The 55,364-nt window shown below is 69.1% G+C and carries 52 protein-coding genes, 1 tRNA gene and 1 pseudogene (2 of these 54 cut by a window edge); 32 read left to right on the top strand and 22 right to left on the bottom strand.

All coding sequences use genetic code 11. The features are described from left to right. The 3 genes from ACFTE1_RS05340 to ACFTE1_RS05330 form a co-directional block, all read left to right on the top strand. Positions 1-985 carry the 3' portion of an ABC transporter permease subunit gene (locus tag ACFTE1_RS05340; protein ID WP_380618250.1) on the top strand. It extends 818 nt beyond the left edge of the window, so 985 of the gene's 1,803 nt are visible here — the last part of the coding sequence; the start codon falls outside the window, past its left edge; the stop codon is at positions 983-985. 59 nt (positions 986-1,044) lie between these two features. Continuing rightward, positions 1,045-1,485, top strand: coding sequence for a tautomerase family protein (locus ACFTE1_RS05335; RefSeq protein WP_380618249.1), 441 nt, complete (start codon positions 1,045-1,047; stop codon positions 1,483-1,485). Positions 1,486-1,700: 215 nt separating this feature from the next. After that, the gene (locus ACFTE1_RS05330; protein WP_380618248.1) at positions 1,701-2,513 is read left to right on the top strand and encodes a CPBP family intramembrane glutamic endopeptidase; all 813 of its coding nucleotides are present in this window, start codon (positions 1,701-1,703) and stop codon (positions 2,511-2,513) included. A gap of 72 nt (positions 2,514-2,585) precedes the next feature. Here the strand turns inward: ACFTE1_RS05330 and ACFTE1_RS05325 are convergent, their stop codons facing one another. Further along, on the bottom strand, positions 2,586-3,800 hold the full coding sequence (locus ACFTE1_RS05325; RefSeq protein ID WP_380618247.1) for an RNA-guided endonuclease InsQ/TnpB family protein: 1,215 nt from the start codon (positions 3,798-3,800) through the stop codon (positions 2,586-2,588). A 200-nt stretch (positions 3,801-4,000) separates the two neighbouring features. Beyond that, positions 4,001-4,726 carry a GOLPH3/VPS74 family protein gene (locus ACFTE1_RS05320; RefSeq protein WP_380618246.1) on the bottom strand — a complete coding sequence of 242 codons (726 nt, stop codon included), beginning with the start codon at positions 4,724-4,726 and terminating at the stop codon, positions 4,001-4,003. A gap of 279 nt (positions 4,727-5,005) precedes the next feature. On the opposite strand from ACFTE1_RS05320, the gene ACFTE1_RS05315 reads away from it, so the two are divergent. Beyond that, entirely contained in the window at positions 5,006-5,194 is a 189-nt protein-coding gene (locus ACFTE1_RS05315; protein ID WP_380618245.1) for a hypothetical protein, read from the top strand. A gap of 113 nt (positions 5,195-5,307) precedes the next feature. On the opposite strand, the gene ACFTE1_RS05310 is transcribed toward ACFTE1_RS05315, so the two are convergent. The 3 genes from ACFTE1_RS05310 to ACFTE1_RS05300 form a co-directional block, all read right to left on the bottom strand. After that, on the bottom strand, positions 5,308-6,210 hold the full coding sequence (locus ACFTE1_RS05310) for an arginase family protein (protein WP_380618244.1): 903 nt from the start codon (positions 6,208-6,210) through the stop codon (positions 5,308-5,310). Positions 6,211-6,309: 99 nt separating this feature from the next. Continuing rightward, positions 6,310-6,810, bottom strand: coding sequence for a DUF3830 family protein (locus ACFTE1_RS05305; protein ID WP_380618243.1), 501 nt, complete (start codon positions 6,808-6,810; stop codon positions 6,310-6,312). A gap of 12 nt (positions 6,811-6,822) precedes the next feature. Beyond that, positions 6,823-8,076 carry an aspartate aminotransferase family protein gene (locus ACFTE1_RS05300; RefSeq protein WP_380618242.1) on the bottom strand — a complete coding sequence of 418 codons (1,254 nt, stop codon included), beginning with the start codon at positions 8,074-8,076 and terminating at the stop codon, positions 6,823-6,825. Positions 8,077-8,215: 139 nt separating this feature from the next. On the opposite strand from ACFTE1_RS05300, the gene ACFTE1_RS05295 reads away from it, so the two are divergent. Together ACFTE1_RS05295 and ACFTE1_RS05290 are read left to right on the top strand one after the other, a co-directional pair. Continuing rightward, complete coding sequence (locus ACFTE1_RS05295; RefSeq protein ID WP_380618241.1) at positions 8,216-9,673, top strand: NAD-dependent succinate-semialdehyde dehydrogenase; 1,458 nt, start codon at positions 8,216-8,218, stop codon at positions 9,671-9,673. Beyond that, entirely contained in the window at positions 9,670-10,728 is a 1,059-nt protein-coding gene (locus tag ACFTE1_RS05290; protein WP_380618240.1) for a tartrate dehydrogenase, read from the top strand. The genes ACFTE1_RS05295 and ACFTE1_RS05290 overlap by 4 nt, the downstream gene beginning before the upstream one ends. A 217-nt stretch (positions 10,729-10,945) precedes the next feature. On the opposite strand, the gene ACFTE1_RS05285 is transcribed toward ACFTE1_RS05290, so the two are convergent. Genes ACFTE1_RS05285 through ACFTE1_RS05275 form a run of 3 tightly spaced genes read right to left on the bottom strand, consistent with a single transcriptional unit; the run spans position 10,946 to position 13,155 of the window. After that, the gene (locus ACFTE1_RS05285; RefSeq protein WP_380618238.1) at positions 10,946-11,617 is read right to left on the bottom strand and encodes a GntR family transcriptional regulator; all 672 of its coding nucleotides are present in this window, start codon (positions 11,615-11,617) and stop codon (positions 10,946-10,948) included. Then, positions 11,542-12,363, bottom strand: a complete 822-nt coding sequence (locus tag ACFTE1_RS05280) for a maleate cis-trans isomerase family protein (RefSeq protein WP_380618236.1) — start codon at positions 12,361-12,363, stop codon at positions 11,542-11,544. The genes ACFTE1_RS05285 and ACFTE1_RS05280 overlap by 76 nt, the downstream gene beginning before the upstream one ends. A 42-nt stretch (positions 12,364-12,405) precedes the next feature. Then, positions 12,406-13,155, bottom strand: coding sequence for a maleate cis-trans isomerase family protein (locus ACFTE1_RS05275; RefSeq protein ID WP_380618235.1), 750 nt, complete (start codon positions 13,153-13,155; stop codon positions 12,406-12,408). Between the two features lie 93 nt (positions 13,156-13,248). Between ACFTE1_RS05275 and ACFTE1_RS05270 the strand changes: the two genes are divergently transcribed. Together ACFTE1_RS05270 and ACFTE1_RS05265 are read left to right on the top strand one after the other, a co-directional pair. Beyond that, positions 13,249-14,229 carry a D-2-hydroxyacid dehydrogenase gene (locus ACFTE1_RS05270; protein WP_380618234.1) on the top strand — a complete coding sequence of 327 codons (981 nt, stop codon included), beginning with the start codon at positions 13,249-13,251 and terminating at the stop codon, positions 14,227-14,229. Between the two features lie 8 nt (positions 14,230-14,237). After that, the gene (locus ACFTE1_RS05265; protein WP_380618233.1) at positions 14,238-15,647 is read left to right on the top strand and encodes an amidase; all 1,410 of its coding nucleotides are present in this window, start codon (positions 14,238-14,240) and stop codon (positions 15,645-15,647) included. Between the two features lie 360 nt (positions 15,648-16,007). Here the strand turns inward: ACFTE1_RS05265 and ACFTE1_RS05260 are convergent. From ACFTE1_RS05260 to ACFTE1_RS05245, 4 genes are all read right to left on the bottom strand, one after another. Further along, positions 16,008-16,079, bottom strand: a tRNA-Val gene (locus tag ACFTE1_RS05260). Between the two features lie 119 nt (positions 16,080-16,198). Beyond that, on the bottom strand, positions 16,199-16,819 hold the full coding sequence (locus tag ACFTE1_RS05255; protein ID WP_380618232.1) for a VOC family protein: 621 nt from the start codon (positions 16,817-16,819) through the stop codon (positions 16,199-16,201). A gap of 113 nt (positions 16,820-16,932) precedes the next feature. Continuing rightward, positions 16,933-17,550 carry an NAD(P)-dependent oxidoreductase gene (locus ACFTE1_RS05250; RefSeq protein WP_380618231.1) on the bottom strand — a complete coding sequence of 206 codons (618 nt, stop codon included), beginning with the start codon at positions 17,548-17,550 and terminating at the stop codon, positions 16,933-16,935. 30 nt (positions 17,551-17,580) lie between these two features. After that, on the bottom strand, positions 17,581-18,474 hold the full coding sequence (locus ACFTE1_RS05245) for an EamA family transporter (RefSeq protein ID WP_380618230.1): 894 nt from the start codon (positions 18,472-18,474) through the stop codon (positions 17,581-17,583). Positions 18,475-18,589: 115 nt separating this feature from the next. Between ACFTE1_RS05245 and ACFTE1_RS05240 the strand changes: the two genes are divergently transcribed. The 4 genes from ACFTE1_RS05240 (at position 18,590) to ACFTE1_RS05225 (ending at position 22,206) form a co-directional block, all read left to right on the top strand. Further along, on the top strand, positions 18,590-19,078 hold the full coding sequence (locus ACFTE1_RS05240) for a MarR family winged helix-turn-helix transcriptional regulator (protein ID WP_380618229.1): 489 nt from the start codon (positions 18,590-18,592) through the stop codon (positions 19,076-19,078). Continuing rightward, on the top strand, positions 19,075-20,619 hold the full coding sequence (locus tag ACFTE1_RS05235) for a hypothetical protein (RefSeq protein ID WP_380618228.1): 1,545 nt from the start codon (positions 19,075-19,077) through the stop codon (positions 20,617-20,619). Before ACFTE1_RS05240 ends, ACFTE1_RS05235 begins: the two co-directional genes overlap by 4 nt. 105 nt (positions 20,620-20,724) lie before the next feature. Beyond that, entirely contained in the window at positions 20,725-21,381 is a 657-nt protein-coding gene (locus tag ACFTE1_RS05230) for a Pr6Pr family membrane protein (RefSeq protein WP_380618226.1), read from the top strand. 114 nt (positions 21,382-21,495) lie between these two features. Then, on the top strand, positions 21,496-22,206 hold the full coding sequence (locus ACFTE1_RS05225) for an alpha/beta fold hydrolase (RefSeq protein ID WP_380618225.1): 711 nt from the start codon (positions 21,496-21,498) through the stop codon (positions 22,204-22,206). A gap of 197 nt (positions 22,207-22,403) precedes the next feature. On the opposite strand, the gene ACFTE1_RS05220 is transcribed toward ACFTE1_RS05225, so the two are convergent. Then, positions 22,404-22,868, bottom strand: coding sequence for a peroxiredoxin (locus tag ACFTE1_RS05220; RefSeq protein ID WP_380618224.1), 465 nt, complete (start codon positions 22,866-22,868; stop codon positions 22,404-22,406). Between the two features lie 370 nt (positions 22,869-23,238). Here ACFTE1_RS05220 and aceE point away from each other — a divergent pair, with 370 nt between their 5' ends. Then, the gene (gene aceE / locus ACFTE1_RS05215; protein WP_380618223.1) at positions 23,239-25,992 is read left to right on the top strand and encodes a pyruvate dehydrogenase (acetyl-transferring), homodimeric type; all 2,754 of its coding nucleotides are present in this window, start codon (positions 23,239-23,241) and stop codon (positions 25,990-25,992) included. 183 nt (positions 25,993-26,175) lie between these two features. Here aceE and ACFTE1_RS05210 read toward each other — a convergent pair whose 3' ends face one another. Further along, positions 26,176-26,976 carry an ABC transporter permease gene (locus ACFTE1_RS05210; protein WP_380618222.1) on the bottom strand — a complete coding sequence of 267 codons (801 nt, stop codon included), beginning with the start codon at positions 26,974-26,976 and terminating at the stop codon, positions 26,176-26,178. Continuing rightward, positions 26,973-27,965: an ATP-binding cassette domain-containing protein gene (locus ACFTE1_RS05205; RefSeq protein ID WP_380618221.1), complete on the bottom strand. Its 993-nt coding sequence runs from the start codon at positions 27,963-27,965 to the stop codon at positions 26,973-26,975. Before ACFTE1_RS05205 ends, ACFTE1_RS05210 begins: the two co-directional genes overlap by 4 nt. A 399-nt stretch (positions 27,966-28,364) precedes the next feature. Here ACFTE1_RS05205 and ACFTE1_RS05200 point away from each other — a divergent pair, with 399 nt between their 5' ends. The 5 genes from ACFTE1_RS05200 (at position 28,365) to ACFTE1_RS05180 (ending at position 32,588) form a co-directional block, all read left to right on the top strand. Continuing rightward, positions 28,365-30,401, top strand: a complete 2,037-nt coding sequence (locus ACFTE1_RS05200; RefSeq protein ID WP_380618220.1) for an ATP-binding protein — start codon at positions 28,365-28,367, stop codon at positions 30,399-30,401. Next, entirely contained in the window at positions 30,398-30,832 is a 435-nt protein-coding gene (locus ACFTE1_RS05195; protein ID WP_380618219.1) for a roadblock/LC7 domain-containing protein, read from the top strand. The genes ACFTE1_RS05200 and ACFTE1_RS05195 overlap by 4 nt, the downstream gene beginning before the upstream one ends. 166 nt (positions 30,833-30,998) lie before the next feature. Then, a complete protein-coding gene (locus ACFTE1_RS05190; RefSeq protein WP_380618288.1) occupies positions 30,999-31,349 on the top strand; it encodes a DUF742 domain-containing protein in 351 nt (116 codons plus the stop codon). Further along, complete coding sequence (locus tag ACFTE1_RS05185; protein ID WP_380618217.1) at positions 31,327-31,968, top strand: GTP-binding protein; 642 nt, start codon at positions 31,327-31,329, stop codon at positions 31,966-31,968. Before ACFTE1_RS05190 ends, ACFTE1_RS05185 begins: the two co-directional genes overlap by 23 nt. Positions 31,969-31,979: 11 nt before the next feature. Further along, on the top strand, positions 31,980-32,588 hold the full coding sequence (locus ACFTE1_RS05180) for a GAF domain-containing protein (protein WP_380618216.1): 609 nt from the start codon (positions 31,980-31,982) through the stop codon (positions 32,586-32,588). 83 nt (positions 32,589-32,671) lie between these two features. Here the strand turns inward: ACFTE1_RS05180 and ACFTE1_RS05175 are convergent, their stop codons facing one another. The 3 genes from ACFTE1_RS05175 to trxA all read right to left on the bottom strand — a co-directional run bounded on the left by ACFTE1_RS05175 (position 32,672) and on the right by trxA (position 36,509). Further along, positions 32,672-33,871, bottom strand: coding sequence for an acyl-CoA dehydrogenase family protein (locus ACFTE1_RS05175; RefSeq protein ID WP_380618215.1), 1,200 nt, complete (start codon positions 33,869-33,871; stop codon positions 32,672-32,674). 246 nt (positions 33,872-34,117) lie between these two features. Then, positions 34,118-35,593, bottom strand: a complete 1,476-nt coding sequence (locus ACFTE1_RS05170; protein ID WP_380618214.1) for a PDR/VanB family oxidoreductase — start codon at positions 35,591-35,593, stop codon at positions 34,118-34,120. 550 nt (positions 35,594-36,143) lie between these two features. Then, the gene (trxA, locus tag ACFTE1_RS05165; protein ID WP_380618213.1) at positions 36,144-36,509 is read right to left on the bottom strand and encodes a thioredoxin; all 366 of its coding nucleotides are present in this window, start codon (positions 36,507-36,509) and stop codon (positions 36,144-36,146) included. 221 nt (positions 36,510-36,730) lie between these two features. Here trxA and ACFTE1_RS05160 point away from each other — a divergent pair, with 221 nt between their 5' ends. The 7 genes and pseudogenes from ACFTE1_RS05160 (at position 36,731) to ACFTE1_RS05130 (ending at position 43,729) form a co-directional block, all read left to right on the top strand. Continuing rightward, positions 36,731-37,909, top strand: a complete 1,179-nt coding sequence (locus ACFTE1_RS05160) for a PucR family transcriptional regulator (protein WP_380618212.1) — start codon at positions 36,731-36,733, stop codon at positions 37,907-37,909. A gap of 84 nt (positions 37,910-37,993) precedes the next feature. After that, positions 37,994-38,875 (top strand): annotated as a pseudogene (locus ACFTE1_RS05155) (ACP S-malonyltransferase); the annotation flags it as partial. A 66-nt stretch (positions 38,876-38,941) separates the two neighbouring features. Beyond that, positions 38,942-39,898 (top strand): beta-ketoacyl-ACP synthase III, encoded by a 957-nt coding sequence (locus tag ACFTE1_RS05150; protein ID WP_380618210.1) that lies wholly within the window; start codon positions 38,942-38,944, stop codon positions 39,896-39,898. A gap of 30 nt (positions 39,899-39,928) precedes the next feature. Beyond that, a complete protein-coding gene (locus ACFTE1_RS05145; RefSeq protein WP_380618208.1) occupies positions 39,929-40,180 on the top strand; it encodes an acyl carrier protein in 252 nt (83 codons plus the stop codon). A 54-nt stretch (positions 40,181-40,234) separates the two neighbouring features. Beyond that, on the top strand, positions 40,235-41,464 hold the full coding sequence (gene fabF, locus ACFTE1_RS05140) for a beta-ketoacyl-ACP synthase II (protein WP_380618206.1): 1,230 nt from the start codon (positions 40,235-40,237) through the stop codon (positions 41,462-41,464). A gap of 229 nt (positions 41,465-41,693) precedes the next feature. Beyond that, complete coding sequence (locus ACFTE1_RS05135; protein WP_380618205.1) at positions 41,694-42,239, top strand: hypothetical protein; 546 nt, start codon at positions 41,694-41,696, stop codon at positions 42,237-42,239. 101 nt (positions 42,240-42,340) lie between these two features. After that, entirely contained in the window at positions 42,341-43,729 is a 1,389-nt protein-coding gene (locus tag ACFTE1_RS05130; protein WP_380618204.1) for a PepSY-associated TM helix domain-containing protein, read from the top strand. A gap of 144 nt (positions 43,730-43,873) precedes the next feature. Here ACFTE1_RS05130 and ACFTE1_RS05125 read toward each other — a convergent pair whose 3' ends face one another. Then, positions 43,874-44,338, bottom strand: coding sequence for a peptidoglycan-binding domain-containing protein (locus tag ACFTE1_RS05125; protein WP_380618203.1), 465 nt, complete (start codon positions 44,336-44,338; stop codon positions 43,874-43,876). Between the two features lie 382 nt (positions 44,339-44,720). Between ACFTE1_RS05125 and ACFTE1_RS05120 the strand changes: the two genes are divergently transcribed. Then, positions 44,721-46,025 (top strand): hypothetical protein, encoded by a 1,305-nt coding sequence (locus ACFTE1_RS05120; RefSeq protein ID WP_380618202.1) that lies wholly within the window; start codon positions 44,721-44,723, stop codon positions 46,023-46,025. Positions 46,026-46,227: 202 nt separating this feature from the next. Here ACFTE1_RS05120 and ACFTE1_RS05115 read toward each other — a convergent pair whose 3' ends face one another. Then, complete coding sequence (locus ACFTE1_RS05115) at positions 46,228-46,812, bottom strand: class I SAM-dependent methyltransferase (RefSeq protein ID WP_380618201.1); 585 nt, start codon at positions 46,810-46,812, stop codon at positions 46,228-46,230. A gap of 243 nt (positions 46,813-47,055) precedes the next feature. Between ACFTE1_RS05115 and ACFTE1_RS05110 the strand changes: the two genes are divergently transcribed. From ACFTE1_RS05110 to ACFTE1_RS05090, 5 genes are all read left to right on the top strand, one after another. After that, positions 47,056-47,499 carry a hypothetical protein gene (locus ACFTE1_RS05110; protein WP_380618200.1) on the top strand — a complete coding sequence of 148 codons (444 nt, stop codon included), beginning with the start codon at positions 47,056-47,058 and terminating at the stop codon, positions 47,497-47,499. Between the two features lies 1 nt (position 47,500). Beyond that, positions 47,501-47,914, top strand: a complete 414-nt coding sequence (locus ACFTE1_RS05105; RefSeq protein ID WP_380618199.1) for a hypothetical protein — start codon at positions 47,501-47,503, stop codon at positions 47,912-47,914. Then, on the top strand, positions 47,914-48,888 hold the full coding sequence (locus ACFTE1_RS05100) for a hypothetical protein (protein WP_380618198.1): 975 nt from the start codon (positions 47,914-47,916) through the stop codon (positions 48,886-48,888). The genes ACFTE1_RS05105 and ACFTE1_RS05100 overlap by 1 nt, the downstream gene beginning before the upstream one ends. A 303-nt stretch (positions 48,889-49,191) precedes the next feature. Continuing rightward, positions 49,192-49,521, top strand: a complete 330-nt coding sequence (locus ACFTE1_RS05095; RefSeq protein WP_380618196.1) for a hypothetical protein — start codon at positions 49,192-49,194, stop codon at positions 49,519-49,521. After that, positions 49,521-51,485, top strand: coding sequence for a WXG100 family type VII secretion target (locus ACFTE1_RS05090; RefSeq protein ID WP_380618195.1), 1,965 nt, complete (start codon positions 49,521-49,523; stop codon positions 51,483-51,485). Before ACFTE1_RS05095 ends, ACFTE1_RS05090 begins: the two co-directional genes overlap by 1 nt. 288 nt (positions 51,486-51,773) lie before the next feature. Here ACFTE1_RS05090 and ACFTE1_RS05085 read toward each other — a convergent pair whose 3' ends face one another. Beyond that, positions 51,774-52,172 (bottom strand): hypothetical protein, encoded by a 399-nt coding sequence (locus ACFTE1_RS05085; protein ID WP_380618194.1) that lies wholly within the window; start codon positions 52,170-52,172, stop codon positions 51,774-51,776. Positions 52,173-52,512: 340 nt separating this feature from the next. Between ACFTE1_RS05085 and ACFTE1_RS05080 the strand changes: the two genes are divergently transcribed. After that, on the top strand, positions 52,513-55,302 hold the full coding sequence (locus ACFTE1_RS05080; protein WP_380618193.1) for an AfsR/SARP family transcriptional regulator: 2,790 nt from the start codon (positions 52,513-52,515) through the stop codon (positions 55,300-55,302). Positions 55,303-55,306: 4 nt separating this feature from the next. Here the strand turns inward: ACFTE1_RS05080 and ACFTE1_RS05075 are convergent, their stop codons facing one another. Next, on the bottom strand, positions 55,307-55,364 hold the final stretch of the coding sequence (locus ACFTE1_RS05075) for an AfsR/SARP family transcriptional regulator (protein WP_380618192.1). Its footprint extends 752 nt past the window's final position; the window shows 58 of its 810 coding nt (coding positions 753-810); the start codon falls outside the window, past its right edge; it ends in the stop codon at positions 55,307-55,309.

The following is a 55,364-nucleotide window of genomic DNA, read 5'->3' as shown; positions in this document are numbered from 1 at the left end:
GGACCTGCCCGCTCTGCAGGCGGCCATGCTGATCCTCGTGCTGCTCGGGTTCGCTCTCGGCGCCGCAGCGCGTCTGGGCGGTGCCCTCTGGGAGGGCAGGGCCGCGCGCGAAGCGCCGGTCGCCGTCGCCGCCGCGAGAGGGCACTCTCCTCGCGCGGCACGCCTCTGGTTCGCCTTCTCCGCGCCCGTCCTCGCGGCGGTGGTGCTGGCCGGCGCCTTCCGCGACCCCGACGCCCTCCATACCGGGCGGAGACTCGCCCCGCCCAGCGCCGAGTTCCCCCTGGGGACCGACCAACTGGGCCGGGACGTCCTGGCCCGCATCGCCCACGGCGCCGCCTGGACCATCGGAGCCGCCCTGATCGCGGCGGTCGCCGTCTTCCTCATCGCCCTGGCGCTGGGTTTCGCTCCCCGCCTCGCCCATCCGCTGGCCGAGTCCCTGAACTCCTTTCCCATGGCGCTGGCCGGCGTCCTCGTCGCCGTCGTCCTCGGCCGGGGCCAGGCCGGCGCCGTCATCGCCGTCGCACTCGTGTCGTGGCCGCCTCTGGCCGTCCACGCCGCGTCCCTCGCCCGCGAGCTCCGCCGGTCCTCCTATATGGAGTCAGTGGTGGCGTTGGGCGCCGGACGGGGGTGGATCGCCTTCCGGCACACCCTCCCCGCACTCGTCGGCCCGCTGTCCGCCCACGCCGCCATGCGGCTGCCCGGAATCGCGCTGGGGATCGCCTCGCTCGGATTCCTCGGCCTGGGCGCCGGTGTCGACTCGCCGGAGTGGGGCACCATGCTGTCCCAGACGCTCCCCTACGTCGACCGAGCGCCCCTGTCCGTCCTGGCGCCCGTCGCCGCGATGGCCGCCTTCACCCTCGCCACGCTGGCGGCGCTCCCGATGGCCCGCCGACTGCCCCGGCCCCGCTTCACGGCCCGGATCCCCACTCCGAGAAAGGAGTCGGCACCCCGATCAAAGCCCGAGTATATATTTACTCCGGAGTAAGTTTCGCGTATTCTGACCGCGGGCAATCCGGTCCCAGAGACGCGACAAGGAGTTCCGCCATGCCAATGATCACCCTCACCACCACCGCGGGGGCCCTGACCGAAAAAGGCCGCCGCACGGTGAAAAAGGACCTTGTTTGGTCCCTCATGCGTTGGGAGGGCGCACCGGACACCGAGTTCTTCCGCTCCCAGTCCTGGTGCCATCTGGTGGAACTGCCGGAAGACGGCCAGTGCACCGCCGAGGACGACGAGCCCCGTTTCCTCGTCGAGGCGACGATCCCCCAGGGCGGCATGTCCGAACGGCGCAAGGGCGGAATCGCCGAAGAGGTCACCGGGATCGTGCTCGAGGCGGCGGGACTCGACGAAGAGCACGCCGGAAGAGTCTGGGTCCTGTTCGACGAGAAACCCGACGGAACCTGGGCCGTGGGCGGGCACCTCTTCCGCTTCTCCGAACTCTTGACCCTGGCCGAGAGCGAACGCGGAGAAACGGACGGCGATTAGCCCGAGGCTGATTCACCCGCCGCCTGCCACACAGGGCGGCCTCCGTCGAGCCGACCGCCGCACGACCGGCAGTCCGCTCCCGAAAACTACGGCACCGACGCGGGACACCGGAGTCCAACAAGGAGGCCTGTTCGCTCGCTCTCTCCGGCGCGCCGTGCCCGACCCCGAGCGGTAGGATCGAGGACACCGCCCGAAACACCGCTCGAAAGGCGACCATGTCCCCGGCACCGTCCCCAGCTTCCAAGGGGCCCTGGCTCCTACTCGGAAGCTTCGCCCTGCTGGCGTTCCTCTTCTCCGGGGCACTGGCCGCAGTCCAGCCCGCCACCGGAATCGACTCCGAGGCGCTCACCCTGCCCCAGTTCGGGCCGGCGCTCGCCGCCCTGACCACCTGGCTGATCTGGCGGGGTCGCGTCGCGGCCCTGCTGCCCGCCGCGGTGTCGCGGAAACAGGTCATCGCCCACACCGTGCTGATGGTCGCCGCCGTCGCCCTCTTCGCCGCCATCGCGACCGCCTTCGCGCTGGCCACGGGTCAAGGAATGGAAGGAGTCGCGGCCGTCGCCGGGACGCCCTTCGTCGCCTTCCTCGCCCTCCAGCTCATCGGCGCCACCGGCGAGGAGATCGGCTGGCGCGGTTTCATGCAGCCGCTGTTGGAGACCAGAATGGGTCGTTTCGCCGCCGCGAGCGCCACCGGCGTCGTCTGGGCCGCCTGGCACATCGACATCTTCACCGCCGGACTCGCCGTCGCCTCGGCGTTCTTCGTCTCCACGGTGGCCTTCGCCGTCCTGCTCGGCTATATGGGAAACGGTTCGTTCTGGCAGCGTGTCGCCACTGCCTCGATCGGGCACTGGCTCATCAACATCGCACTCCACATCGTCGCCGGTGAGCGCGTCAACGAGTCTCCGCAGGTGTACTTCACCGCGCTCGCGGCAGTGGTGACGACCGCCGTCTTCCTGGCCATGTTCGTCCGGGCGCGAGCCGCGAGGCAGCGTGCGCGGGAGCGGGACACAGGTGAAAGTTCCGCCGATTGACGTCCTCGCCTCCCTAAAGGGAAGTCGATTCCCGGCTTGGCTTCCAGTATGGCTGTCAGCTCTACGGGAGGGTTACTGCTTCGACGCGCTGTGCCGGGTCTCCCCGGTCTTACCTGCGCTCCACGAGTCGTTTAGGGTCTCCGCATGCCCTGCGGCGACCAGCCTGCGCCCTTCGGCGCGAATGTTCTTCTCGGCGTTGGCGTCCCTGTCATGGACGGCCCCGCACCCGCACTCCCAACGGCGAACCTTCAACCCTTCCAGACCACTCGGCCCGGTCAAGGCTCCGCAAGCGGAGCACAGACGGGTGGAGGGGAAGAACCTGTCCACCCGCACGAACACCCTCCCCGCCCGCCTGGCCTTGGATTCCAGACGGGAGAGGAACATCCCGAACGCCGCCTCCTGCACCGACTTGGACATGCGGGACCTCTGCAGCCCCTTGACGTTCAGGTCCTCCACATATACAGCTTGATTCTCACTGACGATGCGGTGGACCTTCTTGTCTATCCAGTCGGAGCGGGAATGCTTGATCTTCTCGTGAACCCGGGCGACCTTAAGACGCGCCTTGGCACGGTTGCTCGATCCCTTCTGCTTGCGCGACAGAGACCGCTGCGCGCGTTTGAGTTTCCGCTCCAGGCGGGCAAAGAACGTCGGATTCTCGATCACCGCCCCGCCTCGCAGCACGGCGAACGACTTCAACCCCAGGTCGATCCCCGTGTCCTGCCCGTCAGGGAGCGGGTCGAGCAGGTCCGCGTCGGCGGCGACCGCGACCACGAACGAGGCGTAATACTTACCCGTGGTGGTCTTAATGATCGTGACCGAGCTGGGCTCCGACGGAAGGTCACGCGACCATGAAACCTTGAGATCCCCGACCTTTGGCAACCGCAGCCGGCCATTGCCCAGCACGCGGAACCGGGCGGCCTTGGTGAACCTGGCGGTCTGTGTGTTCGACCGGCGTTTGAACCGGGGCGGCCCGATACACGGGCCGGACCGTTTCCCCTTGAGGGAGTCGAAGAAGTTCGCATACGCCCGGTCGCAGTCCCGGACCGCTTGTTGCAAGGGAACAGTTGAGACCTCGGCCAGCCATGCCCGCTGGTCAGTCTTCTTCGCCTCGGTGATCAACCGGCGGGACAAGTTACCCGATGCGGGGAAGGGTTCTCCGGCCGCATAGGCGGCGTTGCGGGCGGCCACACTGTCGTTGTAAACGACCCGGACGCATCCGAAGGTCCGCGCCAGGGCCTTGGCCTGTGGCGCGGTCGGGTACATCCTGAATCGGTACCGCAGCAGCACACCGTGACTCTATCGCGGGGGGCCCGACACATGGCTTGCGAGATATCGCGCGGGCCGGTTCCAGCGACCACAGTGATCCACCACGCGCGGTTCTGAACCGCTTCACCACCGCCCTAAAGGACCGCGCACTGCGGCAGAATCCGGTAGCGGTTTCAGAACCGAAGACCGGAAGCGGCCTGGACTGCTTCTCCCGTCTCTGTTCAGAGCCAATACGTGAACAGCTGAAGGCCGACCGAGAATAGAGCGAGGGTGGCCGAGGTGATCGTCATCAGGGCGGTTCGGCGGCGCCCGTCTCGGACGGTCCTTTCAATCGCCGGACCGCACTCGTCCCCGCCTCTGATCTTTTGTGCACGCCGCTCCATAGCAGCTGTGGACTCGTTCGGATACAAACGCGGCAACGCCCCCGCCGCGTGGAGGATCGAAATGAGCACCGCCGTCTTCTCATCCGGCTCACCTCCTTCGAACAGTGCCCGTTCCACCCTCAAGGCGACAGGGGTTTCAAGGTCGTGGGCGCCCGGCAACCAGCTCCGGAGGGGGATCACACCCATGAACCGGGATCGTGAGGCTCGCAGTCCCCTTCGGTCCACCAGGCCGTCCGCGATGATCTCCCGCAGGATCAGGCGCCTCCGCCGCCAATCGCCCTGTCCCCCGATCTTCCCCACCGCTTGTCGGGGAGAGCAACCGTGCATGAGGTCTACGACGTCGGCCATTTCCGGACTGCCCGGGTCCGCACCGGTTCGCACGAGGCGGCCGGGTCGGTGGTCGACATCGGTGACGTCGGTCATCTTCAACGCGCCCTGGAGAACCAGGTCCGCCGCCACCGCACCGGCCAGTGCGGCGTAGAAGCGGTCCGCATCGACGACTGGGCGGCCGTCCGCGTCGTCCAGGAGCAGCAGGAGAGTCTCTTCGGCGAGCGTGAGATCCACGGTGGATCCGTTTCTGTCTCAGGAGTCGGGGAACGAACTCATCGTAGGGCGAGGCATCCATACCCTTGCCGCGCTTGAACATCGTCCGCTCCTAGCCGGCCGAGAGGCGGGCGCACTGATTCCCGGATCCCCATTTCGCACTGGTGCGTCACTGATAATCAATTCCCCTGTGGAAACTGAATCCAACAACTGTCCGAACTGGTCGGGAATCTATACTCTCACTGCCGTTCTCACTTCCCGTGGGACGGTACCGACTCTCCGAGGAGAGGAGGTGATTTGGTGGAGGCAGAAGATCTGGCCCCGGCCCTGGTTCACACCTTGGCGGCCCTCGACATCCCGGCACAGTTGTACCCGGACCGGTTGGAATGGGTCGAGTACCGGCATGACGAGGGCCTTCGAAAGGCGCAGAAAAGGCCCGTCGACGCTGAGACCGCGATGCGCGTGCTCAGGTCGGCGAGCCTCAAATAAAACACCTTTTATCAAATTACAAGTTCCGGGAGGGGCTGTCAAGCCTTTCCCGGAACCACACGGGAGTCGTCGTGGCGGAGGTTCCGCCTCCGCCACGAATTCCCTCCACGCTCTCATTGCGGCAACGGTCCTCGGGCGAGGTCGAAGGCCTCTACGACCAGATCGCACAAGACGCGGCCCGCGCTCAGATCTCCGTCCGAGTCCGGGTCGTAAATGGCGACGTCCATGCCGAGCGCCGCGGGAGACGCGATCAATCGCGCCAGGTGCGCCGCGGTTTCCGGCGGATACGAACCTCCCGGTTCGGGCGTGTCCACGGCCGGCATCACGGAGGGATCGAGGACGTCGGCGTCCAGGTGGATCCAGAATCCGTCGACGCCGTCTCGGGCGACGGTGTCCAGGACGCGCTCCGCCGCACCGACCGGATCGGAGTTCACCGCACCGCTTTCGACAAGGAGGATACCGGCGGCCGCGGCCTCCTCGGCGAACTCGTCGTCCGGACGTAGGCCCGCCACCGCGACGTCCTCTGGACGCAGGTAAGGGCGGGCGCCCTCCAGGTCCGTCAAGGCTCCGCCGAGGCCCGTGGCCAGTGCCAGGTTCTCACCCCCGACCGAACCGTAGGCCTCACTGTTGCCCGGGTGCCGGTAGTCCAGGCCGTCGAGGACTGCCATGCCGTGCCGCCCCCGGCGCTTGAGCGCCAGCGCGATGCCCAGGACGATGCTGCAATCTCCTCCGAGCACCAGCGGAAACGAACCGTCGTCCAGCATCGGGCCGAGCCGGTCGGCCAACGCCGCCGAGTAGTCCGCGATCGCGCCCTCGTTGCGGACGCGCCCCGATTCCCGGTGCGGCCGGTAACGCGGCGCCGTCAGCACTCCCGCGTCCTCGGCCTCCAACCGCCGCACTATTCCGAGGTCTCGCAGGACGCCCGGCGCCTTGTGGCAGCCGGGCACCGACCCCTCCTCCGGAGGCCGGAGCCCCAGGTTGGAGGGCGCGTCGAGAATCGCAATGCTTCGCTGCATGGAACCACGCTATCCGGGGCGGGCGACAAGCGATGACCGCACGACCGGACCGATCGCCCGGAGCAACTGCGGCCGCTCGTTCGCTTTCCCCGGAGAAGCTCACTGCGCTCTGGCGAAGGACAGGGTCTCGCCTTCGACGCCGCGCAGCCAGAGGTCTTGCGCGGCGGCGGCCATCTCCGGCAGCCCTTCCACGATGGTCGCGAACACGTTGCCGGGCACCCAGCCCGCGTCGCCGTTGATCAGCAGGTTGTTCCGGCCGTAGAAGATCGCCAGGTCGGTGGCGCCCTGATTGCCGTGCGCCTCACTGCCCTCGTCGTAGCCGTAGGCGGGATTGCCGATCTGCCAGGCCTCGAATCCGAAGTACACCACGTCGCCGGGAATCGGAGTGACCGTGGGGTTCTCCATTCCGACCTTGGGATCGGCGAACGGCGGCACCAGCGTGTACACCTCGTTGCGGGCGTACTTGGCGTGGTAGGCGGCGCCGCTCTGCGGCAGGGCGTCCCACACCGCGGCGCAGGTGCGCGGGGCCTCGGCCTCCAGCAGTGCGGCGCGGCAGGACACGCCCCGCTTCTCCAGGGTGATCGTGATATGACGAGCCATAGTGGAGCCTCTCTACTCGACGACCGAGGCCAGGACCTCGGACCAGATGTCGAGCGCCTCGTCGACCTGCGCGGCGTCTACGATCAGCGGCGGGATCATCCGCACCACGTTCATGTGGGCGCCACAGGTGAGCAGCAGCAGGCCTCGTGCGGCGGCCTCCTTCTGCGCCGCCTGGGCGGTCGCGGTGTCCGGCTCGCCGTCCGGAGTGGTGAACTCGGAGCCGACCATCAGGCCGAGACCGCGGACGTCGCCGACCACCGGCGTCTTCTCGCCGACATGCCGCGCCCCCTCGAGCAACTGGAGACCGCGGTCCGCGGCATTGGCGACCAGTCCCTCCTCCTGGATCACGTCCAGGGTAGCGGCCGCCGCGGCGCAGGCCACCGCGTTGCCGCCGTAGGTGCCGCCTTGCGAACCCGGCCAGGCGCGGGACATCAGCTCCTCGGACGCGGCCATGCCGGACAGCGGGAATCCGCTGGCCAGGCCCTTGGCGATCAGCACGATGTCCGGGCGCACGCCGAAGTGGTCGTGGCCCCAGAACTCGCCGGTGCGTCCGAAGCCGGTCTGGATCTCGTCGAGTACCAGCAGGATGCCGTGCTCGTCGGCGCGCCGGCGGAGTCCGGCGAGGAACTCGGTGTTGGCCGGGACGTAGCCGCCCTCGCCCAGCACCGGTTCGATGAAGAACGCGGCGGTCTCGTCGGGCGAGGTCGCGGTGGCGAGCAGGTAGTCCAGTTCCCGCAGCGCGAACTCGGTGGCGGTGCGCTCGTCCCAGCCGTAGCGGTAGGCGTAGGGGAACGGCGCCATGTGCACTCCCGACATCAGCGGCGAGAAGCCGGCGCTGAAACGGGTGCCGGAGGTGGTCAGCGAGGCGGCCGCTACGGTCCGGCCGTGAAAGCCGCCCTGGAAGACCACGATGTTCGGCCGGCCGGTCGCCTGCCGGCTCAGCCGCAGCGCGGCCTCGACGGCCTCGCTGCCGGAGTTGGAGAAGAACAGCGAGTCCAGCCCGGCGGGGAGCACGTCGCCCAGTCGGCGTGTCAACTCCAGCAGCGGTTGATGCATCACCGTGGTGTACTGGCCGTGGATCAGTTTGCCGACCTGTTCCTGAGCGGCCCGCACCACCCGCGGGTGGCAGTGGCCGGTGCTCGTCACGCCGATCCCCGCGGTGAAGTCCAGATAACGGCGCCCCTCGGCGTCATAGAGGTGGACGCCCTCGCCGTGGTCGGCGACGACCGGCGTCGCCTGTTTGAGCAGTGGTGAGAGCTGAGCCATGGCGGTGTGCTCCTAACTGGTGCTGCGTCCTCGGGCGTTGCCAAGCCGAGTAGGCTTGGGTTGTAGATTGTTGACAATATTATATTTCAGCCCGCGTGGCAACCGCGGGACGCTGAAAGCGAGGAAGGAGTGAGATCCGATGCCAAGTGAAACCAGCGTCGTCGAAGGCGTCGGCAAGGTGCTGTTCATCGGCGGCAGATGGGTTCCGGCCGACGGGGGAAAGACCTTCGCGGTGCACGATCCCGCCACCGGCGAAGCGCTGTGCCAGATCGCCGACGCCTCTCCCGCCGACGGCGTCGCGGCCCTGGACGCCGCCGTCGCCGCCCAGGATTCGTGGGCGAGCCACCCGCCGCGCGAACGCGGCGAGATCCTGCGCCGGGCCTATCAAGAGCTGACGTCCCGGGTCGACGAGCTGGCGCTCCTGATGACCCTGGAGATGGGCAAGCCGCTGGCCGAGGCGCGGGGCGAGATCGCCTACGCCGCGGAGTTCTTCCGCTGGTTCGCGGAGGAGGCGGTCCGCATCGACGGCGGCTACGCCACGGCCCCGAACGGCACCGGCCGATTCCTGGTGGCCAAGCAGCCCGTCGGACCCTCGCTGCTGATCACGCCGTGGAACTTCCCGATGGCCATGGGGACGCGCAAGATCGGCCCGGCGATCGCGGCCGGCTGCACCTCGGTGATCAAACCCGCCTCGCAGACCCCGCTGTGCATGCTCGCGCTCGCCCGGATCCTCGCCGACGCCGGGCTGCCGGACGGCGTCCTCAACGTCCTCACCACCACCGACTCGGGCGGCGTCATGGAGCCGCTGATCCGGGATGGCCGGGCGCGCAAGCTGTCCTTCACCGGTTCGACCGCGGTCGGCCGCAAGCTGCTCGAGCAGTGCTCGGAGAAGGTGCTGCGCACGTCGATGGAGCTGGGGGGCAACGCCCCGTTCCTCGTCTTCGCCGACGCCGACCTGGACGCGGCCCTCGACGGAGCGATGCTGGCCAAGATGCGCAACATCGGCGAGGCGTGCACCGCCGCCAACCGGTTCTACGTACAGCGGGACGTGGCCGAGGAGTTCGCCCGCCGGATGGCCGAGCGGATGGCCGAGCAGCCGATCGGGCGCGGCACCGAGGAGGGCGTCGTGGTCGGGCCCTTGATCGACGAAGCGGCGGTGGAGAAGGTGACCGGCCTGGTCGACGACGCGGCAGAACGCGGCGCCACGGTGTTGACCGGCGGTTCGGCCGTGGACGGACCGGGCCACTTCTACCGCCCGACGGTGCTGGCCGACGTGCCGCCCGACGCCCGGATGGGCCAGGAGGAGATCTTCGGACCGGTCGCCCCGATCTCGGTGTTCGACACCGAGGACGAAGCGGTCCGCGTCGCCAACGACACCGAGTACGGCCTGGTCAGCTACCTCTACACCAGCGACGTCAAGCGCGCGCTGCGAGTCGCCGAGCGGCTGGAGGCCGGGATGGTCGGACTGAACCAGGGCATCGTGTCCAACCCGGCGGCGCCGTTCGGCGGGGTCAAGCAGTCGGGCCTCGGCCGCGAGGGAGGCACCGTCGGCATCGACGAGTTCCTGGAGACCAAGTACATCGCGGTGGCCTTGTGAAGATCCACCGCATAGCGAGCATTCCCGGCGACGGCATCGGAGTCGACGTCACCGCCGAGGCGCGGAAGGTACTGGACCGAGCCGCCGAGCGGCACGGGTTCGGCCTGGAGTGGACGGAGTTCGACTGGAGCTGCGAGCGATACACCCGAACCGGCTCGATGATGCCGCCGGACGGCATCGAGCGGCTGTCGGCGTTCGACGGGATCCTGCTCGGCGCGGTCGGGTTCCCCGGCGTGCCGGACCACGTGTCCCTGTGGGGCCTGCTGATCCCGGTGCGTCGGGCGTTCGCGCAGTACGTGAACCTGCGGCCGGTGCGGCTGCTGCCGGGCGTGGAGAGCCCGCTGGCCGGCCGCACCGCCGAGGAACTGGAGATGGTGATCGTGCGGGAGAACTCCGAGGGCGAGTACTCGGCGATCGGCGGGCGGCACAACGCCGGTCAGCCGGGCGAGTTCGCGATTCAGGAGTCGGTGTTCACCAGGGTCGGCGTCGAGCGGGTCGTCCGCTTCGCCTTCGAGCTCGCCGGGGAGCGGTCCGGGCGGGTGTGCTCGGCGACCAAGTCGAACGGGCTGATCCACTCGATGCCGTTCTGGGACGAGATCTTCGCCGAAGTCGCGGCCGGGTACCCGGATATCTATAGTGAACAATGCCATGTGGACGCGCTCGCCGCGCGGATGGTGCAGCATCCCGAGCGGCTGGACGTGGTGGTGGGCTCGAACCTGTTCGGCGACGTCCTCTCCGATCTCGCCGCCGCGGTGACCGGCGGCCTCGGGCTGGCGCCGTCGGGCAATGTCAACCCGCCGGGCGATCACCCCTCCATGTTCGAGGCGGTGCACGGCAGCGCGCCGGACATCGCGGGGAAGGGCATCGCCAATCCGGTGGCCCAGGTGCTGGCGGGGGCGATGATGCTGGAGCACCTGGGTGAGGCCGAGGCGGCGCGGGCTGTGGACCGGGCCGTGTCGGACGTGCTGGCCGAACGGTCCGCCGTCACTCCGGACCTCGGCGGTTCGGGCACCACGGCCGCACTCGGCTCGGCGATCGCGGCCGCGCTCAGATGAGGCGTGGCGGCACCGCGCCGGAGAGACCTCGCGTAACTGGTCAGGTCTTGGTAGAGCCGCGCGCTTGCGTCGCGGCGTGGGAGCTGGAAGGAGCCCAGGTGGTTCACAGTGCGTTAGATCGTGCCGATCGTGGCGGCCGATAGGGCTTCCGCCCATCCGCCGACAGGATCGGTGCGAGATGACGCCCTGTGGAGCAGCTGAGCGGACACCTAGCCACTTAGCCGCGGAGCGTCGTCCCCGGTGCCAGGCGGCCGACGGCGTCCTCCATGTGGTCTTCCAGCAGGGCCAGGACCGCCTCCGTGTCGCCGTCCCGGATGGCCTTGGTGATCCGGCGGTGCTCGACCACCCTTTCGTCGACCCGCTGGTACGTGGTCTGGAGCAGCGAAAGGCACATCCTGGTCTCGGTGAGCAGGACGCGTGCCATCCGGGCCAGCCGCCTGCTGCCCGAGGCTCCGATGAGGACCTCGTGGAAGCGCAGGTCCGCGTCGGACAGCGCGGTCGGGTCGTCGTCCTCGGCGGCCGCGACCATCGCCGACACCGCCTCGTCGAGGAGCGCGGCCGTTCGCTCGCGGTCGCCGTTCATCACCTCGATCACGGCGGCCCGTTCGATCGCGGTGCGCGCGGTGTAGATGTCGCGCACATCGCCGGGTTCGAGGTCGATCACGAACAGCCCGCGGTACCGTTCACTGCGCAGCAGGCCCTCGGACACCAGCCGCTGCATCGCCTCCCGCAGAGGGCCCCTCGACACGTTGAAGCGGCGCGCCAGCTCGGCCTCGCCGAGCTGGGTTCCCGGCGGCAGCGAGCCGTTCATGATCACTTCGCGGAGCCGGTCGGCGATGATGCCCGCCGTCGATTCCCGGTCGACCGGTTCGATGCCGGCGATGTCCATGGTAATTCGCCTCCTACTGCGGCTTCCCCGGGCGGGACGCGAAACAGCGAGCCGAGCGAGTCCGACGTCGCCGACGACCCCGCCAGGCGCAGGCCTTCCCAGATGGTCACCTGATTGGCGGTGAGCACCGGCTTGCCGATGCGTTCTTCCAGTGTGTTCACCAGGGCGAGGGTGCGCATCGCGGTGTCCGGGACCAGCAGAGCGTCGGTGCCGGGCCGGTCGTACTCGATCGCCAGAGCGGTGACGGCCTCCGGGGTCATGTTGCCGACCGCGGCGGCGGTGTCGATGTCGTGGCTGGACATCGCGGCGACCTCTATGCCTCCCGCGGCGAGGAACCCCGCGAACAGCGCGGCGACGTCGCCGGGGTAGCTCGCGACCACGGCGACCCTGCGCGCCCGCAGCGCCCGCGCGGCGTGCACGAACGCGAAGGAGGTGCTCGAGGCGGGCAGCCCGCCCGCCGCCTCGGACAGTCCCGCCACCTGCTCGGCGGCGCCCTGCCAGCCGTAGACGAAGCTGCCGCTGGTGCAGGCCCACATGACGGCCTCCGGGTCGTGTCCGGCCAACAGCCGCGCGCCTTCGGCCAGCCGGTGCGGGGCCCCGAGGTCGAGCAGTTCGGGGACCGCGTGCAGATCGGTCCCGTAGATGTGCGCGACGGGAAGCCTCAGGTCGGGGCCGAGCAGCTTTTCCGCGAGCGGGTAGTCGTCCTCGGCCGCGTGATCGGGGTAGACCATGCCGATAGTCGTCATAAGCTCCTCCACCTGTATTGTCGACAATAATACAAGATCGTTTCACGTAACGTCGCGCAGCCACTCCCCCGGGCCGACCTTCGGGAGGTTCATCCGCTTGAGAGAGGCCCACATGGTGAGCTGGTTGGCGGTGAGGACCGGCTTGCCGAGCGCGGACTCGAGGGGCTCGATCAGGTCGTACGTCGGCAGGTTGGTGCACGAGACGAATATGGCCTCGGCGTCGGGATGGTCGGCCGCGATGATCCGTTCGGCGATGGTGCGGTAGCCGACCTTCCAGATGCCGCCGCCGAGACCGAGGTGATCGCTGGAGAGCGTCTCCACGCCCAGCTCGGCGAGGAAGTCGTGCAGCTTGGCCGTCAAGTCGGCGTCGTACGGCGTCAGCACCGAGATCCGCTGGACGTCGAGCTGCTGCAGCACTTCGGCCAACGCGCCCGAGGTGGTCACCGCGGCCGGCGCGCCGGCGTCGCAGATCGCCTTGACCAGCGAACGCTCGTAGGCGACCCCGTTGACGAAGCTGCCCGACGAGCACAGGTAGGCGACGACCTCGGGCTCCACGGCCAGCACGTCCCGCGTGGCCGTGGCGATGTGCCTGCTGTCGCTGACCAGCCGGGCCATGTCGATGCTGACAGGCAGCGGATCATACGGCGTTCGCGCCAGGTGCAGCGATACCTCCATCGGCACCCAACGCCACAGCTCTCGCTCAAGGGCCAGGTCGAACGGGGCGATCACGCCGATTCCCCGCTGAGCCAGCGGGCCGTCGACTTCAAGGAAATCGAGTTTAGTCAAATCCAAGGCACAGCCTCCGGTGAACTCGACGGAAGTGACCTCCGGGGGCGAATCCTCGGATTGTTGACAATCATACGACTAGATCATAGAATGTCAAACATGTTCGGCGAGGATTCTCCGGCGATAACGGTTCTATGCGGCGATCAACCGCCCGACGGCATGGAACGCATCGAGCGGTCCGCGACGGTACGCTACACCGACGACGACGGCCTGGCCGACGCCCTGACCGGTGCCGACGTGCTGTTCGTCTACGACTTCCTCTCCACCGCGGTGCCCGGCGCCTGGCATGCCGCGGACAGGCTGAGCTGGGTGCACATAGCCAGCGCCGGGGTGGACCCGGTCATCTTCCCCGGCATGAGGGACAGCGACGTGGTGCTCACCAACTCCCGCGGAGTCTTCGACGCCCCGATCTCCGAGTACGTCCTCGGCGCCGTGCTCGCCTTCGCCAAGGACTTCGCACGCTCCCTGCGACTGCAGGACGAGGCCCGGTGGCTGCACCGGGAGACCGAACGCGTCGAGGGGCGGCACGCGATGGTCATGGGCACCGGCCCGATCGGCAGGGCCATCGCCCGAATGCTGCGCGCCGCGGGAATGCGGGTCACCGGCATCGGCCGCACCGCGCGCACCGACGATCCGGACTTCGGCGTCGTGCATCCGTCGACGGCGCTGCTCAGTCGCCTGCCCGGAGCCGACTACGTGGTGGCGGTCGCCCCGCTGACCGAACAGACCAAGGGCGTCTTCGACTCGCGGGCCTTCGCCGCGATGAAGACCGGCGCCCGCTTCATCAACGTCGGCCGCGGCGAACTGGTGGTCACCGAAGACCTGATCGCCGCGCTGCGCGCGAACGAGATCGCGGGCGCCGCCCTCGACGTGTTCGACACCGAACCGCTTCCGGCCGACAGCCCGCTCTGGCGCATGGAGAACGTGCTCGTGTCGCCGCATATGTCCGGCGACGCCGTCGGCTGGCGCAGCGTCCTCGTCGAAAGGTTCGCCGAGAACTTCGACCTATGGCGCGCGGGCCGGCCGTTGCAGAACGTCGTGGACAAAAACCTGGGTTACGTGCCGTCAACAGCGGCCTGAGGAGAGACATGCCAGCGAACACCAGTGCCCTGCCGACCGCGAGCGAGCTCGCCGCCGCCTACGCGACGCGAGAACTGTCCCCTGTCGAGGCCACCGAGGCCGCGCTGGAGGCGATCAACGAGCTCGACGGCGCCTACAACGCCTACTGCCTGGTCGACCCGGAAGCGGCACTCGACAGCGCCAGGGAGTCCGAAGCTCGCTGGCTCGAAGGCAACCCCATCGGATGGCTGGACGGCGTGCCCGCCTCCATCAAGGACATGTTCCTCACCCGGGGCTGGCCGACGCTGCGCGGCTCCCGCTGCATCGACCCGGAACAGGCCTGGGACACCGACAGCCCGGCGACCGCCCGGCTGCGCAAGCACGGGCTGGTCCTGCTCGGCAAGACCACCACTCCGGAACTGGGCTGGAAGGCGGTCACCGACAGCCCGCTGGAGGGCATCACCCGCAACCCGTGGAACCCCGACCTCACCCCGGGCGGCTCCAGCGGCGGCAGCGCGGTAGCGGTCGCCACCGGGATGGGCGGGCTCTCGGTGGGCACCGACGCCGGCGGCTCGGTGCGCATACCCGCCTCGTTCTGCGGCATCGTCGGATTCAAGCCGACCGGCAGCCGGATCCCGCTGTACCCGGCGAGCCCGTTCGGGCCGCTCGCGCACGCCGGCCCGATGGCGCGCTCGGTGGACGACGTCGCGCTCCTACTGGACGTGCTCGCGGTTCCCGACTACCGCGACCCGACCGCACTGCCGCCGCTGCTGGCCGCCTACCGGGAGGCGGTCCGGCGGGACGTGCGCGGGCTGCGCGCGGCGTACTCTCCGAACCTCGGCTACCTCGACGTGGACCCCGAGGTCGGTCAGATCGTCGGCTCGGCGGTGGCCGCGCTGAACGAGGCGGGACTGCACGTGGAGCAGTCCGACCCCGGGTTCGACGACCCGGTGGAGGCGTTCGAACTGCTGTGGGCCGCCGGTGCGGCCAAGTGGCTGGACAGCTTCCCCGAGGGATCGGCCGAGAAGGTGGATAGCGGCCTCCGCCGGGTCTGGGAGAAAGGGATGACCTACTCCGCCGGCGAGTATCTCGACGCGCTCGCCGCGGGTGCGGCGCTCGGCATTCGCATGGGCGAGTTCCACACCCACCACGACGTCCTGATCACGCCGACGGTGGCGGTCCAGCCGTTCGAGGCCGGACACGACGTCCCGCCGGGGAGCGGACTGTCCAGTTGGCAGCGGTGGGCCGGATTCAGCTACCCGTTCAACATGACCCGGCAGCCGGCGATCAGCGTCCCGGCCGGGTTCACGTCGAGTGGTGTCCCGGTCGGCATGCAGATCATAGGGCCGCGTCACTCCGACGACTTGGTGCTCGCCGTCGCCAAGCTGGCCGAGGAGGTCCTTCCGGAGGCGACTGTGCATCCGGCGGTTTCCCGATAGCCGCCGACCGTGCAGTTTCCCTAGCGAACCACGTAACTTCGACCGGAGCCGGGGCAACCGTTGAGCCAAGGCCGGTGTCCGACGTGCCATGGTTCGTACCGGGCGAAAGACCTGTGGCTCGATGCCAGTCGAAGGCGGGGTTCATCCGAGAGACGTCATGGAGATCCTGCGTCGCAAGTACCCGTCGGCGACTGCGCGGATCGACCGCCACCGAATAAGGCCCGTCGTTCAGAACGGGGCTTTGATGTGGGATGAGGAGATCGCCAACGGGTGTTCCGACGCCGAATGAGCGTCCATTTACCACTGGCTGTTCCCAAAAAAGGGCCCCGGAGGAAGTTCCTCCGGGGCCCTTTTCACCGGTGGGCACTACTGGGATCGAACCAGTGACCGCTGCTTTGTAAGAGCAGTGCTCTACCGCTGAGCTAAGTACCCGTGTCCGCCGCCGAAATCGGCAACGAGAACCATGGTACAGCATGGAGTCGCAGCTCCCCAGCGAGACGCGCACCGGGCGTGATGGCGAGCACGGGCACGACTCCCGGCGAATGGGCAGGTCAGGTGAGAATGACGGAACCGGACTCGGTCGAGAGGCGGGCGACGAGCGCAGGTCGCGCCCCTTCCGTCACGGTCTGGCCGACACCCAGCGCGCGCAGGCTCTTCTCCGCCTCGGAGGGTGCGGGGTGGGTGACCTCCAGGCTCTCCAGCGGGACGACCGGCAGGCCCCGGGAGGGGTGCGGCGTTGAGCCCCAGTCGATGAGGAACGGGACCACGCCGGAGTGCGTGCCGTCTTCGTCGAGGGTCAGGCGCCAGGAGAGAAGGTCGCCGCCAGGGGTCTTCCGCGACATCGGACGGACGTCCCCCGGGTCGCGGCCGACGGAGCGCGCGGAAGAGACCGCGCCTTCGATATCGTCGGTGCGAACGGCCCACGTGACGATGGAGGCCCGGTCGAGCGAGTCGATGCCGAAGGGGCGCGGGAACTCCGGTTCGGGCTGTTCCGGGTCGGGCCCCACTATCTCCAGGTAGGCGCCGCGGCCGAGCCCGAGCAAATGGTTGCGCGTTCCGAGGCCGACGTGGCGACCGCCGGGCGCGGGGGTCTCTCCCAGGCGCCCGGCGATGTCCTCCACCGTCTCTTCGAGTCGGGGCGTGGCGAGGACGAGGTGATCGAGTACTGCCATGGTCGCGATGGTAGACGGTCCGGTACGGGAGCGCGAGGGCGTGTCGCGCCGGCCCGAGGAAGGAGGCGTCCCAAGGGCCGAGCCGCAAGGGACGGCCCGGCACGAACGGCCGGTCAGTAGGCGAAGGTGATCATGGACCGGGAGACCGTGGGCGTCTCGATCTCGTCCAGCAGCGCGAGCGCGAAGTCCTCCATGGAGAGCCGCGCCCTTCCGTCGGAGCCGACCAGGAGTTCGCCGCTCCCCCGCCGGTAGGCGCCGAGCTTCTTCCCGGGCTCGAACTCGGCCGGCGGAGCGGCGTACGTCCAGGCGGCTCGGTCCTCGGCGGCGCAGATGAGGTACTGCCGGTAGCTCGCCTCAATGGTCGGCATCCAGTCGGGGTGCGTGTACCGAGGGTCGTCCTTGAGAAGGTCTCCGGTGTCGGGAACCCGGAGCGCCGCCGCGCCGCCGACAACGTAGAGCCGTGCGTCGGTGGGGCGGACGCCGGCGAGGACGCTCTCCATGATCGGGTCGTAGAGCGCTTCCCGCCCGAAGGGCGGGCGGACGGCGTGGACGAGTGCGTCGTGCGAGGCGGCCAGGCGCCCGACGGCCTCTGCGTCCGAGGCGTCGGCGATCACGTGGTCGGACTCGATCGGGCGTCGGACGACGGCGGTGGCGTGGTGGCCGCGCGAGCGGGCCTCGGCGACGATGCGGGAACCGGCCTGTCCGGCGGCTCCTAGTACGGCGATCTTCATGCGGTGCTCCTGTTCTCTCGGGTGGGGCGGTCAGACTCCGGCGAGGGACTTCTCTTCGGTCTTCTTCGGCGGCGCGGGTCTGCCCTGCAGTTGGGCCCCTAGGGCCGCGCCGAGGGCGATGACGAATCCGGCCGCCTGAAGGGCGGTGAAGGACTCCCCCATGAACGCCAGTCCTATGACGGCGGCCGAGAGGGGCGACCCGATGCCCAGGAAGGTGATGGCCACGGGGTTGAGCCGGGAGATCCCCCGGAACCAGAGCCAGTAGCCCAGGGCGGTGTTGATCAGGCCCAGGTAGAGGTATCCGAGGAGGTTGGTCGTGGTGAGTGCCGGCAGGGAGCCCTCGATGAGGAGGGCCGCGGGGGCCAGGAAGAGCCCGCCCCAGGCCAGCTGCCAGCCGGCGATCGCGGCGGGCCCGGCGTCCGGGGGCATGCCCCATTTCTTGGTGAGCACCGTCGAGGTGGACATCGACACGGCCCCGGCGACTCCCGCCAGCATGCCCACCAGGTCGAGGCGGGCGTCGGCGGTGAGTGCGACCAGCGCGATGCCGAAGACCGCGACGATGCCGAGCACCCAGGTGCGGGCGCGGACGCGGCTGCGCAGGATGAGGATCGACGCCCCCGCCGCGGCGAGCGGTCCGATGGCCGAGGCCACGGCGGCCACGCCTCCGGGGAGGTTGTAGGCGGCGATGAAGAGGAGGACGAAGAAGGCGCCGATGTTGAGGAATCCGATGACGGCGGACTTCCACCACCACTCGCCGCTGGGGAGGCGGCGGGAGATGAGGATCAGGAGGAGGCCGGCGGGCAGGGCGCGCAGGAAGGCGGTCAGGACGGGGCGGTCGGGTGGGAGGAACTCGGTGGTCACCGCGTAGGTGGATCCCCACATGAGCGGGGCCAGGGCGGTGAGGGCGACATCGCGGACTCTCATGTCCGCACCTCGCGGAAAGTAGCTTGCATAAAAGTAGCTTAGCACTAAGCTAATTAGGGTCAAGTATTTTCCGGGTAAGACAGGGCACAGGCGGGGCGCCGTGAATAATGGGGACATGAGCGATGCCGTCGACACGATCACCGAGCAGTGGAACCGCGAACTTCCGGACCTGCACACCGACTCCATGGGCACCATCGGACGCGTCCACCGGATCTCGCGGCTGCTGGTGTCGCCCAGGCTGAAAGCGGTCTTCAAGGATCACGGGCTGGGCCGGGGCGAGTTCGACGTGCTGGCGACCCTCCGGCGCAGCGGCGAACCGTTCGCCCTCTCCCCGAAGGCGATCTCCGAGTCGCTGATGCTCACCTCGGGCGGGCTGACGGGAAGGCTCGACAGGCTGGAGGAGTCCGGCATGATCGAGCGCTGCCCCGCCCCCGCGGACCGGCGGAGCCTGAGCATCCACCTGACCGAGAAGGGCCGGGCGACCGTGGAGGCCGCGGTCCGCGAAGAGGTCGACGTCCTCGACGACGTCCTCTCGCCCCTCGACGAGGAGGAGCGCCGCGAGTTCGATCGCCTGCTCCGGAAGATCCACGGGAACGGCGCATGACGGCCGGGACGATCGAGGTCTGGGTCGTCGACCGCGACGGCGGGCGCTTCGAACGGGCCGCGGTGGAGGCGCAGGGCGAGTACACCGAGGTCCTGTCGGCCGCGGAAGAGGCGGCCGAGCGCCTGGGCATCGCGCTGGACAAGAAGGCTCGCCGCACACTCCGGCCCGTCCCGCGCGGCGAGGACGGCCTGCCGCGCCGGGCGCGTATCGTCGTCGCGGGCGGCAATCTCGTACTCGCCGACCCCGTCGAGAAGCTGCGGCATTGGACTAAGCTCGCCTCCGACGTTGCGGCCGACCTTCTGATCTGGCACGAGGACGGCCGCTGGGCCCTGCAGGTGGCGACCCCCATGGACGACCTGCCGCCTCGCCCGCGCCCGCGCGAGCGCTCCCTGCGTGCCGCGGTGGAATCGGCGGAGTGGCGGGAGCTCGTGGACGACTGGGGCCGCATCGACAAGAAGCTCCCCGGCGGCACCGGCCGGTACCTCTCCGAAGTCGACGGCGTCGGCTGGAAGGGATCGTCCCTGGGCGGTATAGAGGCGCTCTTCGACGGCGGCGCCGGCGCCGCGGTCTGGCGCAACGGCGCGTGGCACGACGTCGGGGAGCGGCCCGAACCCGACTTCTGGGGAGACCCGGTCCCCGAACGTGAATGCCCCGACAAGAGCACGTCCTGTCCCTCGTGCGCCGGCCGGGGATCCTTTTACGACGGTTTCACGTGGACGGTCACCGATTTCGCGGGGTTCACCGACCACCGGACCGTGCGCGGAGGGCCGGGCACGCCGCTGCCGCGGTCGACGTCGTTCGGCGACCCGCGCCACGAACTCAGGAACGTTCCGCGCCCGCGAGACGTCCTGTTCGACCACGGCATCGACTACGCGCTCGTCAAGGACAGGAGGAACCTTCCGGTCGGCGCGGACTTCCTCGACGCGGCGGTCATCGCGCCGGCGGGGTCCTCGGCGCGGGACTTGGAGGCCACCTTCATCGCCCGGTGCACCGCGAAGTCGGCCGGGGCGCGCGGTTACGCCATTGTGTCCCCTCCCCCGCCGGATCGGCTCGGCTCCCTCGCCGAACTCGTGTGGTCCATGGGAGGAGAGGTGCACGCGGCGATCCGCGACGAGACGAACCGGCGGAACGAGGGGACCGCGCACGCGGGAAAGCGCTGGGGCGTGGGGGTCACCCCGTTCGCCGAGCCCTTCCGGCCCTCGGGCGTGGCGATCCTGCACCACTCCCTGGAGGCCGCGGCCGCCGACTGCTGGAACCGCTTCCCCGACGTCGCCCGGCGCGACCTGGACACCCCGACCGGACACGCCACCGTGGACACATTCTCCGAGCGGCTGGTACTTGCCGACCTCATGTCTTCGCTCAGCAGCCTGCGGCAGCGCGTCGGCCCGGCTACGATAAGTGTTCGACTGGGGACCGACCGCGTCTCCGCCGTGCTCCATTCGGGCAGGCGGGGCGCCCGGCCTCGGACGCTCGGCGAGGCGCCGGACGTTCGCCGACTCGCCGAGCGCCTGCGGGACAGCGCGGAAGGCCTCTTCGAGTGACCTTGTCCGGGAACCGGGTTGCCGCCCGCGGAGGGCGGTGGCGGCTCACGCCGAGCGGCCGGCGACGCCCACCGGGTTCCCGCCCCATAGAGAGCGGAGGCCGAAGTGCGCACGTTCGTCACCCTCTACCGCGGTCTGACGGCCCTGCTGGTCTTCGCCGTCTTCTTCGGGACCATAGCCGCCGAGTGGGGCCCGGGCTTCAGCCTCGCGAACTACGTCTCCTTCTTCACCGTCCAGTCCAATGTGATCGCCGGCCTCGTCTTCGCCGCGAGCGCCTGGGCCATCGGGAAGGGCCACCGCAGCGGCAGGCTGGACGCCTGGCGGGGCGCCGTCGTGGTGTACCTGGTGACCACGGTGACCGTCTACCAGGCGCTGCTGGTCGACATCGCCGAGGTCGCGGCCTACTCGCCGCCCTTCCTGGACTTCGCCTTCCACCGCCTGGTTCCGGCGATAGTCGTGCTCGACTGGATCCTGTTCCCTCCCGCGCACGCGGTCCGCTTCCCCCAGTGGCTCTGGTGGCTGGTCTTCCCGGCGGCCTACCTCGCCTACACGCTGGCCCGGGGGCCGCTGGCCGGCGACTGGTACCCGTATCCGTTCCTAGACCCCACGGGCGGGGCCGGCTGGCCCGGTGCCTTGGCCGGTGCCACGGGCGTCGCGCTGTTCATCATCGTCCTCTCGGCCCTCGTGGCGTGGTCGACGCGCTGGTTGGGGCACCTGTGGTGGGCTTCCCACCCGCCGTCGGGAACGTTGGACGTGAGGTGAGGGGCTCCCGCCGACGGCGAAATATTACCTACCGCAAGGTAGGCAGAGTGACCGTTTCGTTGTAAAGTTAGCCTTCATCGTCCTGCTTTACGAGGTAGTAAAGGGAAGGCTCCCATGAAACTGAATGTCCACGAGGCGGGCTCGGGCGCGAAGACCGCCCTCCTCGTCCACGGCGCGATGTCCGACCACGGCACTTGGCACGCGGTCGAGGACGTCCTGACCGGCCGCGGCTACAAGGTCCACTCCATCGACATGCGCGGCCACGGCCGGAGTCCCCGCGGCGAGTACTCCGACCGCGCGCTCGGCGACGACCTGGTGGAGAACCTCCCCGCCGGGGCGGACCTCGCCATCGGCCACTCCATGGGCGGGCGCGCCCTGGCCCTGGCGGCCGACCGGCTGCGGCCGAAGCGGGCCGTCTACTCCGACCCCGGATTCCCCCTGGGGACCGTGCCGGCGGGCGCCTTCGACGCCATGACCCGGATGGTGAAGGAGTCCACGGCCGAGTCCGTGCGGCAGTTCAACCCCCGGTGGTCCGACGCCGACATCGCCGCGGAGCTCGAGGGCTTCGGACGGTTCGACGTGGAGTTCTTCCGGGGCATGGAACTCATGGACCAGAACTGGGCCCCCGGGGCACCGCCAGTGCCGTCGCTCGTCCAACTGGCGGACCCGTCGCTGTGCGTGGATCCGGCGAGCGCCGGAAGGCTCTCCGACGAGGGATACGACGTGGTGACGGTGGCCGGGGCGGGCCACTGCGTTCACCGCGACGACTTCGGGGCCTTCATGGGGTCCGTCGACGCCTGGCTGGCGGAGCGCGCCGGCGTCTGAACGCCCCGAATCGTTCCATACAGTGGACGGCGTCCCACGAAGTGGCCTCGGCGGATCGCATGGAATTTCGGGCGAGATCACGGCGAAGCCCACAAGCCGACATGAAGAGAGCCGCCGCGCGACCGTGTCGCGCGGCGGCTCTCGACCGTGTAGGCGGTTCCGCCCGTGAGCTCGGGCCGTGCGGCCCGGCTCGCGGTCTAGGCGGAGAGCCCTTTAAGGGCCTTCTGCCATCCCTGCTGGTCGCGGGCGTCACCGGGCATGTTCATCTCGCTGAAGCGGACGACGCCCTCCTTGTCGATGACGAAGGTGCCGCGGTTGGCCATGCCCTTCTCGTCGTTGAACACGCCGTAGGCCTGCGCGACCTCGCCGTGGGGCCACAGGTCGGACAGCAGCGGGAACTCGAAGCCCTCGCGCTCGGCCCAGACCTTGTGGGCGAAGGGCGAGTCGACCGAGACGGTCAGGACGGCGGTGTCGTCGTTCTGGTAGGCGGCGATGTTGTCGCGGATTCCGCACATCTCGCCCTCGCAGACGCCGGTGAAGGCGAACGGGTAGAACACCAGCAGGACGTTCTTCTTCCCCTTGAAGTCGGAGAGGGAGACCTCCTGGTTGTTCTGGTCTTTCAGGGTGAACTCGGGGGCGGTGGCGCCGATTTCGAGCGGCATGCGTGTTCTCCTTCTGTGTCGGCGACCGTCCGGTCCAGCAGGTCAGGCGCGACGCGGAGTGCCTGGTGCGCCTGGGCGGCCGCACGTCGGAATGGTCCGGTTCTGTCCCCACACGGTAACTCGCGCACTGTGACGCGGGTCGGGCAGGATGGCGTCAATGACGCCTGGAGCACTGGTGTGACCTGTGCTCGCCATTTCCCGCCCGGGGAGAGTGACTCAGCTCCCACGAAGAGGTCGAACGAGAGGGACCGCGCGGTAGATTCGAGTGAGGATGTAAGAATCTACAGACACCTTGCCTTACCAGAAGTCATCGGGCAGCCGTCGCACTGAGGTGCATGCGCCGACTGCCGACGGCGACTTCGCCGAATCAATGAACGAGGTAGAGCCCGTGACAACGGATTACAACCACTCTGGTCCGGCCGGCGCGCCCATCGGCGCCCCCGACGCCGACCCGGAGGAGACCAGCGAATGGCTGGCTTCGCTCGACGGCCTTATCGGCACCGCCGGACCCGACCGCGCCCGCTTCATCATGCAGAAGCTGGTCGAGCACGCGCAGTCGAAGAAGGTGGAGCTTCCCAGCTCCCCGTCGGTCACCGACTACGTCAACACCATCCCGGAGGCCGAGGAGCCGCACTACCCGGGCGATGAGGACATCGAGCAGCGCATCCAGAACTACGTTCGCTGGAACGCGGCGATGCTGGTCCACCGCGCGCAGCGCCCCGGCGTCGGCGTGGGCGGCCACATCTCGACGTACGCGTCCTCCTCGACGCTCTACGAAGTCGGTTACAACCACTTCTTCCAGGGACGCAACCACCCCGGCGGCGGCGACCAGATCTTCTTCCAGGGCCACGGCTCGCCGGGCATGTACGCCCGCTCCTTCGTGGAGGGGCGTCTGACGGACGACGAGCTCGACGGCTTCCGCCAGGAGCTGTCGCGTCCCCAGGGGGGCCTGCCGTCGTACCCGCACCCGCGCCTGATGGGCGACTATTGGCAGTTCCCGACCGTGTCGATGGGCCTCGGGCCGATCAACGCCATCAACCAAGCTTGGTTCAACAAGTACCTCGCCGACCGCGGCGTCAAGGACACCTCGCAGCAGCGCGTGTGGGCGTTCCTCGGCGACGGCGAGATGGACGAGCCGGAGTCGCGCGGGGCGCTGCAGTACGCGGCCAACGCAGGGCTGGACAACCTGACGTTCGTCGTCAACTGCAACCTGCAGCGCCTCGACGGCCCGGTCCGCGGCAACGGCAAGATCGTGCAGGAGCTGGAGGCGTTCTTCAAGGGCGCCGGCTGGAACGTCGTCAAGACCCTGTGGGGCCGCGGCTGGGACCCGATCCTCAACGCGGACACGACCGGTGCCCTGGTCAACCTCATGAACACGCTGCCGGACGGCGACTTCCAGACGATGCGCGCCGAGTCGGGCGGCTACATCCGCGAGAACCTGTTCGCCCGCGACCCGCGCGCCCTCAAGCTCGTCGAGAACATGACCGACGAGCAGATCTGGGCCCTCAAGCGCGGCGGCAACGACGAGCGCAAGGTCTACGCCGCCTACAAGGCCGCCACTCAGCACAAGGGACAGCCGACGGTCATCCTGGCGCACACCGTCAAGGGCGCCACGCTAGGACCGTCCTTCCAGGGCCGCAACGCGACCCACCAGATGAAGAAGATGGCCGTCGACGACATCAAGCTGTTCCGCGACACGCTGGACATGCCCGTCACCGACGAACAGATCGAGGCCGACCCGTACTCGGTGCCGTACTTCAAGCCCGAGGAGGGCAGCGCGGAGGCCGAGTACGTCAAGGAGCGCCTGGCCGCCATGGGCGGGAACATCCCGGCCCGCGACAAGACGCACATCCCGCTGAACCTGCCGGGCGACGAGGCCTACAAGTCCGGCAAACGCGGTTCGGGCAAACAGAAGGCCGCCACCACGATGGCGCTGGTGCGCGTGCTGAAGGACCTCATGAAGGACAAGGAGACCGGCAAGCGCTGGGTCCCCATCATCCCCGACGAGGCCCGCACCTTCGGCATGGACTCGATGTTCTCCACCAACAAGATCTACTCCACCAAGGGGCAGAACTACACTCCGGTGGACCACAACCTGTTCCTGTCGTACAAGGAGAGCGAGCAGGGCCAGCTGATGCACCTGGGCATCAACGAGGCCGGCTCCATGGCCGTGTTCACCGCGGCCGGCTCCTCCTACGACACGCACGGCGAGCCGATGATCCCGTTCTACATCTTCTACTCGATGTTCGGGTTCCAGCGGACCGCCGACGCGATCTGGGCGGCCGCCGACCAGATGGCGCGCGGCTTCCTCATCGGGGCGACCGCCGGGCGCACCACGCTCAACGGCGAGGGCCTCCAGCACGAGGACGGCCACTCGCTGCTGCTGGCGCACACCAACCCCGGCGTGGTCTCCTACGACCCGTCGTACGGTTACGAGATCGCGCACATCATGCGCGACGGCCTCGACCGCATGTACGGCGAGCGCCAGGAGAGCCTGATCTACTACCTGACGGTCTACAACGAGCCGATCATCCAGCCGGCCGAGCCGGAGGGCGTGGACGTGGAGGGCATCCTCCGCGGCATCCACAAGGTCCGGGCCTCCGAGGCCTCGGGTCCGAAGGCGCAGATCCTGACGTCGGGTTCGGCCATGGCCGCCGCCCAGGACGCGGCGGACATCCTGGCCGCCGACTGGGGCGTCTCGGCCGACGTGTGGTCGGTCACCTCGTGGGGCGAGCTGAACCGCGACGCGATCGACGCGGAGAAGGAGGCGCTGCGCCACCCGGAGAACGAGCCGCGCGTGCCGTACTTGACGCAGAAGCTGACCGGCTCCGAGGGGCCGTTCGTGGCCGTCACCGACTACCAGGTGGCCGTGCCGGACCTGATCAGCCGCTGGGTTCCGGGCGACTACACGTCGCTGGGCACCGACGGCTTCGGGCACTCCGACACGCGTGGCGCCCTGCGCCGCCACTTCAACATCGACGCCGAGTCGACCGTCGTGGCAGTGCTGCGGCGCCTGGCCGCGGCCGGCGAGGTCAAGCCGGAGAAGGCCGCCGAGGCGGCCAAGCGCTACCAGATCACCGACCCGACCGCCGCCGACGCGGGCGAGGCCGGAGGCGACTCGTAGAGTCGCCCACCGTCGAGTGAGAGGGGCCGGGGATCTTTCCCCGGCCCCTCTTCGGCTTCGCGGTCTACTCGCCGCGGCGTTTCATCTCTTCATCGAGGGTGTTCTGGACGTAGGCCGTGTTCTCGGCGTGGACGGGGTCGCCCCAGCGGCCGCCGAGCTCTTCTTCGGGCACCTCCTCGGCGCCTAGGCGGTCTTCCTCCTGTAGGCCCTCATGGCCAGGGGCGCGAAGACGGCGAAGATGACCGCCGCCCACACCACCGTCCAGAGCACCGGCGACGCCACCGGTCCGCCGGAGAGCAGCCCGCGCAGCGCGTCGGCCAGGTGGGTGATCGGGTTGACCTTGGCCCACGCCTGCAGCCAGCCGGGCATGGTGTCGATGTCGACGAACACCGACGAGGTGAACGTCAGCGGGAACACCAGGACGAAGCTGTAGATCTGGACCTTCTCCTCGGAGTTGGAGATGATTCCTATGAGGACCGCGAACCAGGAGATGCCGAGGGAGAAGACGAGCAGCACCCCGGCGGCCCCGAGGACGCCGGGCAGGCTCTGGACCTCGAAGCCCATGACCACGCCGAGGACGACCATGACCATGAAGGCCCACAGCTGCTTGAATAGGTCGGAGAGGATCCGCCCGGCCAGCGGCGCGGAGCGCGCGATGGGCAGGGAGCGGAACCGGTCGTAGACGCCCTTGCGCAGATCGGAGTTGAGCCCGAGGCCGGTGTTCATGGTGGCGAAGACGGCGTTCTGCGCGATCATCCCGCCCAGGACGTACTGCAGGTAGGTGCGGTAGTCCCCCATCATCTGTCCGCCGAAGACGTACACGAAGATCAGCAGGAACATGATGGGCATCAGCGAGAGGTCCAGCAGTTCCATCGGGTTGTGCTTGATGCGCACGAGCTGGCGCCACGCCATGGTGGCCGACTGGCGGAACGTCGCGGAGGGCCCGGGCCGACCGGCGGCCTCGACGGGTTCGACGGAGGTCACGGCTGTTCCGCCTCCTCGGGCTCGGGGTGCTCGTCCGACGGGTTGCGGCTGGGCTCGGCGTGGTGTCCGGTCAGCGTGAGGAAGACCTCGTCCAGACTGGAGAGTCCCAGGTGGAACTCCGAGAGTGAGATGCCCTGGTCGTGGACCGAGGCGGCGATCTGCCTCCACTGCCGTTCGTCCATGATGCCGACGGTGACGGCGCGGTCGTCCCGGGCCGGCTCGGTACCCGCCCGCGAGGCGGCTACGGCCTCGGCGAGGCGGTCGAGGTCGGCCGCGTCCTCCGGCTGGAGGCGCAGGGAGTAGCCGCCGACGAGCGACTTGAGCTCGGTGGGGGTCCCCCGCGCGATGACCTTGCCGTGGTCGATGACCACGATGTCGTCGGCCAGCTGGTCGGCCTCCTCCAGGTACTGGGTGGTGAGCAGCACGGTGGTGCCGTCGGCGACGAGCATGCGCACCACGTCCCACAGTTCCCCGCGGGCCCTCGGGTCGAGGCCGGTGGTGGGCTCGTCGAGGAAGAGGATCTCGGGGTCGCCGACGAGGCTGGCGGCCAGGTCGAGGCGGCGCCTCATTCCGCCGGAGTAGGTGCGCGCGGGCTTGGAGGCCGCGTCGGCGAGGCCGAAGCTCTTCAACAGCTCCTCGGCCCGGCGCCGGGAGTCCGGGCGGCTCATGCCCAGCAGGCGCCCGATGAACTGCAGGTTCTCCGTGCCGGTGAGCATTTCGTCGACGCCGGCGTACTGCCCTGTCAGGCCGATGAGCGAGCGGACCTTCGCCGCCTGGCGGACCACGTCGTGGCCGCCCACGAAGGCGCGCCCTCCGGTGGGGCGGGAGAGGGTGGCGAGAATGCGGACCGACGTGGTCTTCCCCGCGCCGTTGGGCCCGAGGACGCCCAGCACCGTGCCGGGGCGCGCGGCCAGGTCGACGCCGTCGAGGGCGGTGAAGTCGCCGAAGCGCTTGACCAGGCCCTGGGCCTCGATGGCATGTTCGCCCATGCCGTCCTCCTACTCTCCCGGGTGATCACCCGCCCGGGTGGAATGCCTTCTGACACTCTAATCGGCGGAGGAGTATGGGAGGGCGAAATCAATTCATTTCGCCGGTGCGAGAGCGCGGCGGACTGGACGGCGCGAAGGGCTCGGCGGATCGGGAGACGATCCTTGATGGATATTGAATATCCTTGTGCGCCAGGCTCTTTACCATAACCGACAAGGGTGTTCCTGTCGGACATCCGACGCACCTGAGGTTGACTCGCCCTGGGGCCCGTGCTATCCAAGTAGTGGCGCTCAGACGATCGCGGCGGGGCAGTCCGCTCCAGAATTCTCTCCCCTTACGCCTCAAGGGACCCGCCGCCGTCGCATGCGAACAAACGATGGACTCATCTCGTGAGGATGGCGATGCCCGAACAATTCCGGCCCACAGCGCAGCAGCACCATCAGGCGGGCCGCGGCCCCGACCCGTACGCCGACCGGCAGCGGCCGACGGGCCTGACCCGACGCCCCGTGCAGCTGGTCGTCCTCCCGTCGGCGGCCTCGGCGCTCCTGGCGGCGGGCGCCGTCGCCGCGATGTGGCAACTGGGCGCCACGACCGTGGTCGGCCTCGTGGCCGCCGCCGTCGCGGCCGTCCTCATCGGAGCGGTCATCGCCCTGGCGGCGCGCTCGGCCAACGCGCAGGAGGACGAACTCTCGCGGCGGCTCAACCGGCTGCGCCTCCCCGTCGCCGAAGCCCACTATGGACTCTGGCAGCTCTTCGACCAGCTGCAGCGGCACCTGCCGACCGAGCAGCAGTCGCGCGTGCCCGCACCCCCCTCGCCCTCGGCCGTCCCGGCCGGGCAGTCCCTGGGGCTCATGGCCCAGGAGGTCGCGCAGTTGCGCCAGGCGGTGGAGGCCGTCGCGGCCGTGGCGTCGCGCATCCCGGCCCAGGAGGCCCCCAAGGCGCAGGAGGTCTCCGTCTCCGAGACGCCCGGCCACATGGACGGGATGGACACCAACCACCGCGTGGGCATCTTCGTCAACCTGGCCCGGCGGCTGCAGTCGCTGGTCCACCGCGAGATCCAGCTGCTCGACGAACTCGAGCAGGAGGTCGAGGACCCCGAACTCCTCAAGGGCCTGTTCGCCGTCGACCACCTGGCCACCCGCATCCGCCGCCACGCCGAGAACCTCGCGGTCCTGGGCGGGGCGACCTCGCGGCGCCAGTGGAGCCGGCCGGTCAACGTCTACGAGGCGCTGCGCTCGGCGGTCTCCGAAGTGGAGCAGTACGCCCGCGTCAAGCTGGTGCGCCCGGTGGAGGGGACCCTGAAGGGCCACGCGGTCGCCGACATCATCCACCTCGTCGCCGAGCTGGTGGAGAACGCCACGGCCTTCTCCCCGCCGCAGACCCAGGTCCTGCTGCGCGTGCAGCGCGTGTCGGCGGGCCTGGCCATCGAGGTCGAGGACAGGGGCCTCGGCATGGACGCCGAGGAGCGCGAGAGCCACAACCGGATGCTGTCCTCTCCCGACGAGGTCAACCTGGACGACCTGCTCGCCGACGGCCGCATAGGCCTGTTCGTCGTCAGCTCGCTGGCGCGGCGCCACGACCTGACGGTGCAGCTGCAGACCAACATCTTCGGCGGCACCCAGGCGGTCATGGTCGTCGGCGACGGCCTGCTCGGCGACTCGCCCGGCCAGGAGGCCCTCCCGGCCCCGCCCGCACCCGCGGCTGCGCCCGCCGCCCCGGCCCGCGCTGAGCTTCCGCGCGAGCCCGCCGCGCCGCACGGAGCCGGGGAACCCGCGCCCTCCTTCGGCTCGACGCCTCCCGCCGCTCCGAACCCCTCCTACGGCGCACCGTCGGCTCCGCAGGAGGCCGCGCCGGCCTACGCGGCCGGAGTCCCATCCTTCGAGCCCTCGCCGGGCCCGTCGGAGCCGGGGCGCATGCTCCCCGTCGACGACGACCGGGCGCCGTTCCCCTCCCCTCCGGGCGAGTCCACCATCGTCCCGCTCCCCTCGCAGTCCGTGCAAGCCCGCCAGGGCGAGCCGATCCCCTCCACCGTTCCCGCGCAGCCGGCGCCCGCCGCGATGGAGGCCGCCCAGCCTTCCGTCGGCGCACGCCCGCAGCCGGTGGCCGGAGGAGGCGCCACGAGCGGACTGCCCCGCCGCCCGATAGAGGCGGGCTACACCGCTCCGGCCCCCGGGTCCCCGACGCAGCCGGAGCCCGCTCCGGCTCCCGAGGCGGACTCCCGTCCCGAACTGCCGCGCCGCCAGCGGCAGACCCACATGGCCCCGCAGCTGCGCCAGTCGCCGGGCGCGACAGGGTCCACAGTGGCCGAACAGGGACACGACCCGTACCTCATGAAGTCCTTCACGCAAGGTCTGAACCAGGGCGAACCCCGCGGCGAGCAGGCGGCCCCCGGTACGGACACTGATCAACCGCGCTACACGCACAAGGAGTCCCAATGATCGACAAAGCGCCCTCTTCGCCCGCGTCGGACCTGAACTGGCTGCTGGCGAACCTGACGGAGAAGGTGCCCCACACCCGCAGCGCGCTTCTGCTCTCCTCCGACGGGATCAAGAAGGCGTTCCACGGGCTCGGCGTCGACGAGGCCGACCAGCTCTCGGCCATCTCCTCGGGCATGTTCTCGCTGGCCCGCAGCGCCGGCAGCCAGGTCGGATCCCAGGGCGGGGTGCGCCAGGTGGTCGCGGAGCTCGACGACACCTTCCTCTTCATCTGCACCGCCGGCCAGGGCGCGGTGCTCGCCGTCGTGGCCGAGCGCGAAGCCGACGCCGGAGTCCTCGGCTACGAGATGTCGCTGCTGGTCAAGAGCGTCAGGCCGTATCTCGAAACACCGGTGCGCAAGCCCGTGGCCAGCGGAGGTGAGGCGATTGGCTGACCGCGAGGGCCTCTACGAGCCCGGCGGCCCCGAGCATCCCGGATACGGGCGCCACGCCGCCCAGGCCGCCGAGCTGGCCAACTCCTCGCGCGGCGAGCCCCTCGGCCGCCGCCGCCGGCACCAGCCGTCCAACGCTCCCGGACAGCCGACCACCGCCGAAGAGGACATGCTCCTCGACAACGACGCCGGCCGCCTCACCCGTCCCTACACCGTCAGTCGCGGCCGCACGGCCGCGTCGGCGAAGCTCGACCTGCTGTCCCTGGTCAAGTCGACCGGGCAGCTGCGCCCCTCCCAACTGGAGGCCGAGCACGCCGAGACCCTGCTGCTGTGCCGCACCCCCGTCTCCGTGGCGGAGATCGCGGCCCATCTGCGGCTACCCTCCATGGTCATCAAGGTTCTGCTGTCCGACCTGGTCGAATGCGGGGCCGTGACCGCCCATGCCCCCGACCCCGCCGTCAAACCCAGCGATCACAATGTATTGGAGGCTCTCCTCAATGGCCTACAGCGACGGCTATGACAGCCCGAACGGCGTTCAGCGGCCCCTCCCTCAGGCCGGCCCGCAGAAGAGCCTCCAGCAGATGCCCACCGCCATCAAACTCCTCGTCGCGGGCGGCTTCGGCGTCGGCAAGACCACCTTCGTGGGGTCGGCCAGCGAGATCGAGCCGCTGAGCACCGAGGAGACCATCACCGCCGCGAGCATCGGCACCGACGACATGACCGGCCTGGGGCAGAAGGAGACGACCACCGTCGCCCTCGACTTCGGCCGCATCACCCTCGACGCCGACCACATCCTCTACCTGTTCGGCACGCCCGGGCAGGACCGTTTCTGGCCGATGTGGAACGAGCTGGCCGAGGGAGCCTTCGGTGCCGTGGTCCTGGCCGACACCCGCCGGCTGGCGGACTGCTTCCCGGCCCTGGACTTCTTCGAAGACCGCGGGCTGTCCTTCACCGTGGCGGTCAACGAGTTCGACAACTCTTACCGCTACACCGTCGAAGAGGTCCGCGAGGCGCTGGACCTCAAGCCCGACACGCCGATCATCCGCTGCGACGCGCGCGATCAGCGCTCCGCGACCCTCGTGCTGGTGACTCTGACCAAGCACCTCATGACGCTCGCGCCCAAGACCGTACTCGACTAAAAGGAGCCGAAGTGACCCAGGAAGACAACTTCCGCCTGACCATAACTCCCGACGACCCGACCGCGGGCGAGCGCAAAGAGCGGCTGGGCGAGCTGGGGATCGGGGAGGATCCCGACCCCGAGTTCGACGACCTGGCCAAGAAGCTCGCCGAGACGACCGGCGCGCCCTACGCCATGGTCAACTTCATCGACGAGGACCGCCAGTACTTCGCCGGCCTCCACGTCGGCGCCGACGACAGCCCCGGCGCCGCGGCCCTGGCCGGAGCGGACGAGACCGCCGAGATGGACCGCGAGATGGACCGCGACCACGGCTACTGCCCGCACGTGGTGGTGCGCAAGAAGGCCCTCGTCCTCGAAGACGTCTGCGACTACCCGCGCTTCGCGGGCAACCCCGTCGTCGACGAGATCGGCATCCGCTCCTACCTGGGCGCCCCGCTGATCGACGAGAACGGCAAGGCCCTGGGGACCGTCTGCGTCGTGGACACCGAGCCGCGCCCGTGGGGACGTCCGGGCCTGGAGGTCATCAAGGCCATGGCGGAGACCGTCATGGACCGGATCAAGGAGCGCGACAAGGACCGCCCGGGGGGCGAGGACGCCGCCGGGCGCCACAGCGCCGAGTAGCGGACGCGAAAGAAGGCCATGCCCTTGGCGGGGGAGGGGATTCCCCGGCCGAGCGCATGGCCGTTTCCGTACTGGGGGGTTGTTCAGCGCATCGCCGGGGCGACGGGGTCGCCGTTGACGATCTTCTCCGACCACTGGGTGCGCGTGCGGCCCATCGCGGTCTCCGCGAGCCGGAGGCGCTGGATGTCGGAGGTTCCGGCCGGGGCGAAGATGTGGAAGGCGTCGCGGAGGTAGCGCTCCACGGGGCGGTCCTTGACCAGGCCCGCGGCGGCGTGGATCTCCATCGCCTCGCGCGCCGAGTCCATGGCGGACTCCACATTGACCAGTTTCGCGTTCATGAGCTCCGCGTCGCAGGCCAGCCCCTCGTCGAGCAGGTGGACGGCGTGGTAGGCGGTGATGCGGGCGGTCATGAGGCGCGAGTACATCTGGCCGATCTTCTGCTTGACGTTGGCCAGCTCCGAGATCGGCTTGCCGTACAGCTCGCGCTTCGAGGCGTAGTCCACCGTGGCGTCGAGGATCGCCTGGTGGATTCCCAGCGAGACCGCCGTCAGATTGGCGCGGCCGTAGAGGGTCGAGGAGGAGTAGGCGACCGAGAGGCCGTCGCCCTCCTTGCCGAGGATGTTGGCGGCGGGGACCCGGCAGTCGTTGAACAGGAGCTCTCCGAAGCTGAAGCCGTGCAACCCCATGGTGCGCTGCTGCGGTGCCAGCGCGAAGCCGGGCCGGTCGGACTCCACGAGGAAGGCCGTGAGGCCCTTGGACCCGGGTCCGGTGCGGACCACCACGCCATGCAGGTCCCCCACGTGGCTGTTGCCGACGAAGACCTTGTGGCCGTTGAGGATGTAGTCGTCTCCGTCGCGTTCGGCCGTGGTCTCCATGGCGAGCACGTGCCCGCCGGAGTTGGCCTCGGTGACGGCGATGGTGGGCAGGCAGTCGCCGGAGGCGATCGGGGGGAGCCAGCGTTCCTTCTGCTGTTCGTTTCCGAAGTGGATGATCTTGGCGACGCCCAGCTGGGAGGCCTGCACCATGGCCCCCATGGCGCCGCTGACGCGGGACAGCTCTTCGATGATGATGGTCTTGGCGAGATGGCCCTCCGCCATGCCGCCGTGTTCCTTGTCAATGGTGGCGCCCATCCATCCCTGGCGGGCGATCATTCGGGACAGTTCGTTGTGGACGGTCTGTTCGGCTTCCATCTCCGGGATCCGGGGCCGGACCTCTCTCTCGGCGAAGTCCGCGACCTCGCGGCGCAAGGCCTCGTGTCGGTCGGTGGTGAAGTCACCCAGCATTGCAGCTCTTCCCATCACTATGCACACGTTACGGGCCGGTCGCGCGCTTTTCCTTGTGCCTCACGACAAGCCGTTACGAGAATTTCTCTCGACGTGACTGTAGCAATCCCGACACAACGTGACAAGGACCAGAAGCCGAGCTATTGGAAAGCGTCTATTCCTGCAACGTATTTTCGCAGTTCATTAGTGCATCTGAAAAATGAAACTTATTCCCAGCCACTGGATACCCATTATCCCAAGGGCCCCTTACACATCGAGCGTGATTCGGCCCTGGGCCCGGCTCACGCAGGGATAGAAGTCCCGGTCCGACGGGGCCTCCCCGACCGCGTCGGGGTGGACGGGGTCGCCCTCCAGCACCGACAGGCGGCAGGTGCCGCAGACGCCCATCTCGCACGAGGCCTCCACGGCCACGCCCTTCTCGTTCAGCGCCTGGAGCGCCGTCTGCTGCGGGGCCACGTTGACGACGCCCCGGCTCTGCGTCTCGATGTCGAACGCCGACCCGGACCCCGATCCGCCCGAGGAGGGCGCGAACTGCTCGCTGTGGAACTCCATGTCGGGGCGGAGCGTCTCGGTCATGTCCCGCAGGGAGTCCAGCAGCGGGCCCGGACCGCAGCCGTACACGGCGGTGCCGCGGTCCTGGCGCGCCAGGATGTCGACGAGGTTGGGCCTGGGACCCGATCCGGTGCAGTACAGCTCGACCCGGCTCGGCCAGCGCTGCTTGAGCCCGGCGGCATAGGCCATCGTGGAGGGCGAGCGCCCCGTGTAGACCAGGCGCCACGGCAGCCCGATCCGGTCGACCTGTTCGAGCATGGCCATGATCGGGGTGATGCCGATGCCTCCCGCGACGAAGAGGTACGAGGGGTGGAGGCCGAGGGGGAAGACGTTGCGGGGCGGGTCGATCCGCAGTTCCATGCCCTCGCGGAGGCGGTGGACCTCGAGGGATCCCCCGCGTCCGCGGTCCTCCCGCAGCACCGCGATGCGGTAGTAGGTCCGGTCGATAGACGGAGAGCAGAGCGAGTAGTGGCGGACGGTCCCCGAGGGCAGGTGGAGCCCCAGGTGCGCGCCGGGGGTGAAGGCGGGCAGGAGGCGCGATCCGGCGCCGACCAGCTCGACGGCCCGCACCCTGTCGGTGACCTCGACGATGCGGCGGACCTTGACCCGCAGCCGTCCGTCGTCGTCGGGGACGGCCGAGACGGGCCTGTTCCCCGGGCGCCGGACGGTCCCCCAGGGTTTGAGGTAGGAGACGACGGTGGCGAACAGGAGGACCGCGAATCCGAGGAGCGTTCCGTAGACCAGGTGCCCCAGCTCCGCCTCCGCGCGGGCCCCGGTCGTGTCGCCCATGGTGCCCAGGTCGCGGATCGCCGAGCGCAGGACGAGGTAGCCGAAGACGATCACGAAGAGGGTCGCCGCGAGTTTGGCGATCGTCCACCAGTACTTCACCGCGCCCCAGGTGCCGGCGACTGCCAGGACGAGGCCGGAGGCCAGGGTGAGGATCGAGACCGCGCCGGCCCCCACTCCCCCGACGGTGTTGAAGTAGTAGAGGACGGCGTAGACGGAGGTGGCGACGTCCGGGTCCCCGCTCAGCCGGACCTGGAGGGCCAGCAGCGCCACGAGGACCATATAGGTCAGCCACCCGATGGCGCACACGACGTGGAACAGCAGCGTCAGGCGCTTGGCCCTGCGGCTCAGCGTCGGTCGTCGGATTCCGAGGATGTTCGACATGGCGGTCTCCTACCGGGGAAGGTGAAGGAACTTACTCTTATGTTAGTTAATTAAAGAAGAAGTTCAATACCCGGGGCCCGTATATTTAAATCCACTATGGATTAATAGGACCGTCGAACACCCTGGTGCACAAGGTAAAACAACTTTCAGTTGAGATTACTTCCAGATTTGGAAGCATTCTAATATAACAACTTATAACGTCCTGAACTGCCCGTTCGCCCGGTGTTCGAAGGACATACCCCCCCGTCCCTGCCACGGCACGCCGACACCGCGCACGGAAAAGGCCGCCGGCGCACGGCGCCGACGGCCCTCCTCTGTAAAGATCCCGTCTTTCACGGGACGCCGGCCCAGACGAATGTCTCCCGTCGGCGCCGCGCGGAGCGTCGGCGGCGACCCGGTGTTCTACGCAAGGAGCGGAATCGTGTCCCAGTGCGTCGGATCCGTTCTTTCGCGCGGTCGAGGCGTCCCGGCGGACGTCCGACCGCCCGAAAGGGCGGAGACGGCGTGCTGGGGCGCGATTCCGCGGTCACCACCGACAGGAAGCAATCACCTAGGCGTCCTGCTCCTTGGCCACGGCCTCGCGGACCTTTTCCATGTCCAGGTCCTTAAGCTGCCCGATCACATCGGAGAGGGCCTCTTTGGGGAGCGCTCCGGGCTGCGAGAACACCAGGATGCCCTCGCGGAAGGCCATCAGCGTCGGGATCGACTGGATCTGGGCCATCGCCGCGAGCTCCTGCTGCTCCTCGGTGTCGATCTTGCCGAACACAACGTCCTCGTGCTCATCGCTGGCGGCCTCGAAGACCGGGGCGAACTGCTTGCACGGTCCGCACCACTCGGCCCACCAGTCGACCAGGACCATGTCCTTGCCCGTGATGGTGTCCTCGAAATTCTCCTTGGTCAGTGCCACGGTCGCCACGGCGCCGCCCCCTTCTCATCGGTCATTTAGTCGGTCACTCCGGGAAACACTACGCGAGCATGCCGCATTCCGCTCCCAACCGCGACGTGTCGCACTCCCGGCCGTCCAGGCCCGTCCACGCCGTCCGCCGAGCGCGCCCCGGGAGGGTGTTTTTGACTCCCACGAGACCTTTTCCGGGCCGCCCCGCATGCCCTCAGAGGGCGTCTGGCACGCTATAGAGTATGGATTTGGCCGCAACGATTCACAATATCGAGCGTTCGTCGTCGGCGCTCTCCACTCAATCGGTCGCTCAGATGTATGAACGCCTTCCCTGGTTCCGCGATCTGCCCGAGCAGCAGCGCGCCATGGTCACCGTGGTGGCCGAGGCGGGCGTGAACCAGTTTCTCCAGTGGCTGCGGTCGGACGGCAAGGACCTCGGCTCCTCCGACGAGGTCTTCGAGTCCGCCCCCGTGCGGCTCGCTCGGACCATCAGCCTCCAGCAGACGGTCGCCCTCATCCAGATCGTCATCGACGTGGTCGAGGAGCAGGTGCCGCAGCTGGCCGCCGAGGGCGAGGAGGTCCCCCTCAAAGAGGCGGTCCTCCGCTTCTCCCGCGAGATAGCCTTCGCCGCCGCCCGCGTCTACGCGCGCGCCGCCGAGACCCGCGGCGCGTGGGACGCGCGCCTACAGGCCATGCTCGTCGACGCGCTGCTGCGCGGCGACTCTGGCGACGAGCTCATGGGCCGTGCCGCGGCCCTGGGCTGGTCGGAGACCAAATCCGTCACCGTCGTGGTGGGCAACTCCCCCGGCGGCGAGGTCTCCCTCGTCCTCCACGCCGTGCAGCGCGCCGCGCGCCGCCACGGCCTCGACGTGCTGGCCGGCGTCCACGGCCGCCGCCTCATCGTCCTGCTCGGCAACGCCGAGGACCCGACCGCGGTCGTCGACGAGGTCATCGGCCTCTTCGGAGACGGCCCCGTCGTCGTCGGACCGGTCGCGAACGGCATGGCCGAGGCCGTCGAGTCCGCCGCCGCGGCCGTCGCGGGCCACCGCGCCGCCGTGGCCTGGCCCGAGGCGCCCCGCCCGGTCAGGGCCGACTCGCTCCTTCCCGAGCGCGCCATCGCCGGCGACGAGTCCGCGCGCCGCACCCTGCGCGACGGCATCTACCTCAAGCTCAAGCGCTCCGGCGGCGAGCTGCTGGAGACGATGGACGCCTTCGTCTCCTCCGGCGGAGTCCTCGAGGGCGCCAGCCGCGAACTCTACGTCCACCCCAACACCGTGCGGTACCGCCTCAAGCGGATCGAAGAGGTGACCGGGTTCAACCCGTCCAAGCCCCACGACAACTTCGCCCTTCGTGTGGGATTGGCCATAGGGAGGCTCGAGACCGGACAGGCACCCGCCGCCACCAGCGGAGAAACCCGCTGATTAGCGGAACCCTACAAAGTTTTTCGTAGGATTCAGGAGGCCGGGCGTTTCCGGTCACCGGCGGTCATGGGCGACAATCGACCTGTGTTTGCCATACTCGCACCCGGGCAGGGTAGCCAGAAGCCCGGATTCCTCAAACCGTGGATAGAAGCCGACGCCGAGGTGGAGGTCCGCCTGCGCAAGTGGTCGGAGCAGATCGGGATCGACCTGGTCCACCTCGGCACCGAAGCCGACATCGCCGAGATCACCGACACCGCCAACACCCAGCCGCTGCTGGTCGCGGCCGGACTGATCGCCGCCGAGGGGCTCCCCATCCCCGAGATAGGGGCCCTCGCGGGGCACTCCGTCGGCGAGATCACCGCCGCCGCCCTGGCCGGCGTCCTGACCGCCGACGAGGCCGTCCAGCTGGCCGCCGTCCGCGGCCGGGAGATGGCCCGCGCCTGCGGCGCCGAGCCGACCACCATGGCCGCCGTCGTCGGAGGCGTCGAGGACGAGGTCCTCAAGGCCATCGACGAGGCCGGAGCCCACCCGGCCAACCGCAACGGGGCGGGGCAGATCGTCGCCGCCGGCTCCGTCGCCGCCATCGAGAAGCTCGCCGAGAACCCCCCGGCCAAGGCCCGAGTCATCGGGATCAAGGTCGCCGGCGCCTTCCACACTCCTTACATGGCCCCCGCCAAGGAGGCCCTCGCCGAGTTCGCCGCGACCCTCGACCCGCAGGACCCGAAGCGCCCGCTGCTGTCCAACCGCGACGGCGAGTCGGTCACCTCCGGCAAGGAGGTCCTCGAGCGCCTCGTCTCCCAGGTCACCTCCCCGGTCCGTTGGGACGCCTGCATGGAGTCCCTCACCGGAATGGGCGTCACCGACGTGGTCGAACTGGCGCCCGCCGGGACGCTGACCGGACTGGCCAAGCGCGGCATGAAGGGCGTCGAACGGCACAACGCGAACCTCCCCGCCGAGGCCGAGGCCGTCGCCGGAGCCGTCCGCTGAGGCACCGGGCCGAGGCCCCTTTCCTCCGAGAACAATAGGAGAAACGTGACAGGTACATACGCCCGCGTCGTGAGCGTGGGGCACTATCAGCCGGAGAAGGTCCTCACCAACGAGGACCTGGCCGAGATGGTGGACACCTCCGACGAGTGGATCGTCTCCCGCGTCGGGATCAAGGAGCGCCGGGTCGCCGAGAAGGACGAGATGGTCGCCGACATGGCCGTGAAGGCCGCCAGGAACGCCCTGGAGAACAGCGACAACTTCTTGGAGGACATCGACGCCGTCTACGTCGCGACCACCTCCGCCATCGACCGCACGCCCAACACGGCCTGCCGCGTCGCCGACGAGCTGGGCATCCCCGGCGGCCCCGCCGCCATCGACGTCAACACCGCCTGCTCGGGCTTCGAGTACGCCCTGGGCCTGGCCAACGACTCCATCAAGGCCGGAAGCGTCAAGCGCGCCCTCGTCATCGGCGCCGAGAAGCTGACCGACTTCACCGACTGGGAGGACCGCTCCACGTGCGTCCTCTTCGGAGACGCCGCCGGCGCCCTCGTCCTCGAGGCCACCGACGACCCCGCCGGTGCCGTCAGCGACACCGTCTGGGGCTCGCGGCCGGACATGAGCGACGTCATCCGCATCGAGCACGACGTGCCGTACATCAAGCAGGCGGGGCAGACGGTCTTCCGCTGGGCTACCACCTCGCTGGCCCCCCTCATCGAGGAGACCGCAAAACGTGCCGGAGTCGAGATCCGAGACCTGGCCGCGTTCGTTCCGCATCAGGCGAACCTTAGGATTATCCAAGGCATTGCCCGCCGCCTGGACTTCAGCGACGAGTGCATCGTCGCCGAGGACATCATTCTCTCCGGCAACACCTCGGCCGCTTCGGTGCCCGTGGCGCTGTCGAAGATCGTGCAGACAGGATCGCTCAAGACCGGCGACCCGATCCTCCTGTTCGGGTTCGGTGGAGGGCTTACCTACGCCGGGCAAGTCATCTACTGCCCCTAAGAGAAACAAAATTGAGAGGAAACAGTTTTCATGGCTAAGAACACGACCGAGGAGATCACCGAGGGCCTGACCGAGATCCTCGAGGAGGTCGCCGGTGTGAACCCCGACGACGTCGCCGCCGAGAAGTCCTTCACGGACGACCTGGACGTCGACAGCCTCGCCATGGTCGAGGTCGTCGTCGCCGCCGAGGAGAAGTTCGGCGTGAAGATCCCCGACGAAGAGGTCGCCAACCTCAAGACCGTCAAGGACGCCGTCGACTACATCTCCAACCACCAGGAGTAAGACGCCGGGGCGCCGGGACCGATCCGGCGCCCCTCATTTCCGAAGAGGTACATCTTGACAGAAATCGTCGTCACCGGACTCGGCGCGACCACGCCCCTGGGCGGGAACGTGGCCGAGACCTGGGAGAAACTCATCGCCGGGCAGTCCGGCGTGCGCGCCCTCGATTTCGACTGGGTGGAGGACATGCCCTCGAAGATCGGCGCGACACTCGCCGTCGACCCCTCCGAGGTCATCCCCCGGGTGAGGCTGCGCCGTCTCGACCGCTCCGAGCAGCTGGCCCTCATCTCCTCCTCCGAGGCGTGGGAGGACGCGGGCCTGGGAGAGGACACCGACCGCGACCGGCTGGCCGTAGTCTTCGGTTCCGGCATCGGCGGAGTCCAGACCACGCTCGACCAGGACGACATCCTGGAGGAGAAGGGCCCGCGCCGGGTCTCGCCGTTCACCGTCCCGATGCTCATGCCCAACGGGCCCGCCGCCTGGGTGGGGCTGGAGTACAAGGCGAGAGCGGGAGTGCACGCGCCCACCAGCGCCTGCGCCACCTCGGCCGAGTCGATCGCGTGGGCGGCCGACATCATCCGCTCCGGACGCGCCGACGTGGTCGTCGCCGGCGGCACGGAGGCCGTCATCGCCGCGCTCCCGTACGCCGGGTTCACGTCGATGAAGGCCATGTCCACCCGCAATGACGAGCCGGAGAAGGCCTCGCGTCCCTGGGACCGCGACCGCGACGGCTTCGTCATGGGCGAGGGCTCGGCCGCGCTGATCCTGGAGACCCGCGAGCACGCCGAGGCGCGCGGAGCTCGGATCTACGCCGTACTCGGCGGAGCCGGACTGACGTCCGACGGCTACGACATCGTCGCCCCCGCCCCGAACGGGGAGGGCGGCAAGCGCGCCATGGCGATGGCCATCGAGCAGGCGGGCATCGCCCCGTCCGAGATCGGCCACGTCAACTGCCACGCCACCTCGACCCCGGTCGGGGACATGGCGGAGGTCAAGGCCATCGGCGAGCTGATCGGCAAGGACGTCCTGCTGACCAGCACCAAGTCGATGACCGGCCACCTGCTGGGCGGCGCGGGCGCGCTGGAGTCGATCGCCGCCATCCTGGCGATCCACCACAGCCTGATTCCGCCGACCATCAACCTGGACAACCCGGACGATGAGCTGGACCTGGAGGTCGTCTCGGGCGAGGCCCGCAAGACGGAGCTCACGGCCGCTCTCAACAACTCCTTCGGGTTCGGCGGCCACAACGCCGCGCTCCTCTTCCAGAAGTATTCTGGAAAAGGGTAGAGCCAGAAGTATTCTGGAAAAGGGTAGAGCCAGAAGTGTTCTGGCCCCGGGTAGAACCGGACTGAGGACTCCCTTCACGTGCGCAAGGGGAACCGCTTGAAGGGCGGGGGTTTCGACCCCCGTCCTTTCTCCTTGGGCCGCACCCGCTCACGGACGCCGGGCATAACTATAAAGAACATTTCCGATACCGATGTCCCCCCACGCCGGAGCGTCTGTCACAATGGCTGCCGTGGACCCCTCGCGAGGACTGCTGAGACTGGCCCGCGCTGGCGGATTCGCCGCCGTCAGCGTGCCCCTCTCCCTGCTCCTCCACCAGGTAGCTCACGGTGCTGGACCCGGCACTCTCCATTACATTCTGTCCCTGGCAATCGCGTCCGCCGCCGCCTACCTCCTCAGCGCGCGCTCGCGGGGCCTGCCCACGCTGGTGGCCTCCTCCTGCGTCCTCCAGGTCGGGCTCCACCTCGTCTTCACCCTGAGCGCTCACGGCCACGGCCACGCCGCCGCGGTTCTGGCGGACGCCTCCTCGGACGGCACCATGATGGCCGCGCACACCCTCGCAGGGCTATCCCAGGCCTGGTGGCTGCATTGCGGCGAGCGCGCCGTGGAGCGGCTCGCGGTGGCCCTCCTCCTGTTCCTGGCGACCGTCCGATCGTTCGCCCGTCCGCCCATGGAGGTCCCCCGCCTCCCGGCTCCGATCTCCCGTCCCCTTCCCGTCTCCCCGGCCGTCGCCCTGCTCTCGCACGTGCGACGGCGCGGTCCTCCGCGGTTCGGCTGAACTCCCCGCCTCCTCTCACCTCCATTCCGTTCCACCGTGGACACGCGTGCGCCCCGCGGCGCGCGCCCGCAGACCGTGCCCTCCTCACGCTAGGAGACGACATGTCGCTCAAAGACGACGCTCGAGAACCCGAGGTGGCCGTTCCGGCCCCCGCCCAGTCCGCCGACCTCAAGCGCGGACTCCGCCAGACCATGCTCCGACTGCACTTCTACGTCGGAATCCTGGTCGCCCCGTTCATCTTCGTGGCCGCCTTCTCCGGCCTCCTCTACGCCCTGTCCTATCCGGTGGAAGACGCCATGTACGCCGACCTCACCGGGGTATCCGAGTCCGGCGATGAGACCATGCCGCTGAACTCGCAGGTGAACGCCGTCCTGACCGAGTACCCGGACGCGACGGTGGCCGCCGTCCGCCCCGCTCCCGACGCCGATTCCACCACCCAGGTGCTGATCAGCGGGGTCGACGTCCCCGGCGGGGGTTCCGAGGGCTCCCCGGTGGCCTTCGTGAATCCCTACACCGGCGAGGTGCAGGGGCTGTCGACGACCTACGGGTCCAGTTCGGCCATGCCCGTTCGCGAATGGGTGTCGACCCTGCACCGGAACCTGCACCTGGGAGAGCCCGGCCGGCTCTACTCGGAGCTGGCCGCCTCGTGGCTGTGGGTCCTGGCGCTCGGCGGCCTGGTCCTGTGGTTCTTCAACCGCAGGCAGAAGAAGAACGGGAGCGCCCGCGCCAAGTCGGTGCGGCGGCACAAGGGCACCGGCGTCATCGTGCTGGCCGTCCTGCTGTTCCTCTCCGCCACGGGATTGACCTGGTCGACGTATGCCGGTAAGAGCATCGGCGATGTCCGCGCCCAGCTGGGGTGGACCCAGCCGTCGATCAGCAACGCCGGCGGCGGGGGCGACCACGCCCACCACGGCGGCGGCTCGGACTCCGACGAGGGCAACGAGTGGGCCCTGCGCGAGATCGAGGACGTGGCCGCCGAAGCCGAACGGCAGGGTATCCGCTCGCCGTACGAGATCACGCTTCCCACCACGATGGGCGAGGACTTCATGGTCGCCGAGAGGCAGCGGTCCTTCCCCGTCCAGCAGGACAAGATGGTGCTCTCGGCCCACGAGCACGAGGTGGTCGACTCCCTGGCGTTCTCGGACTGGCCGTGGATCGCCAAGGCCATCAACGTGACGATCGCGCTGCACATGGGCCTGCTGTTCGGCCTGCCCAACCAGATCGCCCTGGCCCTGGTGATGGGCGGGTTGGTCTACATGATCTACCTGGGCTATAAGTCCTGGTGGCAGCGGCGCCGGTCCGACTCCCTGGTCGGCAGGCCCTTCCCGCGCGGCGGTCTTCGCAAGCTGCCGTGGTGGGCATGGGTTCCGACCGCGTTCCTGACGGTGCTGCTGTGCTGGTTCATGCCGCTGTTCGGCATTCCGCTCGTGGCGTTCTTCCTCGTCGACTTCGTGGTCGCGGGGAGGAGGACTTCCGAGCCGGCAGGTTAGGCCGACGCCGGCGGAGAACGGGGCATGCCGACCCGCCGACGGTACAGCCCGGCGGGCCGGGGCACGGGGGATCCCCCGTGCCCCGGCCCGCCGTTCGCGTGGTCGCCGCGAATCGCGCCATAACCGGAATCGCGCACTCTGCCCTCAGAGCGTCCGGCACGCCCCCGACGGGCTGAGGAAGAGCCAGACCAGGGCGTCCCTCGTCTGCGGGCCGTAGACGCCGTCTGCGGGAATCCTCATCTTCTCCTGGGCCCTCTTCAGCGCGGTCGCCGTGTTCGGCCCGAACACGCCGTCGATGGAGATTCCGGCGCCGTAGCAGCGATACAGCGTGGCCTGCAGGACCTTGACGGCGGCTCCCTGCGAGCCCTGGCCCATGACGCAGGTGGCGTTTCCGTTGTAGGTCGGCAGATTGAGCGTTCCATTGGTCCTGTTGACCTTCGTTGCGGTATTGCAGCCGGCGGACGCGGCCGCTGCGATGTTGTTCTGCACGGGCTCCGCGGAGCCCGTCCCGGTCGGCGCGGCGCCGGCGGGAGTGGCGGCGAAGCTCATGACGGTCGCGGTCGCCAGCGTGGCGAGGACCATCGTGGTTCGGCGAATTGCCCTTCTCATGACATCATCTCCATTTCGATCGAGCGGCCGTTGAAGGCGTCGCTGCGGGGTCGACAACGCCCCTCCCGCGGAGGGGGTTCTCCGACTCGCCCGTCGCCGTCGAGTCGGACGACCCACGGTACGAGGCCTCTTCACTGGTGTTTCATGGACTTTTCACGCCGACGGGATCCCGGCCTCGCTCCATTGCCCAGGCGCCGGACTCCGACCCCTTCAGACCTGCGCCGCTGCACGAATACCGATACTCCTTGCGAGCCAACGTGATGCGGAATTCCCCGTTCACTGTGGCCCTGACTCGGGGCGGTCGAGGCCACCGGCAGTGTCGCGCGGGCGGAATCCGGTGGCACCGTCTCTTACTGTGGTGACCGGCGATTACTCTTCAATCATGACCCAAAGAGCATTGAGAGCCATGGCGGCGGCGGGAATCGCGGCGCTATTGGCGACGACCGCGGCGTGCGGGAGCGAGGACCCGGAAGGGAAAGTCGACGACAAGGCGGAGGAGGCGGCCGAAGCTGCCGAGGAGGACGGCGGTGCCGACGCCCCCGGCCTGCCCGACTATGATCCGCCGGTGAAGTTCGCGGAAGAGCCCGTGATCGTGCCGAGCACCGATAAGGCGATCCAGCGCCACACCGGCCGGGTGCTGGGCGGGTTCCGTTACGTGTACGCCGCGCCCATCGACGTTCTCCCCGGCAGCCTCACCGTGACCTCCGTGGCCACCGGGGAGACGATGGAGAGCTGGGACGTCCCGAAGTTGGGCGAGGGAGGCGAGCTCGACGGCTCCGTCTACGCGATCGATGAGACGTCGGACGGGGTCGTGGCCGTCACCGCCGGAGTGGCCAGAGTCGAGGGAACGGGTTCCCAACCCGACTCCGACGTGCTCAGGGCTTCGGCGGTCGGCGCCGAGGACGGCTCCGAAGTGTGGAGCACCGAGCTCGACATCACCGACATGGTGGACAGCGGCCGGGCCAGTATCGGCCTCATCCAGGCGGACGGGCAGAGGATGCTGCTGAGGGTCGGAAACGCCAACGCCTACTCCGAAGCGGTCGTCCTGTCCATGGAGGACGGCTCTTTCCGGCAAGTGGACTCCGACTTCAAGGCCCAGGGCCTGCACGGCGACGTGGTGACCGGGCAGGTCGCCCACGAGAAGCACGACGACCGGTACCAGGCCTACCGCGGGGAGGACGCGTCGACGGGCGACGAGGTCTGGACGTATCCGTACCCGGAACCGCTCGACCGCGCCGAAGTCGACTTCGGCGACCGGTTCATCGTGGTGGAGGTCGACAACTGGGCCGCCGAAGAGGAAGTCGAGTACGCGGTTCTGAACGTCGCCGACGGTGAAGTCGTCATGACCTGGTCCGAGAAGGCCGGGAGTGATTGCGTGGACGACATGGCGGACAGCCTCGTCTGCATCCGGGAGGAGAAGGGCGAGAAGTCGCTGGTCTCCTACGACATCGCCAGCGGCGAGGAGCGCTGGCGGTGGGAGGACGGGGATTCCCGGAAGGTCCCCGACCACTTGTACGCCGGCCGGAACGGCGCAGTCTACATCGGATACACGGTGGAGGGCAAGACCGTGGCGATCGACGGCGAGTCCGGCGACGACCTGTCGGGCGACATCCCGTTCAAGTTGGCGGAAGTGGGACAGGGATACGCTGTCTCCGCGGCCAGCGAGGTCTATCTCGCCGAGGGGTAGGGGGCCATCCACTCCTCACGGTGACGTGAGTCCGAAGTCGCCGACTATGGGCGCCCGTGCCCGGACCGTCCGCTCCTCCCGATGACGGGAGAGACGATCCGGAACGGGCCGGATCAGCCGGTGACACAAGCGGGGTCGAGGCGGTGCCTCGACCCCGCTTGCGTCGGTGCCGCGGGCCGGCGTCACAGCGCTTCGACCGGCGTCAGCCGCCGGTCCGCCGGGCGACCACCGAGTAGACGTGCCAGTGCTTCTCGCCGTGGTTCGCGGACGGCCCGTCCTCGTCCCGCTCGTCACAGCGGATAACCTCCCAGCCGGTGAGCATCTCCTCCAATCGGGACACGCTGACGGCCTCCACGTCGTCGCCGGCGGCCCAGTCGTCGCGTTCACCGAAGAACTGCCCCGCGAAGACCCCTCCGGCGACCACATGGCCGGTGATCCCCTCCCACGCGGCGGCCACGTCCATGAAGGGGAGGGAGTATCCCGCCCACGCGAACTGAACCGCCCCCAGCCCCTGGCCCCACCAGCATGGGGAATCCACGACCGTCAACAGCGGATTCCCTCCGATCCGATCGATGACGGCCGCGACGGCGGCCGGCTCGCTGTCCATTGCGGTGACGGCCCAGCCCCGGTCGAGGAGGTCTCCGGCCTCTATCCCGGTGCCGCAACCGATATCGAGCGCGCGGCCCGGTTCGGAGAAGAGGCCGACCGCTTGCCGGTATAGGGGGTTCAGGCCCCTGCCGTCCGTGGCCTTGTAGTAGTCGCTCCATCGAGCGTCGGCATCGGGCATGATCTTGAGGATAGCCTCCCCCCGATCCCTGTCAATGCACCGGAACTCGACCCGCCGAGCCCCTTCGGGACGGAATGAGTTTCACCTCGATGTCCGCTGTTGTCCAAGGCCGTGCCGCCGGCTCTCTCAAACCGCTCTCCGATCGATCTCAGACCGCTCTCACACCTGGGATAAGCACCGCGTCCGGCCTAGCCTTGCCTTGCGGCATATGCCGTTTTCCCATGGAGAGAGAAGAGGAGAGCGATGGCGTCCCCTGAACCGTCCCGCAGTGGCGAACCGGACGACTCCGCACCGCGAACGGCGAGCGCCGACGGCGAGGCACGGGCCCCGATCATCGATGAGAACGCCGAGTGCGTCAAAGAGGTCTTCGAGGGGAAGGTCCGGATCACGGCCCGGTATCCCGGCGAGGTGGCGATCGAAGTCCTCGAACCGCTGGACACGAGCATCGACACCATGACCGTCGGACACGAGCTGAGCGACGGGGTCAATGCCGCGCTGGAGGGGCTGCGCACCGGGGTGTTCGGCGGAGGAGACGACGTCGACACGGACCTCCTGGCCGGGCATTTCGAGAAGGTGGGGGCGAAGATGTCCCATCAGATCGACGACCTTTTCGCGTCGCTGATGAAGCCGAACGCGGCGCCGCCCGCGTCGGGCGGCAAGTCCGCCGAGCCGAAGGGGGCGAACTGATATGAGCGGGCATTCCAAGACCTTCGCCATCGAGGCCATGGAGTCCGGGGCCGACCGCGTGGGGTCCCTCTCCGAGGACGCGGGGAAGCTGTCCGAGGCGGCCGAGGGGGCCGACCCGGGAATCGAGGGATGGGGCGTCTTCATCGGCGGCCTCATCGGGATGATCTACACCGAGGTCTACTCCAAGGACATGGTCCCGCTCTTCGAGCTCGTCCCGTCGGCGCTGGAGAGTTTCCAGGACCGCCTCTCCACGTCGGCGGAGAACTACAAGGACACCGAAGAGCGCATCAAGAAACTCTTGGAGTCGATCTTGGACGACTTGGACGACGCGGGGACGGGTGGCGGTTCCGGGACGGGGACCGGTGACGGCTCCGGCACAGGGACCGCCGGCGACGCTGAGAAGGGAACGGACTGATGGCAGAGGAAACCTCCGAGTACGACGAAATGGTCTCCGGTCTCGACGACCTCCCCGACAGCAACCCGTGGCCGACCGGCGGCGACGCCTTCGACGCCGAGGGCGGCGCGGGGATGACCGTCTACGGCGCCGGTGTGAACGTGTACCAGGGAGCCGGGAACAACGAGGACGGGAAGGCCAACGTCGAGCAGGCGGTCGCCGGGGCGTCGGTGATCGCCGGGCAGGCGGTCGGCGCGGTCACCGACCCGATCGGGACGCTCATCGCCAACGGCCTGGACTTCCTGATCCACGCCATCGTGCCCCTGGAGTCCGCCCTCGGGATGGTCACCGGGAACCCCGAGCTGCTGGACGAGTCGATCAAGCGGTGGAGCGCGGTCGAGCAGGTCTCCTACCTCCTGGCCGAAGAGGTGAAGAAGGTCGGCGACGACATGCTCCTCGACTGGGACGACGACGCGGCGGCGAAGGCGAAGGAGGAGCTGGCCACCGTGGCCGACTCCATCGGCTCGCTCGGCGCCAGGACCGTCACCTCCCAGGAGCTCATCACCGCCGTGCAGTTCATCGCGACGGTTCTGCAAGAGCTCATCAAGGCCGTCATCGCCGAGCTGATCAAGTTCGCGCTCATGCTGTTCCCGGCCGCCCTCGCCATGGCGGCGGTGACCTTCGGCGGGAGCGTCGCGGCGGCCATCAGTTCGTTCGCCGGCATGCTGGGCAAGTCGGTCGCGATGATCTCCAAGGTTCTCGCCAAGGGCGCCAAGCTGATGGGGCAGATCTCCGAGGCCCTCGGCAAGATGAGCAAGGTCATCGGCCAGACGAGCAAGGTGCTGGGCAGCAGCGTGTACGGCGTGGCGTCGGCCACGGCCAACAACCAGGTCCCCCGCATGAAGGAGAACATGAACAACGCCGGGGACCAGCCGGACGGCTCCGATTACGAGAGCAAGGGCAACGACGACATCCGCGACGGCCTGACGCGGTGAGGACCGAATAGACCTCTTCCGCATCGGAGAGTCCGGCTCATGGCGGTCCAGAGGGTTCCGGCCGGTGGCGGCGCCGGTACGCGGTGATCCGCGGGCCGGAGTCGGCAGGGCCGCCGTCGCGGGTATTTCCCCATGGGGGACAATGATATCTGCGCTTCACAGTCCTCAGGACTGCTTTCAGGGCCTCCGGATGCGGAGGAGGGTGCGCGGCATGGAACGAGGCCGCGCAAGACCGAAAAGAACGAGACCGGCCCGGGCCGCGCCGTGCCCGGCTCCGGTCCCTCCTTCCGGAAGGAGCCCATCGTGGGCGAAGAGCGCCATGTAGAGCCCGACGCGTTGCGACAGTACGCGACTCTGGCACAGTCTCAATTGGACATCATCGAGCAGGACCTCATCCCGCGGCTCCGCCGGGAGGGCGCGCTGGGCAAGGAGCCCGCCTTCGGAGCGCTGGACCAGTCGCAGTCGGCCATCACCCAGTACGCCGACATGCACCAGACCGCCTGGAGCAACCTGCAGAACTTCCGCAAGAACCTCTACGGCCTCCTGGACGTCATCCAGGCCTCGCTGGACAATTACGCCGAAGCCGACGAGGCCGGCGCCGAGGGAATCGACAAGACGGCGGAGGAGCTGTGATGGCCGAGAATTTCGAACAAGAGGAGTACGACGGCACCTCGGCGGCGGCCCTGGAGGGCTACCGGGCGGTCTACCGCGACTACCTCGGACTGGGCACCTGCGACAACTGCGACAACGCCGAGGACTCCCCCGCCGAGGAGGCCTGGCTGAAGCTCATGACGGCCGTCCCCAAGAAGGCGCAGGAGTTCAACATGCGCGATCCCGGGATGGCCATGCCCAACGACATGACCGTCGCGGAGTTCGTCGGCAAGCTGCGTCCGGCCAATCCCGAACCGTTCTCCCTGGAGCACATCCGGGAGGAGTGGGAGGGCTTCCGCGACGTGCTGGAACCCGTCGCCTCCACCCTGCGGAACGGGCTGAAGGAGCTGTCGGCGGGCTGGAAGGGCAAGGACTTCGACGCGTTCGAGGACGAGGTCACCGAGCTGGGCAAGAAGCTCGACGAGTTCTACGACGACATCGGCGGCGACGGCGGCACGATCTCGCTGCTGTCCGAGCAGGAGTCCACCCTGGCGTCCATGCAGGGCGCCGGCGGGGAGACACCGTACCCCTCCGTCCACATCGACCAGCTCGGTTCGGACATCAACAACTGGTTCAAGAAGAAGTGGCACGCCCGAGCCCCGTACACCGCCGAGTGCGAGGAGTACGGGAGCCTCTGCAACGACGCCGACGGCAACAAGATCCTCGAGCTGGGAGGCTTCAACCCCGACCAGGCCGCCGAGGCCACCCAGTGGCGCGACGACCGGACGAACTACCTCTACGAGTTCTACAACCGGCCCGACGTCGCCGAGTCGCACGGGGAGAAGCCCGGCTGGTACACGCGCGAGAAGGCCGAGGCCGAGGCGGAGGAGGAGTACTCGCAGAAGTTCTCGGAGAGCTCGTCGGACCCGAGCGGCGACTTCGAGGCCCGCGCCGAGGAGAACAACTCGGCCGTCATGGACCGCTACCAGACGGCCGACGACGACCTGCCGCGCTTCACGCCCACCGCTGGAAGCGCCGAGGAGTCGCCGATCAACCCCGACGACGTCGACGTCGACCCGTACGACCCGCCGACCGTCGGCGATCCCAACCCGGCCGACATAAAGCCGCCGGGGACGGGCGAGTTCGACGGGTCCACGGTCAACCCCTCGGGAGTCGACGGCCCTTCCGACTGGAACGCGGACGGGGACTACTCGGTCGAACCCGAGGAGAAGGTCAGCCTCTTCGACGACAGCGCCGGGCCTCAGGAGCCCGGATCGCCCTTCGGCCCCGACGCCGACTGGCAGTCCGAGGCCCCGGGTGGCCCGAACTCACCGGGTGCCGTCGACCCGAACTTCGACGGCGTCGACGGCATAGACGGCCAGGACCCGTCGGAATGGGAAGGCGGCGGCACCTCGCCGGGAGCCGTGGATCCCTCCTCACCGCGGTGGGACGACGGAACGTCGCCCGACTATACGGACCCCTCGTCCCCCGACTGGGACGGATCCGGGAAGGGCTTCAACCCGGGAGGCGTTCCGGACGACGATTACGTCGTGAAGAAGCCGTTGGACGACGAGGAGTTCGGCGACTGGGACTTCGAGGACGACGACAGCACGGAAGGCGGCGGCCTCCAGAGCGGTTCGCCGTCCGTGACCGGCATGTCGCCGGGCGGGGCGGGTTCGCCCTCCCTTCCCGGGGGAGGCGGTGGCGTCTCCGCGGGCGGCGGCGGTCCCCTGATGGCCGGAGGAGCGGCCGGAGGGTCAGGCGGGTCGCGGGACGGCCGCGGTTCCGGCGGGGGCGGCCCGATGGGCATGGCCGCGGGCGGCGGCGCCGTCAGGCCGGGGGGAGCCATGGGCGGCGCCATTCCGCCGACCGGCGCCGCGGGCGCTGGCGGGCCGAAGGCCGACGAGGAACGTGAGGCGAGCGACGAGTACGTGCTGCCAGAGGACCGCTCCGTCTGGGGCGGAAACCACGAGGAGTACGAGCGGGGCGAGGACTTCCTGACCTGATCGGACAGCGACGGGGAAAGGCCCGGAACACCGGTGACCGGTGTTCCGGGCCTTTCCCCGTCGCGATGTCAGTTCCTTTGCGGCCGAGCTTGTGTTGTGGCCCTTGTCTGCCGTGCGCGCCCGCGGAACGGCGGCGGGGAGGGCCCGTTCGACGGCGCCGGCAGGGTGCGCTCAGGAGCCGGTGCGCCGAAGGACTCCCCTCCCGGACCATTCTCGGCCGACCGGGTCTCCACCCGGTCTCGTCTCGCTCTCAGCCGCAGATCACACGGGTCGTCGAGGCATCGGCCGCTACGCCGCCCCCGGCTCCCGGTTCCGCCCTCCGTCGTCGGAGTCCCTGTCGAAGCGGACGGCTTCCATGGCGGCCTCCATCCGCTCCTCGGCCTGCCGTCCGATGGCCTCCAGGCGTTGGGCGAACCCGTCGGCGGCGGACTCCTCGTCCACTCCCCCGAGCTCGGCGCGCAGGCCCTTCAGCGCCGCGTTGACGCCGTCGGTCAGCTCTTCGCTCAGCGTCTGGACGTCCATGCGGAGCGCCCACTGGTCGAGGACCTCGATCTCCACCTTTCCCGGGTAGCTCGCGATGACGCGGATCTGGCCGCCGACGACCTCCTTCGTGAACTCGGCGCTCTTGTCGACGTCGACCACGGCTCTCGGTACGCCGGCCGGGTTCGAGTTTTCCGGAAGACCCATGTCACTCCTCGCCATCGGTGGAACTGTGCGGAGAGGCAAGGCTAATGAGCGGGGACGGTTCGGCCCAAATCCAGTGACCGCGAGGAGAACGATGTGAGAAGGCTTTGAGATCGCTTTGAGACCGGCCGCTCCGGCACCTCGCCGGATGCCGGTTGCGGAGTCGGATTTCACAGTGGACCATGGGTGCGGAAACCGCCTCGGCCAAGGTCTTCGCGGGTCAGAGCATCCCCTTCATTAAGGTCGCGAATTGATATCACATTAGCAACGGCTGTGGTGCGGAAAGGCCGCCGCCGACGCCATACTTGTTACCTATTTCCTCCGACGCCGCCGGAAAGTCGTCATGATCCGCATACGCCTCCTAGGTTCCATCCAGGCCTTTCGCGAAGGCCGAGAGGTGCCGTCCGGAACGCCCCAGCAGCGCCTCGTCCTGGCCCGGCTCGCCCTCGCCGAGGGACGGGCCGTCAGCGCGGACACCCTGTGCGAGATCCTCTGGGGCGACCGCATTCCCGCCAGCGCGGCCTCCACCCTCCAGAGCTACGTCTCCCGCCTTCGCTCCGCGCTCGGACGGGACGCCGTCGTACGGCAGGGCGGCGGGTACCGGCTCGTCGACACCGACACCGACGTCGCCGAGTACGACCGGCTCTGCGAGCGCGCGTCGCGCGCGGACGCGGCGGAGGCCGAGATGATCTGGCGTACCGCCCTGGCGCTCTTCGACGAGCCGCTCCCCGGCCTGCCCGGTCCCTGGGCGGAGGCGCAGCGCGAATTCCTGCGCCGCCGCCACCGGCGCAACCTGATCGCCTGCGCCACGGGCCCCTGCGAACGCGGCGGCGAAGAGCGGCTCGACCTCATCGTCCGCCTCCGCCGCGACGACCCGTTCCGGGAGGACCTCCTGCTGGCCCATTTGCGGACTCTGGACGCCCTGGGCCGGCGCGGCGAGGCGCTGGCCCTCTATCTCGACATGCGGTCGCGCATGGTCGAGGAGCAGGGACTCGAACCGGGCCGCGAGGTCAAACGGTTCCACCGCCGACTCCTGGCCGGGGAACCCGCGCGGGAGGACGCGCTGTCGGTGCCGCCGAGGCCCCGCGAGTTCGTCGGCCGCGAGTCCATCCTGCGGCGGTTCACCTCGCACCTCGAAACGGCCGCGGGCGGCGCCCCGGTCTACTCGGTCCACGGCCCGGCGGGGATCGGCAAGTCCTCGCTCGCCGTGGAAGCCGCCTATCGGGCGCGCGGCCGCTTCCCCGACGGTGTCGTCTTCGTCAACGCCCGCGGTGCCGACGAGCGTCCGCTGGACGTGGGAACCGTGCTCGCGCAGACGCTGCTCAGCCTCGGCGTCCCCCCGGAGGACATACCGGCCGACTCGGACGGCCAAGTGGCCCTTCTGCACCGGCGCCTTCGCGGCCGACGGGTCCTCCTCATCGTCGACAACGTCTTCGCCGTCTCGCAGATCGACCGGCTGATCCCCCGCGAGCCCGGGTGCGCCACCGTCATCACCTCTCGGGCGCCGCTGCCGGACGTCGCCGGCGAAGAGGTCTCGCTCGGGGGGCTGTCGGAGGGCGAGGGCATCGACCTGCTGTGCCGCCTCGCCGGCGCCGAACGGGTCCTCTCTGAGGTCGCCGCCGCACGGTCCCTGGTGGACATGTCGGGCCGCTACCCGCTCGCGGTGTCGCTCATGGGGTCCCGCCTCGCGGCGTCCCCCGGGCTCGGCCTCGCGGAGTTCCTGGGCGTCCTCAAGGCCGTCGAGGCGGTCAAGGACGTGCCGTCGGAGCGCACGGGGGTGCGGGCCGCGCTGATCGCCTCGAACCGCTACCTGGACGCGGACCTCATGGTGCGCTACCGCCTCCTGTCGATACCCGACCTGGACGAGATCACCGTCGAGGAGGCCGCCGCGGCCACGGGCCGGTCTCTCGGCGAGACCGAGTCCGACCTGGCGGAGTTCGTCGGCCTGTCCATGCTCATCCCCGCCAGCGACGGCCGCTACCGCTTCCACGACCTGCTGCGCGAGTACATCCAGTCCTATGCCAGCGCGCCCGAGCGCCGCCAGGTCCTCGAGGAGATCCTGGACCTCCATCTCGCGCAGGCGGTGGCCGCCCGCAACCTCCACGACCCCGACAGCCCCCATCTGCAGACCCTGCCCACGCCCGCCACGCCGTACCACGCCTTCGCCGACGGGACCGCCGCACTGGCCTGGCTGGCCTCCTTCCCCCCGCGGACGCTCCGCGTCCTGCGGCAGGCGCTCGAGGCTCCGCGCTTTCCGTTCCGCTTGGGCCTCAGCGTCATCCAGGCGCTGGAATGGCTCGCGGAGCACTATCCGAACTCGGAGCTCATCCGGCAGTCCCTGGAGCGGATCGCGATCCTCGCCTCCGAGTCCGAGGACGACCGGGCGCTCGCCAAGGTGCTGCAGATCGCGGCCAACATGTTCGGGAGCCGTTCGGGAGGGCTGAACGACCCCGGGCTGTCGACCGCATGCGCGCGCAAGAGCTTCCGGCTGGCCGTGGAGGTCGGCGACGACCTCACCGCGGGGCACGCGCTCCGGTCCGAGGCGTTCCTGCGCTTCACCCTGCGCGAGTACTCCCCCGCGATCGAGCTGCAGACCAGGGCGATCGAGCACTACCGGCGCGCCGGCGCCGAGGCGTCCATCGCCAACTCGCTCGCCGAGCGGTCCCGCGCCAAGGCCTTCCTGGGCCGCTACGGGGAGGCCATCGCCGAGGTCGAGGACTCGGTGGCCCTCATCGAGTCCGTGCCGGGACGCGATCTGCACTCCGGGATCCTCTACACCTACGGCGTCGTGCTGCTCATGGCCGGCCGTCCGGACGAGGGCGTCGGCAAGTTCGCCGAGTCGCTGACAGTGTCGAACCGGGCCGAGCGGGACAAGAGGTGGGCGGCCCTGACTCATATGCGCATGGCCGACTGCCGCCTGTCCTCCGGCGACCTGCGGGACTGCGAACGCCTCTGTGCGGAGGCCGTCGCCGTCGCCGAGCGCATCGGCGACGGATGGACCGCCGCCAACACGCTTCTTATCTGGGCGCGGGCGCGCGAGCTGGGCGGGGACGACGCCGGGGCCGCGCGTCTGCGGGGCCGGGTCGCGGACTCGCCGGTCGACAAGGCGATCTTGGAGGTTCCCAGCCGGTGACGGGTCACCGCGCCGGGGAGAGGACTGTGGTGCCGTCGGGTGTGCGCGTCGGCACTCGGCCG

It is taken from the genome of Salininema proteolyticum, from assembly GCF_042685645.1.
Classification (GTDB): Bacteria; Actinomycetota; Actinomycetes; order Mycobacteriales; family Micromonosporaceae; genus Salininema; species Salininema proteolyticum.
This window is presented reverse-complemented; position numbering and strand designations above follow the sequence as displayed.

What these genes read in the sequence shown, in the direction of transcription:
- ACFTE1_RS05335 (WP_380618249.1), top strand. Translation starts at nt 1,045, where the DNA reads ATGCCAATGATCACCCTCACCACCACCGCGGGGGCCCTGACCGAAAAA.
- ACFTE1_RS05330 (WP_380618248.1), top strand. Translation starts at nt 1,701, where the DNA reads ATGTCCCCGGCACCGTCCCCAGCTTCCAAGGGGCCCTGGCTCCTACTC.
- ACFTE1_RS05310 (WP_380618244.1), bottom strand. Translation starts at nt 6,210, where the DNA reads ATGCAGCGAAGCATTGCGATTCTCGACGCGCCCTCCAACCTGGGGCTC.
- ACFTE1_RS05305 (WP_380618243.1), bottom strand. Translation starts at nt 6,810, where the DNA reads ATGGCTCGTCATATCACGATCACCCTGGAGAAGCGGGGCGTGTCCTGC.
- ACFTE1_RS05300 (WP_380618242.1), bottom strand. Translation starts at nt 8,076, where the DNA reads ATGGCTCAGCTCTCACCACTGCTCAAACAGGCGACGCCGGTCGTCGCC.
- ACFTE1_RS05295 (WP_380618241.1), top strand. Translation starts at nt 8,216, where the DNA reads ATGCCAAGTGAAACCAGCGTCGTCGAAGGCGTCGGCAAGGTGCTGTTC.
- ACFTE1_RS05285 (WP_380618238.1), bottom strand. Translation starts at nt 11,617, where the DNA reads ATGGACATCGCCGGCATCGAACCGGTCGACCGGGAATCGACGGCGGGC.
- ACFTE1_RS05280 (WP_380618236.1), bottom strand. Translation starts at nt 12,363, where the DNA reads ATGACGACTATCGGCATGGTCTACCCCGATCACGCGGCCGAGGACGAC.
- ACFTE1_RS05270 (WP_380618234.1), top strand. Translation starts at nt 13,249, where the DNA reads ATGTTCGGCGAGGATTCTCCGGCGATAACGGTTCTATGCGGCGATCAA.
- ACFTE1_RS05265 (WP_380618233.1), top strand. Translation starts at nt 14,238, where the DNA reads ATGCCAGCGAACACCAGTGCCCTGCCGACCGCGAGCGAGCTCGCCGCC.
- ACFTE1_RS05255 (WP_380618232.1), bottom strand. Translation starts at nt 16,819, where the DNA reads ATGGCAGTACTCGATCACCTCGTCCTCGCCACGCCCCGACTCGAAGAG.
- ACFTE1_RS05250 (WP_380618231.1), bottom strand. Translation starts at nt 17,550, where the DNA reads ATGAAGATCGCCGTACTAGGAGCCGCCGGACAGGCCGGTTCCCGCATC.
- ACFTE1_RS05245 (WP_380618230.1), bottom strand. Translation starts at nt 18,474, where the DNA reads ATGAGAGTCCGCGATGTCGCCCTCACCGCCCTGGCCCCGCTCATGTGG.
- ACFTE1_RS05240 (WP_380618229.1), top strand. Translation starts at nt 18,590, where the DNA reads ATGAGCGATGCCGTCGACACGATCACCGAGCAGTGGAACCGCGAACTT.
- ACFTE1_RS05235 (WP_380618228.1), top strand. Translation starts at nt 19,075, where the DNA reads ATGACGGCCGGGACGATCGAGGTCTGGGTCGTCGACCGCGACGGCGGG.
- ACFTE1_RS05225 (WP_380618225.1), top strand. Translation starts at nt 21,496, where the DNA reads ATGAAACTGAATGTCCACGAGGCGGGCTCGGGCGCGAAGACCGCCCTC.
- ACFTE1_RS05220 (WP_380618224.1), bottom strand. Translation starts at nt 22,868, where the DNA reads ATGCCGCTCGAAATCGGCGCCACCGCCCCCGAGTTCACCCTGAAAGAC.
- aceE (WP_380618223.1), top strand. Translation starts at nt 23,239, where the DNA reads ATGAACGAGGTAGAGCCCGTGACAACGGATTACAACCACTCTGGTCCG.
- ACFTE1_RS05205 (WP_380618221.1), bottom strand. Translation starts at nt 27,965, where the DNA reads ATGGGCGAACATGCCATCGAGGCCCAGGGCCTGGTCAAGCGCTTCGGC.
- ACFTE1_RS05200 (WP_380618220.1), top strand. Translation starts at nt 28,365, where the DNA reads ATGCCCGAACAATTCCGGCCCACAGCGCAGCAGCACCATCAGGCGGGC.
- ACFTE1_RS05195 (WP_380618219.1), top strand. Translation starts at nt 30,398, where the DNA reads ATGATCGACAAAGCGCCCTCTTCGCCCGCGTCGGACCTGAACTGGCTG.
- ACFTE1_RS05190 (WP_380618288.1), top strand. Translation starts at nt 30,999, where the DNA reads ATGCTCCTCGACAACGACGCCGGCCGCCTCACCCGTCCCTACACCGTC.
- ACFTE1_RS05185 (WP_380618217.1), top strand. Translation starts at nt 31,327, where the DNA reads ATGGCCTACAGCGACGGCTATGACAGCCCGAACGGCGTTCAGCGGCCC.
- ACFTE1_RS05175 (WP_380618215.1), bottom strand. Translation starts at nt 33,871, where the DNA reads ATGCTGGGTGACTTCACCACCGACCGACACGAGGCCTTGCGCCGCGAG.
- ACFTE1_RS05170 (WP_380618214.1), bottom strand. Translation starts at nt 35,593, where the DNA reads ATGTCGAACATCCTCGGAATCCGACGACCGACGCTGAGCCGCAGGGCC.
- ACFTE1_RS05160 (WP_380618212.1), top strand. Translation starts at nt 36,731, where the DNA reads ATGGATTTGGCCGCAACGATTCACAATATCGAGCGTTCGTCGTCGGCG.
- ACFTE1_RS05145 (WP_380618208.1), top strand. Translation starts at nt 39,929, where the DNA reads ATGGCTAAGAACACGACCGAGGAGATCACCGAGGGCCTGACCGAGATC.
- ACFTE1_RS05130 (WP_380618204.1), top strand. Translation starts at nt 42,341, where the DNA reads ATGTCGCTCAAAGACGACGCTCGAGAACCCGAGGTGGCCGTTCCGGCC.
- ACFTE1_RS05125 (WP_380618203.1), bottom strand. Translation starts at nt 44,338, where the DNA reads ATGAGAAGGGCAATTCGCCGAACCACGATGGTCCTCGCCACGCTGGCG.
- ACFTE1_RS05120 (WP_380618202.1), top strand. Translation starts at nt 44,721, where the DNA reads ATGACCCAAAGAGCATTGAGAGCCATGGCGGCGGCGGGAATCGCGGCG.
- ACFTE1_RS05115 (WP_380618201.1), bottom strand. Translation starts at nt 46,812, where the DNA reads ATGCCCGATGCCGACGCTCGATGGAGCGACTACTACAAGGCCACGGAC.
- ACFTE1_RS05110 (WP_380618200.1), top strand. Translation starts at nt 47,056, where the DNA reads ATGGCGTCCCCTGAACCGTCCCGCAGTGGCGAACCGGACGACTCCGCA.
- ACFTE1_RS05105 (WP_380618199.1), top strand. Translation starts at nt 47,501, where the DNA reads ATGAGCGGGCATTCCAAGACCTTCGCCATCGAGGCCATGGAGTCCGGG.
- ACFTE1_RS05100 (WP_380618198.1), top strand. Translation starts at nt 47,914, where the DNA reads ATGGCAGAGGAAACCTCCGAGTACGACGAAATGGTCTCCGGTCTCGAC.
- ACFTE1_RS05090 (WP_380618195.1), top strand. Translation starts at nt 49,521, where the DNA reads ATGGCCGAGAATTTCGAACAAGAGGAGTACGACGGCACCTCGGCGGCG.
- ACFTE1_RS05085 (WP_380618194.1), bottom strand. Translation starts at nt 52,172, where the DNA reads ATGGGTCTTCCGGAAAACTCGAACCCGGCCGGCGTACCGAGAGCCGTG.
- ACFTE1_RS05080 (WP_380618193.1), top strand. Translation starts at nt 52,513, where the DNA reads ATGATCCGCATACGCCTCCTAGGTTCCATCCAGGCCTTTCGCGAAGGC.